Origin of the sequence: Buttiauxella gaviniae ATCC 51604 (assembly GCF_001654835.1) — a bacterium.
GTDB lineage: Bacteria > Pseudomonadota > Gammaproteobacteria > Enterobacterales > Enterobacteriaceae > Buttiauxella > Buttiauxella gaviniae.
The window spans coordinates 1-54,809 of sequence record NZ_LXEP01000001.1; the positions used below are offsets into that span (position 1 = coordinate 1).

Below are 54,809 nucleotides of genomic sequence, written 5' to 3' on the forward strand. Positions count from 1 at the left end.
GCTGTGAGCGAGTTGCGGACGTAAACTTGGTAAAATGATCTACATAGCAACATTTAATTGCAACATAAAGGAAGCTTGTTTATAACATTTAACACCGAGTGTAATAGTTTCTAAAACGGAGATGTATGGACATTCAAGTAGTTCATAAGGTTACTGAATATGACAGAGAAGAACTGCTTGCGGGGTTACGAAGCTATAATGGTCAGTTCATCGATTTTAGTAAAAATGGACAGCTCGGAGTCTACTGCAGAAATGAAAGCGGGGAGATGGTAGGTGGATTAATTGCGGATAGGAAAGGTCCATGGCTGTGTATCGATTATCTTTGGGTAAGTGAATCAGCAAGGAGTGGCGGTTTGGGTAGCAAACTTATGAGCATGGCTGAGAAAGAAGGTGTGCTAAAAGGGTGTATTCATGGCCTTGTCGATACGTTTAGCTTCCAGGCTCTCCCCTTTTATGAAAAAAAGGGTTATATACTTCAAATGTCATTACCGGACTTCCCTAAAGTAGGTTCACAAAGGCATTATCTAATAAAAACTAATTTATAGTATTAGTGCTTTCACTTTATCAAAGCTGCAAACAGGCAGCTTTTGGCACTTATCTGCCTCTCGAAACATCTCCGGCAGCTATGAGCGATCTGCGGACGTTATGCTGATCTCCTCCCTGAAAACAGTGCCAGTCTAAACTGAAGTATCCGGTCTTTCTTCCCTCGCACAGGGAGGCATATCAGCCAAAAATACCCGTTGTACAGAGACGGTTGTTTCTGGATCATATTTAACTAATATCATTCGCGAATTTCCTCTCAGGCGTTGCTGTCTCTGCAACGCCTGAATTTGGGTCCTAACTCTTAACCACCGGAGTCAGTACCCCACTCCATTTTCTGCGATGTCCATTGCGAAGTAGGAGAGAATAATATCAGCACCGGCTCGCTTGATGGCACCTAATGTTTCGCGAACGACTTTACGTTCATCAATTGCACCGGCTCTGGCGGTAAATTTAATCATCGCATATTCGCCGCTTACCTGGTAAGCCGCCAGCGGCAGGCGTGACGCGGCACGAATATCGCTGATCACATCCAGATAGGTACCAGCGGGCTTGACCATCAGCACATCGGCACCTTCATTTTCATCAAGTAACGATTCTCGTACTGCTTCCCGACGGTTCATTGGGTTCATCTGATACTCTTTACGGTCTCCCTGCAGCACACTTCCCCCCGCCTCCCTGAAAGGTCCATATAGTGAAGACGCTAATTTTGTTGAATAAGCCATAATGGAGGTATCGGTAAAACCTGCCTCATCAAGTGCGTAGCGAATAGCCTGAACCTGGCCATCTGCAGCTGCTGAAGGCGCAATAAAATCGGCACCCGCAGCAGCGGCAGCCACTGCCTGACGGCCCAGGTTCAGAAGTGTTGCATCATTGTCGACACCGTGATCATGTAGTACGCCGCAGTGGCCGTGCGTAGTGTATTCACAAAAACAGGTGTCAGACATCACGATCATTTCAGGAACGGTGTTTTTGCAGATCCGGGTCATACGCGCTACAAGCCCGTTTTCATTCCAGGTATCGCTGCCCGTCGCATCCATATGATGAGAAATACCAAAAGTCATTACCGAGCGAATTCCGGCTCTGGCGTAACGTTCGATTTCATGTGCCAGCCTGGATTCAGGGATACGTAGAACGCCAGGCATGGTGGGTATTTCTGCAAACTCTGACGTATCTTCTTCAACGAATATTGGTAACACGAAGTCGTTAAGGCTGATTTCTGTCTCCTGGAAAAGCGCACGCATTGAATGCGATTTTCTAAGGCGGCGTGGTCGTAATGCTGGAAATTTATTATTCATGATTTCTTCAGTGGCCTGATTTGTTGAGTGGAATGTTTAGTTAACCGGTAATGAACCTGGTTATTAATGAAATGAACAGAGTGATCTGGTGCAATGTATAAAAATTTTTTATTATTTATGACCTAATCTGTACTGCCCGGTTATTCCTGCCAGAAATATAGGTTGATATAAAAACACTGATACTAAAAAGGATGCATATAAAAAGATAGTCAACCAGAGCGGTTTTCATTGGTAAATGATCCATCATTGTACTCAGAGAAAATGGCAGCCAGTTACCAACATATCCCACGATATAGAGCAGGTTTATTATGTGCGTCTGCTGACTCTGTCTGGCAACTATATTCACGATAGTTACTGCACCGACCAATATTGCCCCATAAGCGAAACCTTCCATCATGACGGAAATGAGAAGAAGACCAGGGCTGATAGTGTAAACGCTGACAAGAGCGATCAAGACTGCTGCCAACTGGGCTGTAACACCGATCCTCAGCGAGAAGTAATGGTGTTTTTTTCTCATCACCAACTGGGTTGCACCGGCAACCAGCAGGAATGCGGACAGTGAGTAGCTTACCCGTTGCACGCTGGTAACGTTGAAATAGATGTGAGCCAATATCGGCCCCTGAGACATAAAGGTAGAAGCCATCGCCCAAGAAAGGAATATTGCCATACAACAGAAAATGACATCCCTGAAAGAGAGCATGTTTATGCTTTCAATAATGATTTTTTGTCGTTCAATGAGTATGGGGATAATGGGTTTATTCACCACCTGACGACTGCGCCAGACTCCGATAGTTGATATTACAACCAAAGAAAGAAGAATAACGTAAGGAGCCTTAAGCTTATAAAAGTCATGATGGACTATATTACCCGTAATTAATGGCCCAATCGCTTGCCCCAAAATCAATGAGGCTGTTGCTGTCAGTGCGGCAGCGTTGCTTATTTCAGTATCGAATATTTTTATAAGCGACCGGTTAATATATGCCATTAAAATACCCGAACCTAACCCCGTTATAAATCGGGCCAGAATCAGAGTGATAATGTTATGTGCAAACATCATCAGCAATGATGAAAGAAATACGCATCCTAGACCTGCATATATAGGAATTGTATATGACTCAGGTCGGATATTAATTTTAGCGGTAACTATCAGCGCAAAAAGAACACCGGCGGCGTACACGCCAAATACCGTCATTATTTGAGACGCGCTAAACCCATATAAACTGATGTATACAGGATACAAAGGAGTGGGCAGACTACTACTGAGCATGCCGGAAAAAAATGCCAGAGCCAATGCCAGCCCTGCCCATGATGATCGTATATCTGACATAGTAATTTCTGCTGTCTCTGAGGAATGTAATCATTCTGTGGAAATCGACAAAACGGTACCATAAACCATCATGTAAGGGATTCGAGCAGCAGTCATACCCACTGTGAATCAGTTTCACAGTGGGAGGGAGCATATTATGGGGAAGATAATCATGAAGGTTAATCGGCGGGATACTCAAATACTCCAGGGATGCAGAGCTATCTGTTTTTCCATGAATTCGATAAAACACCGGATGCGCGGGCTGAGATGCTGCCTTTTTGCGTAGATGGTATAGAGAGGTTCCCTGATAGGAGACTGGAACGCTTCCAAAAGCGGAATTAACCTTCCCTCTTTAATATCCCGGTGAATATGAAAGTCAGCCAGCCGGACGATACCCTCTCCCTGAATGGCCAGATCGCGAAGTAAATCACCCTGTGACAACGAGGCAATGGGTTTCACCGGGAATACGATGCTCTGATTGCCTTCTGCAAATACCCACTGGTTCCAGTGGCTTTCAAAATTAAAGTGAAAACAGCGGTGATCCATCAGTTCACGTGGATGGGAAGGATTACCGTGCCTGTTGATGTAAGCGGGAGAAGCACAGGTAATCCACTGGCTCTCACCGATACGACGGGCGATACGAGAGGAACTGGCAAGTACACCACCATAAATCGCCAGATCAAGGCCTTTATCAAAGTCATCACGGTAAACCGGCCCTGTTTCTATATCCACACTGAGAGCTGGGTAGGATTCAATAAAATCAGGTAACCATGGGAGTATCTGATGACGAGCAAAGCTCGTCATGGTGCGGATTTTCAGCTGCCCACTGATGCGTGTTGGCATATCTTCAGCCAGTGAATTAGCCTCTGCCATTGCATCGACTACTGCCCGGGCACTGTGCAGATAAACGTGTCCCTCTTCGGTCAGCGTTAATGTTCTCGTCCCGCGATAGAAAAGCCTTACCTGCAGTCGGGTCTCAAGACGGCTAATGAGTTTACTCATCGCAGAAGGCGTCAATCCGTTTGCCCGCGCGGCAGCAGAAAAGTTTCCGTGTTCATACGCCCATATGAATGCCAGCAACTGATTGTAATTATCCATTATGTTCCAGATTATTTATTTGAAGATGTCTTTCTCTTTCCAGCCTGTAGCCAGTTACTTTAGTGTTGTTGTACTCGTCATCAGGAACTGCGTTGGGGATAATTTAACCGGAAATAGGTCGCCTTTGAAATGCAGTTTTATTCATGATGCCTTTAAAATTTCTCCAAAACGTGTCATGAACGCGTCAAAATCCTCTTGAGTGTGTAGCTTGTTACCTCGTCCACAGCTGAAGTCTGAATAGACTTCGGGGCGATATTTCTCAGGATTTCTTATTACACGTTTCATCTTAAGAATTTTTTGGGAATGGAAACTTAAGTGACACCCTGAAATAAGACAAATCCAACGTAGGCATTGTGGGATTGCGATTTGATCCACGGTCTGATTTCTCGCTTTGACTCGGGAAATTGCAAGCAATTTGTAAGTACTCCGCTAAAACGAATCATTCACTGGACTACCCCTACATTTATATTATCTCCGGTGATACACCTTAGGTGGTGTTTGAACGTCCGCACCTGGCACATTGAAGACATTACAATGGGCGATTTTTTCCCTCGCACGCGTGCATGTAAATATTAAAAATTTTCTAGAAAATAAAAACTTACTTCCCAGAACAGGTTTTAATAAAACCTGAACTGAACGAACAAAGTGAGTGAAGTTCACCTCGAACGAAGTGAGAGGTTGTCTTTTCAGGTAATACTCTCCCAGGGAGGTGAGTACAAAATTTCCTCACCAACCTGGTCGTTACATAACCTGAAAAGTTATGACCTAAGTCTACTGCCAGCTTAGGCTTGGGAAGTTATGGATGACAGCACCCCAGAACCGAGATCTTCCCACACTTTATGAAGGGGAGTACTGGATTCAACCTCTCGAAACACTCCAGACTCGACAATCATAAAGTGACCCTTCTCTCTGCTCACTTTGCTCAGGTCGAAGCCGCCGTCAGTGTCGTGAACGATCTTGCAGTACGCCGCGACGGACTCGCCCAGGCTGTCTATTTTGCTGGTCTCCGCAGTACTGGCAGTGCCTTCCATCATCGATGCCTTGCGGATGAAGTTGCAGACGACACCCTTCGCGCCCATTGTTTTCAGGACGTTCTGGAGTTTGATGCCTTCTTCATCGCTCTCAACAACGGCACGGAAGCGCACGTAGTTACCGCGAATTTGGTCGTCTTCCACATCGTCCTCAAGGTTGACGAACTTGGGTGCGGAGGTTTCGTGGTGGGTGAAGGTGCCGTCAGGGTTGACGATCATGAAGCCAGCCAGCGAGCCAACATCGCCCCAATTCTGGTGCGTCAGCGCCCCGATGCTAACCACTCCAGGCAGCACTTCTTTGTGGTTGTGGTAGTGTCCGGACAGCAACAAACGGAAGCCGATATCTTTCAGTTCCTGTGCGTCGATGCCGACATCAGGCATGGTGGGGATCGCTTTGTTGATCGAGGTATGCACAACGACATCGTGGTTGTCGCCATCCAGCCCGGAACGCAGTGTTTTGAGGTCGCTGATAAGCTCTGCGTGGTTATTGCGCCAGCTAATCAGGTGGACGGTAACATCGCCCATTTTGATGGAGTGAGGACGTTTGCCGCAGACGATTTCCACACCGATTGAGCGCAGAGAGGCCGCTGCATTGGCGCTGTATACGGAATCGTTGGTTTCGAGGTCGTGGTTGCCGGCCAGCATAACCACTTCGAGGCCCAACTCTTTGATGATCCACTCGTAAGTTTCAGTCACGAAATGCAGGACGGAAGGCGATATAGCACCACGAACATGGAAAGTATCACCAGCCACCAGCATGTGTTTGCAGCCCGCAGTTTTCATGGCTTTGGCAGCTTCTTTCGTGGCGTCCAGTTGGATCTCCAGTCGAGAGTTCAGCCCGTCAGCGTTTGTTGTCGCAAAAGCATCCCAACGATGATAATGGGGATCTGATATCACCCCGTATGGCAATGTCATGTGTTTTTTCCTTTGTGGTTATTTTGATACAGATATTAAGCGTGTTTGAGAGGCGAGAAACCCAGACAACACGGCACAGAAGAAAATCTACAGGCACACGATTATGACAAAATATATAAGTAAGTGAATACCTATTTATGAAGCGGCAAAGATTTCTAAATGTTACAAGCCACTCTATAATCGCAGTCACTCATTGATGACAACCAAACGAAAAAGGAGAACAGACGGTGAAACGCGTAATTATAGGGACGATGGCCATTGCTCTGATCGGATGCGTGCCAAAGCCGCCTCAAGATGAAAAGTCAGCTGGCGGGTACGTTGATATTTATTCCACTTCAAGCGTAGCAATTGCCCAGGACAGAGCCGACAAATTGTGTGGCAGCCATGCCTATTATGTCTCCAACGACAATGATTCAACCAAAATCCTGGGTAGATACGCGCCTTCATTCCCAAAAATCCGTTTCAACTGTGATCTTGAAATGGCCGCTTATCTTGGAAGCGAAGAGGCTAAAAAAATCAAAATGAAGCGCATAGAGGAAGCCTACAAGGATATGTACAAGGCCCAATATGAGCTGAAAGAAGTGCGTCGTAAGAACGCTGATCCGAAGAAGCTGGAGTCCTACACAGAAAGCGATCCGGACGGCACTATTCGCAGCTACAGTTTCTTGAACGGTAAGTCGTGCGAATCCATCGTATACCCAGACGGCACTGGCAAAACTACGTGCGATTAATTCTTCAGGAGCACCTCGTATGGGGTGCTTTTTACTTTGGATCGCGAAACAGCATCTGCGTGCCTTTGGGTGACGTGTTGAAAAGGTGAAAACCTCTGCGTTTTAGCATGTCGGCCATTTGCGAGGATTTGACGTAGCACTTCGCCATCATCGGCTGGCTCGAGTTTGAAGCGATCATGTCGGACACCAGCATTGACCCATAGCCTTTCCCGCGTAGCTCTTTGACGATACTAACGGCACAGCAGGATGTAGATATAATGCCCGGAGTATTGGCCCTGCTCGTTCGTCTTGATGGCCAGCTTGGTCTGCTTCTCAAAGGTTTTACCCCCCTTTGATGTGAGAATCTCTTCATAGAAGTGACCCTTGCGCGTGCCGTCTTCGAACTCACCCATGATGAATGGCATGTCTGCCACAGTTGCTGCCCTTGAATAAAATTCACTCATGTATTAATCCCTAAAGCTCTCAGTGTCTTTCTAAGACACCATATTTTATGCCCCGGTAAAACCATGAGTTTACGTTTAAAACGTCTCAGGGGGCTTCTGACGCGCTACGCTGATGTCGATTACCCCAGCTTTTGGGCGAGGGTCGACAAGATTCAACTCTTCAGCACTGTGATACTCCGTATCGAACTCCCGATCGACATGGCGAATGTAGATGGCCGTGAGAAGGCTGTCGTCTTTCAGGAAGTGTCCGTAGGATTTGCGGATCACTTCGCCAACCTTCTCGATCTTCTCTCCACCCATGCAGAGATGGTTAAACCGGCTGTGTTTTCGCAGCATCTCATCCACCGGGCCGGAGTAGACCTTATCGACTCTCCCGAACCGGATGATGTTTCCAGTATCAGCCTCAACCAGACAAACGAGCTTGCCAGGTTCGATCCGGTCTCGCCACGTTACACCAGAGCGGAGTGTGTTGAAGTAGGGAGCGTCTAATCCGATGATCGGTTTACGAAATGCCAGCAGTGGCACGTAACGTATGCAGCTGTTCAGGTGGAAGTGCGCACCGGCGTCGTGGAGTTTGAGCCGGGTTTCGTTAATCGGGCACTTCGACGCAATGCCACACAGGTCGCAGAGCAACTTCTGTTTGTTCAGGCTAGTGTTCGATTCAATGGTGTAGGAGCCATCTTCAAGACGGCGAACCCAGCGCGTGCGTTTGAGATCCATAATTCTTATTCAAATAGTTTTGTCCGGGGCAACGATAACTGACAAGGCGCATCGATGTTTGCAAATGCCTGTTTACTTATACCCATTATTCACAGGACCGATCCAATAATTAGATCCCCAGAGAGATCCTATAGAAGATCAAAAGAGATCCCCGATCGTCTCCAGCCGTTGCGGTTACTGGCCTGAGAGGGGGTTACTATCCACTATGGGGAGCAAAGTAACCTCTGTAGAGAGCATAATAACCGCTATGAAGAGCAAAACAACCTCTATGGAGAGTGGTCGGTATCCACTGTAGGGAGTAGGAGACATTATCTTAACTGGATAACTCAGTGCCTGTTTTTCTACGGCAGATGGCTGATATTCATGGAAATGTTGTAAGTTTTGTGTTCAGGCGTGTTTGTTTCGACCACACATATCCCCAGAAGGGGAGTGATGGCTGATTTTGCAATTACCTGATTTTTATACACAGGCCCGATCCAGTAATTCAGATCCCTAAGAGAACCAAAGAGAACCACAAAGACCCAAAAAGATCCCCGCACCCCGCAAACCGTTGTGCCACATGGCTTTAGAGGTGGTCGATATCCACTATAGAGAGAAGATCAGCCACTATGAAGAGTAAACCCACCACTGTAGAGAGTAGAAAAACCACTATAGGCGGTAGGATAACCGCTGTGATGAGTGCTACTATCCACTGTAATCAGTAAAGGCCATCAAAGCCGTCGAATAAAAAGAGACACTTGGAATGAGCGAAAACGGCAATAAAAACATAGCGATCGTTGAAGCATTCTCAGAAACAGACAAAAAGACCGGCGAAGTTGTTACGTTAGTTCCTAACACCAACAACACAGTTCAGCCCGTTGCTCTGATGCGTCTTGGTCTCTTCGTTCCGACGCTGAAATCGACCGCCAGGGGCAGAAAGGGGCAAATGGTCTCTATGGACGCCTCTGCTGAACTCAAACAGCTGTCTCTGGCCAAAGCCGAAGGGTACGAGGACATAAGGATCTCCGGCGTTCGTCTGGATATGGATAACGACTTCAAAACGTGGGTAGGCATCATCCACGCTTTCGCCAAACACAAGGTTGTTGGCGACACTGTCACGTTACCGTTCGTCGAGTTCGTCAGGCTCTGTGGCATACCAACGGCCAGATCGTCCGCGAAGTTACGTAAGCGCCTGGACAGTTCTCTGACTCGTATCGCCACAAACACTATCTCATTCCGCAGTAAAGGCTCTGATGAGTATTACGTGACGCACCTTGTGCAGACAGCAAAGTACAGCACCAAGAACGACACGGTCTCGCTGCAGGCTGATCCTAAGATTTTCGAACTCTACCAGTTTGACAAAAAGGTTCTTCTGCAACTCCGGGCAATTAACGAACTCTCCAGAAAAGAATCCGCGCAGGCGCTCTACACCTTCATCGAAAGTTTGCCACCTGACCCGGCACCAATCTCGTTGGCTCGCTTACGCGCCAGACTTAACTTAACCAGCCGCACCATTACCCAGAACGCGACAGTCAGGAAGGCGATGGAACAGCTGCGGGAGATCGGCTATCTCGATTACACCGAAGTGAAGCGCGGCAGCTCGGTCTACTTCATCATCCACTATAGGCGGCCGAAGTTACGCTCGGCACTGCCACCAGCTAAAGCTGCGCCGGTAGAGCCCGAAGATATCTTGCCAGGCGATGATCAGGAGGAAATTATCGATGTTGTTCCTGAAGAAAAAGACGGTGAGATGGTCATGTTGAGCAAGGAAGAACTGGCGATTCTCGGAGAGCTACGCAAGGCTAAAACTCGTAAATAGCCCAACCACTGTAGAGAGTATAAAGGCTCACTATCCACTGTAGTGAGCCTTTTGTTTATCTGGAATCCGCTATCCACTGTAGTGAGTAACAGCAACCGAAGAGTAACCACTGTAGGCAGTGGCACGCAAACAACGAAATAAATGTTAGTGGTTACAAACCTAGATGAATCAAGGGCTGCGAGGTTAGTGGTCACTGGGTATCTTGTTAAATCCACTTCATATAGTGGTTATCGCTACCCCTTTATTAATGGCCATCCACTATGGAGAGCAGAATCGGTTGGCTGGGTTTACTAACCACTGTAGTGAGTAGATATCCGCTGAAAACAGTGAAGGTTTACTCTCTATAGTGGATACCCGCTGGAGAGCGCATTCCATCACTCGCTATAGTGGTTGTTTGGTGCGAATGAACGCCTATTTACTCCCTACAGTGGATAGCGGCGTCGATAATCGCCACTTTACTCACTACAGTGGTTACTGGATGTCACGGCAGCTGTTTTACTCACTACAGTGGTTGGATTGCATACCTGAATGGTGTTCTACTCATCACAGTGGTTATGAGCCGGATACGCACGCGGTGAGCTGGCTACTCACCGCAGTGGTTAGTGTTATCAGTGGATTTTCTTCAGCAGACCCCAGAGTGTCCCGGCCTTCGTCGTGAGCTTACCTGTTTCCGGATCGTACATGCGCCATTCGCGACGCTGGTGGACAATGACACCGTCCTCACGTTCCAGACGCTCCAGCACGCCGGGTTGCTTAAATCCTTTGGCACGCCAGTAGCCGCTTGTTTTTTCGATTTCCAGACCCGCCAGTGTAACCGCCATCAACCAACCTCCTTGCAGTCATCGAAAAGGTAGCTGGCGTTCTTCGCGTGAACGCCGTAGACATCACCTGATTTGTTGTAAACGAGCTTATCTTCGCCCACGCCAGACAGTTTGCCGTTACGTTTGGTGAGATAGGGGGAAGACAGGACGCGATCATCGCGCACAACATAAAACTGTTCGCCGCTGTCCACAACCATCGCGCCGTAGTTGGCTTTGACGACATTGCGGATCACGTCGTTTTTCACTTCGGCCACTGCCATCTCACACTCATAGACGTGCGTGTCCGCGTAGACAGGGAGGGAGAGCAGCGCCAGAGCCAGGGCTATTTTCTTCATGCCACGACTCCTTTGATAACGCTGAATGCTGAGTCGAATACCAGCACTACGGCCAGCGCATTAACCATCGCGCCATTAACAGGCGCCAGCGCTTTACGGATTGCTCCGGTGAAGATGCAATCGACCACAAAAGCTATCGAGACAATAAGTAATAAAGTGTCTAATACAATTTTCATGATAGGTAGATACTAACTTATATATTTTGCTGTAAATATCACTCAAAAGTGCTGATGCCTAAAATGCGCTCAAGATGAGCCGCGTCTTCATCGCTTACCGGCATCGTGTCGTCGACGTACCAACAACTACCGTTGTGCCAACAAACACCGTCATCATCGACATACACAGAATCTGCATCCATGCCTGTGTACTCAACGAGATTGCGCTCAATTGCCGCTTGAATTTCTTCATCGCTCAGCCCGTCGCCCTTAACCATGAACAACGGGTAAACGTCATAGTCGGTGCTGGCTGAAATGCGAACCAAAATCTTCATGTGTTTTCTCCTTGTTGGTAAGTACTTATTTATATTAATGTGTGCCATGCGGCGCACAATCATTGTGTTCAGGCTGGTGGAAAGAACTTCTCCAACGTGCGGTCGACAGCCTTATCAATGTGCATCAGATGCCAGACGACCATATCTTTGTTTCCCAGACCGCGGGTGTAGATCACGTCGAACTTACGCCAGGCAGCGTGAAACCAGTGCGGTGTATCATCAACCGGCAGATTATCTCCAGCCTCCTTGGAGTACTTGAGCAGCATGGCCTGTTCAGCGGTTGGCGTCGGGCCAATCTCTTCCGCGTACATTCTGATGAAACGCTGCCAGTCGGCTTCATCTTCTGAAGGTTCCGGTGCGTTCATCTCTGCAATCGCCTCACGCAGCTGCGTCGCCCATTCTGGCTCCGGGAAGCCCTGAGCAATTTCGGTATCCACTACATCCAGCGCAGCGTTGGCCGCGTCATACAGTTTCTTCACGCTTTTTCTCCTGCATTAAAAGGAACACGGTCATTGCCGCTCTCAAGGGTTAGGGTTCTGGATCAGATTTTGTGGCGTTGAGCTATCCACCTTTCTGTGGGCCGCTCTCCACTCGCCAGGCTGTCTGGCAGGGATTACGCCGATTCTGTGTCGGTAAATAATGTCCCACGCATCTTCCGGATCGTTACACCAGTCGAAGGTTCCGGCTCCGTTCGGGCCGATGGCGACCACTGCTGTGTAATCGCCTTCCTGTGATCCTTTCCAGCCATATTGTGAGATAAGCGGTCGATGGCCGGTGGCTTCCGCGACCAGGCAGTTAATCTCAAAGTCCGTCATCTCGCTGTAATTTTTCATTCCCGATCTCCTTCTCATCCATTGCCAAACAACTATGTGGCGTTGTCACTTTGTACTTCTACGGATGCTAATTCCGTATTAGTAACCAATTTGTTTTCTTGTTGGTGATAATACGGAAATAAAAAAGGCGTCCAAGTGGACGCCGTATCTTTGAAAAGGCTGTTACTTCAACGCGATAAACGGAGTATTAGCCCCTTCAGTCATGTACTGAGGCAACTGGCCATTCCATTTGTTGATGGCTTCCAGCTCCATGACGTTCGGGTTCTGACGTAATGCTTCACCGCGTAACTTAATGGCATCAGCTTCTGCTTGAGCACGTTTGCGGATAGCGTCGGCTTCACCTTCGGCTTGTTCACGCAGCATGTTCGCTTCTGCCTTGCGCTGCTCAACTTCTTGCTGGCGCTGGAGCGTTTTCTGGTTCGCGGTCACTTTGGCATTGATAGATTCGATAACTGTGTCCGGGTAGTCTGGTTTGCCCACCCATGACAGGCTAATAACCTCAATACCTACCGGTGACATTTCTGCCTGAATGTCTTTCAGCGCATTGTCGAGCAGAGACGCCTTGCCACCGTCGATGAACGTGTCGGTAGTCATGCGGCTGGCCAGACGGTTTAGTGAATCCGCAATCTTCTGGCGCAGATCAGTGTCGGTAATGTCATCAACACCTTTGCGATAGGTCTGGAATACGGTAGTTACTTTGTCGCGATTAACCAGATATGCCACACCAATTTTGTGGCCGATGGCTGTACCGTCGCTCATCTGGAATGTGAACGGCTCATCGTAGGTTTTCATCTGTTTGAAAGTGGGGAAGGTGTACAGCTCGGTATTCAGACCAGTCCACTGACGGCCAACGCCGACAACTTCACCGATACCTTTGTCTTCACCCAATTTGTTTACCTTAATGCCAACGTATCCCGGTTCCACGCGATCGCAGCCGGTCAGACCCATTGTGCAAATAGCAGCCAAAGCCACCGCCAGTAAACCTTTCTTCATTACTTACTTCTCCTTAGTTTTATTGAGTGAGTTGATATACCTGCGGCCAGCTTTTAACAAGGCAACCGGGAAGACTACAGCGATGGCAAGTCCGATAAATAAAGCCAGATCGCTTTTAGCTGAGATAAGCGATGGAACCAGCAAACCGTAGATAGAGCAGAATGATATCACCGCTCAAACAGCCATGAGATAACCCTTGACCATGTGTTTCCTTTTGTCGTTTTGGCGCAGAAATGATAAGTAAGTGATTATATATTTTCAAGTGTAAAAAAGGCGTCCACTGGACGCCTTGTGATTACGCTTCTTCTGTCTCTGCTGGGGACGACTCTTTCGCTCGCCGTTCGTCTATCGACTGGAGTGCTGCGATGATTTCCGGGAGTGGCTTCTCGCGGTACATCTCGACGATCTGCGATTTGGTGTATTTCTTATCGCCAATTTCCACACGCCCGCTGGCGTTCTTGGGCAGGTATCCTTCCTCCAGCATGTACTCAACCAGAGATTCGATGACGTCCAGCCCGCGAGTCGGGTCGAAGTAGAATTTCCATGAGCATTTGCCAAACGGAGGCGCGACTTTGTTTTTAATGCACTCGGCGCCAACGTCCTGTCCGATCTTCTCTTTACCATCCTTCATGACGGATGCGCCCAGACGGATGCGCACCGACGCGTAGAACTTCGGAGAGTCGCCACCCGGAGACGTAGTCGGATCGCCAAACATCACGCCAATTTTGGTACGCACCTGGTTCAAGAAGATGATGCACGCGTTGTACTTACGCGCCCAAAGCGCCAGAGTAGGGAAGTTCGCACTCGTCGCGCGCGCCAGCGCCGTGTTGTCGTTCATGTTCAGCTGATCTTTGTCCTTCGCAGTGCCTTCTGCCATCTTGTCGAACTTCTCAGCCTTCGAGTTCGGAACCATCGACGCCAGAGAGTCGGCAACGATGCAGATAGGGGCTGTTTCCGGGATAAGCTCTTCGTCGCGCACCAGCTTGAGGATTGTGCCGATCAGCTCGACGGAGTCTTCGAAGGTATCCGGCTGTTTGTAGACCCACTGGCCGTCATCTTCGTCGGCGTTCAAGCCATTCGCCACCGCAAGACCAACGTCGAAACTGTTTTCGTGGTCAAGGAACACGGCCAGACCATCCTGTTTCTGTGCTGACACCATCGCAGCCGTCGCCAAAAAGGTTTTACCGGCGCTTGGTGGACCGAAGACTTCAACGATACGCCCACACGGAAAACCACCGTCATAACGTCCGGAAATGGCTTTGTTCAGTGGAGGGAAACCGGAGTCAATCCAGTGGGAGACCTTCTGGATCTCGTCATTGCTGCCGATTTTCTTTTTCAGCGCCAGTGCCAGTGCGGATTTGCCTTTTGCCATGATTAGGCTCCTTTTGATTCGTTGATTCGCTTTGAAGCAGCGGCTTCGTCAAACTTGATTGCGTCGTGGTTCAGGTGTTTGGCTACGCGAGCGATGATCTTCACGACCTGCTCGCTGACCATCGCGAACTCACGCTCAGTAGCAGAAATGCCAGCAGCGCCCAGAATGTTCGGCAGTGCCACCACAGCGTGCTCGCCGTGGCAGAAGACAATCTCTTTAGCCAGCATGGTTGGCGTAGTTGCCCCGCCATTAATGATGGATTTCAACATCAGCAGTACCTCTCAAACGGCAGAACAAACACTTCCAGATCTTCCAGAAACGACCGGAAATTCAGCTCGTAACACATCTGTTCGAAGGCATTCATGTCGCGTGCGCCTTTAATCGACTCGATTTCGCTGGGTGGGAATTTTGTGTCGATAAGGTTCATCAGCATCATGTTGCGCTTAAAGGCTTCGAGCATCCGGCAGCCCGTCTTCTCGTTGAAGGCGTTCTTTGCCAGCTTGTTGAATGCCGTCTTATAGCGACCTTTGTTGATGACAATGGAGCCATCGTTAATGCCGCGTACCATTGCGGCCACGCTTCCCCATTCATGAAGCAGCTCTTTCGCGCCACCATCACCAATGCCACCGACGCCTTTGATGTTGTCCGAGTTGTCGCCCTGCAACGCTTTCGCTTCCAGAAACGCGCGTGGCGTTGGCAGACCGGTCAGCTCTGCGAACTGTTCGAAGTTCACCTGCTTGTGCTTGGCATCTTCACGCAGGCTTACCCAGCTAACGTTCTCGCGAACCAGCTGGAGCCAGTCGCCATCACCCGTCAGCAGGTAGATATGTTCAACGGTCGGCTGCGGAGCCAGGCGAGAGACCAGCATTCCAGCCAGGTCGTCCGCTTCTGCATCCTTTGCAATGAGTTGGTTAACGCCCAGCGCGGTCATCATTTTCAAGATGTACGGCTTCTGGATGGCAAAGCCTTCTTTCATCTTCTTCATATCCGGGTCGTCGTCGCGGTTCGCTTTGTACTCCGGGTAGAAGTCGCGACGTTTGTCGCTGAATCCATCCCACAAGATCATTGGCCGGGCATGGAGAATTGAGGCGTAACGACGAACGTTCTTCACGAAGCCAAATGCGGCCTGAACTTCCATCTCGCCGTTGTGTAATTTGTCGGATTGCTGGTGGTAATAGCCCAGGCTGTTACCGTCCACAAAGAGATAATTCACCGGTACACTCCTTCCAAAAAGTAAGGCGTCCGTAGACGCCTTACTGGTCACGTTATGGGATTACAGAGCGTCCAGTTCAGCCAGCAGGTCATCGAGACCTTCGTCAGCTGGTGCAGATGCAGCGGCAGCAGATGCTGAAGCACTTGCAGCTGCGGCGGCTTCCGGAGCTTTAACTTCTTCCGGTTTAGTTTCCGGTTTGAACTCAGCTTCAGCGGCACGCAGGATCTCTTCATCAACCAGGCTGGTGGACTCTGGAGCCGGAGTGTGTGCTGTAGCGACAGCAGCTGCACCTTCCGTATGACCAGTGATAGAGCCAAAGCCTGGCAGTTCAGCAGCGGCTGATTTTGCAGCGGAAGAAATGGCCGGAGACGACATTGTTGCTGCCGGAGCCGCGATACCAATCAGACGACCCATAGTGCGAGCTGTAGACAGCAGACGGGTTTCGTCAGCCTGGTTCGCGTATGCGATCAGATCGTGTTGAGTAGTCCATAGCTTCTCAGGAATGTCGCCTTTGTAGACTTTACGTTTCGGGGATACGTCGTACTTGGTGTCACGACCGGAACCGGTACGCTTAATCAGGAACGCATAGCCTTCTTCTTTGCTCAGTGGGTTGCCGATATCATCAGCAATATCTTCGGACATCACTTTGCAGATATCGTCGAAGACCGTAGACGGCAGCTCAATCAGCTGGCACTTCTCTGCGTCCGCAAAGTCTTCACGCGCAGACAAAACACCGTTGACCAGATAACGCGGTGTAGCACGCATACTGTTAATGCGCTCTTCCATCGCTTTGTTGCCCTTAAAGCGAGCACGACCTTCCATAACCATCTCACACAGCTGGCAAGCGTGGCCGTGGGTGTGCTGTTCGCAGATGTAGGCGGTGGTTACATCTTTGCCTTCCTCATTCTGATGCTTAACGTAGTGCATACCGAAAGTCTGGAAGAACACGCCATTCGGGTCGTCCTTGTTCGGAAAAATGCGCAGATAGTTATTGCCGTCTTTCAGACGGGTCAAATCAACGTTATTGCCACGTTTAGAAGCAATATCGCCACGGGTCTTGTTAAGCAGATCAAGTAATGACTTAGACATGTATTTCTCCTTGTTGTGATTGTGGCCATTGGCGCTATGCGCGTTGGGCGTTCGTTTATTCGTGGCTCTTTCGAGTGAGAAGAATGATAGATCAGTACTTACTTATGATCTAGCATAAATTAACGGGGGGAGTGGAAACGTTCGGCGCCCAAACGTTCAATCTCCACGATAGCCATTTTGGACGCCTGGACAATCATGTCGCGGCGGTGAGAGAAGGCGGCTACAGCGTGCTTGTACAGATCTGCAATGTGTCGGGCATCGTCGAGTTTCTGGCGCTTTGCGAGATATTGCGGGTTGGTTCTAACCTTCGCCTCCAGTACGGATTCATTGAACTTGATGCCGTTCATGCTCAGGTTCTTACGCTCATTGTCGTAGATTTTTGCCTCAATCGCATCGAGGGAGAGTTTTGCATCCGCGACCTCACGCTCTGCCCGCGCCAGCTCAGAGCCATACTCCATCAACAGGCGCGGTTGCTGACGCCAGACTTCCTCCAGATTGTCGCGGTCGAATTCAAGATCGGACATGATTTTTTCGTAGATATCTGTACTCATTTTGATAGGTTCCTGCTTACTTTCATGTATCTGATTGTATCAAATAAAAAGAGATTTACTGCTATGATTGGCGGTAGACAGTATGGAGGCTAAAGAGCAGAATCAGGGTATAGAGCGAACAGAACAAAGTGAGAATGAAATCAATGAATAAAGCTAAAAATCAGGCAAAAGCAGAAAAGCCTGTGCCGACTAAAAAACTGTCCCCACCCCCAAAAGTTAAGACTGCGAGGTCAGAAGCAGAAAAAAATAAAACTGAAGGCATGACATATCCGAAGACCAGTGCAGAAGGACACGCTGGTGAGTACTTATTTGCTTATTGGATTTCCCGTTATTTCAAATGGCCTTGTCGACTGCTGGATATTGATATGGGGTTGGATGCACAGGTTGAAATCTATGAAAATGAACTTTCTACCGGTATGTTTATTGGCGTTCAGGTAAAAACCACCTCACGCACAATGAGTAGTAGTCTAGGAGTACAGATCCCCTATAAAAATTTAAAGTATTGGGGGGAATGCGATTTCCCTATAGTGATCGTTTTAATTTGTCTAAACGAAGATAATAAGCTTGAAGAACCAGATATTTACTGGCGGCATTTAGACAAACAAACCATCGCATCATTATTAGGTACTGCTGGTGATAATGACACCGGAAGCACAGCAGTGTCATTTAACGAAGACCAGTATCTGAAATCTCCAAGGGATAGAGAGAAATGGCTTAGATTATGGCTATCTAGTGAAGATCTGAAGATCATTAAACGATGCGAAGGTATTGAGAGAAGAATTACTTCATTAGGGGGATTCTTTGAAGAAACAATTGTGGACGGGAATTTAAAACAGGGACTACCAACTTTCGATTTTTTTCGTGATTTAAACGATTTGTTGGACTCATATGATGAGGTGGAATTGGCTATTAGAGGTAACAATCGACTAGAGTATCTATCAGAGGAAGTTAAATCACTTAAAAAATGTCATGAGCGCTATATGCCTAAAATTATGTATGCCTTTGAACAGGCGTGCGAATCAAATAGTGTCATGATGAGTGATTTCGATCCGTATTCCCCTATAAATAACAAACTCCATCCTATACTAGTTAAAAATAGAATTCGTTAACTAAAAGGCCCGTTATATAACGGGCCTGTTTATTATATTAAGCGACCTTCTTACCAAAAATGTTGGATAGGGTGACTCTGGTCTGGCGTTTCAGCCTGTACTGTCTCACATCGCCAATCTTGTTCACTTCCATAAACTCTTTGGCCACCTTCAGTACCAGCCGATTGCGGAACACTTTGAACGCCTCCAACTGTTCCTCTGGGTTATCCGATTCGTAGATCTCCAGCAGATACTGGCACGCCTTCGGATCTTGCGTTTTAAGCGCCAGCGCTCTGGCACATTTGCGCAGACGACTGACTTTATCGGCACCATCCAGCCCTGCGAACGCCAGCGCCAGATCTAACGTGACCGGGCAGTCGATGATTTCCCAGAACTGCGACCGCATGGTGGCCGCAACTGCTTTATCCTGAAAATCCGCTGGGATAGCTGCCAGCGCTTGTGCAATCTTCTGTGCCTCGTTCATGGTGTTCTCTTTGTTCATTTACTAATAGTCTCCGCTACCTCTGCCAGAATTGCTTCCAGCTTTTCGCCTTCCTCTGGGCGAAAGTACAAAATGTTCGGGTTAAATCCGTAGAAAACGGTCACATCCAGCTCCGGCAGATACTCTTTGCGCCCAATCAGGTCGGATGGTTTGCTTTTGTTGTTGAAGAGCGAGGTCGCCCGGCTGCCACACGTCAGCACATAGGTCGGACGCACCAGATTGATCTCTTCACGCATAAAGTCTGTGAACTGGCCGATCTCGTCTTTGGTGTAGTCCTTCTCTTTGTCCTTCACCTTTTTGCACACGCCGGTGACGTAGAGATCGCCCATGCGCAGATCGCCTGCAGTAAGCAATTGCGCCTTAAAGTCGTCGTAGCCGTTCTCCATGAAGTAACCGGTACGCCCATCATTGCCGTTCGCATTGTCCAGAATGACCATTAATTTCGGCTTAATGCCAATGCTCGGACGTATCAGGTCGTCTCCCAGACCCATTTCGGCCGCCATGCGAGTCATCAGTACATTCACTTCGGCAGAGCGCTTAGGGTTCATCTCGAATGGTCGAGAGGCTTTTACAGCGTCGATCACCAGATTGCCCATCAGCTCTGCCTGGTCGCGCAGACGTTCCGTATCTGTCGCTGGCAGACTGCCAGGCTCAATCGATGCGAACGCACCTACTTTTTGCAGTGACTCTCGTACCCGGCTGTTACATGCACGCTTCTCGACCGCTTCCTCGAATTGCGCCAGCGATTCGAATTTTCCGCCAACTTTCTCACGTGCTCTCATGATGGCCTGGCATCCGTTCTCAGAGCAGCCTTTCACAGCAGAGAATGGCGCATACAGAACCTGGCTGCCGTCTTCCAGCGTGCGGATCTCAATTCGGTTAGATGACACGTTAACGTCTGGTGGCAATACACGAATGCCATAGGTTAGCGCATCCTTAACCAGCCCCTGGTGCTTATCCTCGCCCAGAATGGTGAGCGCAGCGGCGAAGAACTCAGCAGGGTAATGTGTCTTTATCTGGACACGCCAGACAAGCCCGGCCAGTTCCAGACGCTGCGATAAGAGAGCCGAAACATCCTTTACGCACGATTAACCGAAGATCTTCTGAACCACTTCACGCGCTGCCTGTGCAGACGTGGATGGAAGTTTATTGATAAACGACTTTTCGATGCCGGCAGAGAAATCACCGCGCATCATTCCGATTTTTGCGGACAGCAGCAGCTCGCGAGGGCCGATTGGCTGGCTGATCAGATGCTGTTCATAACCTTCACGGACAAGGTTCGCGAATTTCACCATCTTCTCGGCGTATTCGCGGATGACGCCAGCCTCAGCCAGCATGTTGACTTCAGCCTTAGTGCTCATGTACTTCACGTTCGAAACAATACCGAAGCGCGAGAAGTTCGCCGCGTTCTGGATGTTCGTACCTTGATAGAGACCCGTTTCGTCGCCAGAGCCGTTAGTGTTGCCAGTGCCAATGAAGGCAAAGCGTTTATGCGGAGTGATACGGCGCCAGTCCGGAGTTGCCTCTTTGATGATCAGCGGTTCTCCTTCAAGAACTGGCTGGTACACACCCAGAATCTGCGGGAACGCGAAGTCATATTCATCAGCGAGGTACACCCAGCCATTTTTCATCGCCAGCGCCAGCAAACCCGGCTCGAAGTAGGTGGAGCCATCGCGAGCGAGGATCTGGCCTGTAACGTGTGCCTCTTCCATAGACGCCGTATGCTGGGCGCGGATCAGTGGTCGATTCAGCAGGGCGCATAGCTGCGTAGGCAACGAGGATTTACCGGTTCCTGCGTGACCCCAGAGATAGCCTGGGATTCCGATTTCCAGCATCATGAAGATGTCTTTAATCAGGTCGAAGTCGCCATACACATAGTTCTTCTTCGCTTCCGGTACGAACTCCGGATATGGCGTGTTGACGTTGACTGTCACCTGTAGTGGCTTTCCGCGTGGCGTTCCCAGCTCTTTGATCGTTACGCCAAGCAGCTCGTGCGCGGCCACCAGTTCGGTCTTGTATTCGACCGTTCCTGCGTAGCCCGGATGTGCGCTAATCTCCGCTACTTCTCCTTCGCCTGAATGTTTTTCGGCACGCTTCTCATTGAGTTTGGCCAGTGCCGTGCGAGAGATCGTTGGTTCATCCGGAAACGCAGAGGTGTACATTTTCACCACTTCGTCCACGTCCAGACCCTTTGCGGACTCAGGAATGTTCTCGCAACGGCCCATAGAGATATGGGATTTCAGGTAATGAAAGGATTTGCCACACCACTTGCAGACGATGGCTTCCGGCAAATGTTCTTCTTGCTGTAGTGCAGTAGCGGTCATGTGTTTTTCCTTACTGTTTGTCGTTCGTGGGGTATATCTTATATAAATATATTAGGCTGCATAGTAAGTGATTACTTATTTTTACGGGTAAAAATATTACCAAAGAATGATACGAGCTAGCTCAGTGACGACTGACGGCCCTAACTCTTCTACGCTGTTTACCAGTGCGTAATTTTTGTAGTAACGCCGTGGTGCGTCGGTCAGAACGCCGATAGCCATCAAATCGATGTCACTTAACGTCTCAATTTCTTTGGTGATGGTTCGCAAATGCTGATGGAACCCATCGCCTGCAGCACATGGCGCCCCGTCGCTCATAACCAGCATGATCTTCTTGTCCTCCATTCGCCCTGCAAACAGAGTCGCCAGCTGCGCGACGCTCTCACCATCGACGTTATTGAGCTGGGGGAACGTCTCACACACGCAGCCCATCCGGGCGCGGATCTCTGGAGAGTTAGCTTTCTCATTCCAGTTTTTGATAATGGGCAGCATGAGCGCCTCGAAACGTGTAAACCCGCGCTTCGACATGGTTTCATAATCAGGGCTACCAAACGTGGTAAAGCCGGTGATGATGTTAGGCACATTGATACGATCTAGAGCATCCGCAATGGTGTAGGCGCTGGCGAGCGCCAGTTGAATCTTCCTGCCACCCATTGAGCCGGACAAGTCGATCACCTGCTGGACGCACGCGTTCACCGCTCTGTGGTCTTCTTTCTTGCGGAACACTCGGTCGTCGTTCATTGCCAGACGATACAGGTTCGCGCCATGTATCCGCCCACGTCTCTGGCCTGGGATAAACTGAACTCGGTTGCGGCTGGCGATGGCTCGCTCCAGGTCTTTGGCCAGAGTCGAAGAAACGCCTGCTGACAGATGTTTTTCGATTTTCAGTTCAAATAGCTTTCTACCTTCCGGAACCATGCGGTAGCGATCGACCGGTGAGTGCATTGGGATTGCGCCGAACGTCTTTCTGGTGCGTTTTACATGCTCTTCAGCCTCATCAATCAACCCGATAAAGTCGTATGAACGATCGTATGGGCGATACTCAGAAAGTGAGGTGCTCATAAGCTCTTTGCTGATGGTGGCCGACAGTGCGTCTTCGGTCATTTCGCCTGTTCCTTCTTCCATCTCGTCGAGCGCGTTGAGTGCGTCCTCCAGAGTCATTTCATCCGGAGCAGGAACAAAGCCTGACTCACTGTCTTCAGGCGCTTCCGCAGCATCCTCATTTTCTTTGCCTTCGCCGTCTGTGTGATCGGCGGCGTCATCTTCCTCTTCGCCTTCTCCTTCGGACTCCCCATGACCGGCATCGGAGTCTTCGCCGTCATCACTATCACTATCACCAGCGGCTCCAGAGCCATAACCATCGGAGTCATCGGCGTCTTCGCGAATGCCATCACCAGGTGTTGGAGAGCCAGTGTCATCACTACCACCTTCGTCATCAGAATCACCTGATTCCATGTCGGCATCATCGGATTCTGGGGTGTCTCCTGATTCCTCTTCGCCTGCTTCTGTATATTTACTTTCTGTATCACTAATTTCTTTATCTTCTGTAGGTAAGTCCTTATCTACTGATTCGGGCAAATCAGAATCCCCAGACTCTTCCTCTTCTGAGGCATCATCTTCTTGCTCTTCCTTGTCGTCGTCTTCGCCTTCGCCTTTGGTGCGCTTTGGTGCTGATTCACTATGAGTCGGTTCGTCACCGGCTTCTGGGGTGTCCTCACTCTTCGACGGCTTCCTAGCAGAAGATTTAAGCTCTGGTAATTTGCCCTCTGGCTTGTCTTTCATATCCTGCATGATTTGGGCGATAGCAGCTGCGACCTTCACGCAGTCTTCTGTGTTCGACATATTGCGAACGGCCACGTCGATACCATGCTCTTTGAGCAAGGCTACAGGCTTCTCGATGAGGTGCCAGTGTTCTTCCATAAAGTCGATGAAAGGGCTTTGGCCATCCCAGGCGCGGACGACAGGGCAAAGGAAGAATTTCAGGAACAATTCACGCTGGTTGCCGTGGCAGATTGAAACCGCCTCTGACACTTTGCCCTTGAAGTATTTGTCGATCACCAGGTTCTGTGTGGCCAGCAAATTGCGACGGGTTCCGTTGAATACCTGTCCTATTCTGCGTTCAATAAAAACGTCTTCCAGCGCGTTCCAAAGCCCGGTAGACGGAGCCTTTCCTCTCTCGCGCATTTTCATTGCGACTTTCGGATCAGTAAAGAGGATATGGGCTACCTCATGGTCGAGAAAACCACGTACTGCGTTCATGAGGGTTGGCGACGCGTCGTCCGGTATAGATGGGATGTTTACCAGCACTGGTTCGCCGCGGCGGTTGTAGCGGACATATGCTTCATTGCCTCGCTCTGCAACAGGTATCTGTTTGCCTGATAGCATCGCTACAACTCGTTTTACGCAGTCGCGGAAGTCCTGTACCTCTTTCAGCACAGATCTGGTCATGGCTTTGGACATGAAAATTTCCTTGTTATTAAAACAATTTGTTTTCTGATGTGCGTAATTTATCACTGTACGAACAGGCGACTAAGCTGTTCGTACAGGCTTCTATCGGCAGAAATGTGTGTTAAATGGTTCTCACGGCAAGGGAGCCGCAACCAGTATTGATGAGAGTGAAATGTTTATTTTTTAGCTCAAAAGTGAAAACCGTCGTATCAACCATCTCCACGGGAAACTCTTCAGATTCTAGCTCTGTCAGGATCGTCGCAACGCCATCCAGTCCAATCGCATATGCGTGCCCAACCTCAAGGGCGGTCAATTTAGAAGTTATATTTTTCATTTCATATCATCCAACTGAACACATTTGAAAGTTCGGCAATACTACTACCTATTGTATCAATATGGAATGCACATATATCAGATGCGTCTTACTTTTTTCTGTAAGCGAATAGTGAATAATTGCCTAAAAACCATAGTATAATGGCGATATTCCGGGGTTTTGTGCCTATCGAAATTAAATAGATAAGTCTTTACAACTCTGGCCTTTGCTGTAATATCAGTAAGCACTTACCAGAGATAAACAAAACACGCAAGGTTCACTACATGGCTACCAACGAAACAGATATCAAACAAGGTCGCTACGCAGCTTACATTAACTCTTTAATCACAATCTCGCCGAAAAGTCAGGCTACTATCGCGAAAGAAGTGGGCTATAAAAACGCCAATAACCTGTCTCTTATCAAAAGCGGCAAAATCCCACTTCCAGTAGATAAGGTTCGAGCTTTGGCCGAAGCGCTGGATGCAGATCCGGTTCGACTGATGCTGATGGTTCTGGAAGAACGTCATCCTGAGCTGCTTGAGTTTTTTCGCGAAGAGGGCACTGCACCTCTCTCCGCTGATGAAAAACTCGTCCTAGAAGCGTTCCGTAACCGTTTTAACGGTCAACAGGGTGCGTCAGAAAAGGTGGTAGAGGCCATCAAGTCACTGTGAGAAATTTACACGAATAAGTTCGGTGGCTAGACGATCTCCCTTGAATTTGTGGTCTATCTCGTCTAAGTCTGTTTGATTAACGATAGATGCGATGTACGTCGAGAAGTTGTTCAAGGCGTCTCGCATCTCATCCATATAATCGTGGCGATCATAGACGCGATCTATCCCTTCAAGACTGTGGTTCATAATCTTACGGGCCACCTCCTGATTAATCCCCAGAGCAGGGAAATAACTACGCGCTGTACGTCTCAGATCGCGTGGGGTGAATGACTCAACCTCCATCAACTCAGGTCGTTCCAGTATCCTTCTCAGTGCCTGGGCAATGGCCACCTTAGACATTGGCGTATCCACGCCCTTCTTCTTATTCGAAGGAACGAGCCACTGACTGCCTTTCCCGTACTCGAACAACTCTTCTACGCATTGACGCATCAATGGACTTAACGGCAGTGCGTGCTGTCTGGCCGATTTGTTTCTCGTACCTTGATTCCATATATCACGTTGAAGGTTGAACTCATCCTTTCTGGCCCGGAGCACTTCATCGGGTCGTCTGGCAGCGACAAGACAGAGCCTGGCCGCCCACTTTGTACCTTCGCACACGTTGAAGTAATCCCAGACGTTCCAGAACACCCAGACCTCGGCGTCGGTAAGCTTACGTTCGCGTGGTTCTGGCTTCGCGCCACCGGCAACTCTATTGAGCGACATATCATTCAACGGCGATGTATCAATCAGCCCCTGAAAGGCGCACCAACTCAGGAACTGTTTCATCAGGGAGAACACGCGTCTGCCCTGGACGATCTTGCCTTCCAGTATCAGTGGGTTCACCAGTTGGTTAACCAAGAGCCTACTTATATCACTTACCTTTACTTCAGAGATACGCGGCATTACATGTATCAATACACAATGAACGGCTATTTCAGGTCTACGTCTCGTTATCAGTAAAGATAAGCGAGTGAATAACATGAAGGCGGAAGAAAACGACATGTCTCCGTCGAAATTGGCGGTCGACACTGCCGACAAACCGGAAGTGCGTTCGAGGTACTCGATGGCTTCCCGAGAGGTGTTTTCAGCTGCGCGTGCTTTATCAAAGGTATTTTTCATCATCCACTCACTGAGCGAAGCCTTTTTCTGTATACATCATCAGCAAATCAGGCGTAATTTTTATTGGATTGACACCAAAATAGCCGTTTTTGACTAATGATTCCATACCTATTAAGTATGGAATCATTAGAGGTCGATTTCTTTAAATCTGAAGATGTTGGGAGTATCGTTTTAGCCAGACCTCAAAAGAGGCATAACCATGCATATGAACGTGGGTTAGGGTACAATACGCCGACTTATAGTAATAATAAGGGATTCAAGGTAGATGCACTCGCATAAGTTAGTAACCCCAGGCTTGGCTTCGCTTCCTGGCGGTCTGTCCTACCTAGATATAGAGTTTGTTTTTTCAGGCAATGAAGCTCGTAAAGCTCAGTACCGTTTAGTCTTCTGCCCACCTTCATTAGATCCTGTTGCCGCGGAAACCATGCACGGTATGTTGGGAGCCGATGTTTATACGTTATGTGTATCCGTTGTTAGCTTTGTCGACATGGTTCAACTTGACAGGGAGCAGGAACAATTACAGAATCCATTTGTTGGCGAAGAACCAATTAACGTGTTTGCAAAACCCGAAGGTTCTTTTAGTCTTACTCTGAGTGAGCTACAGTATCTTTACGGTACATTAGTTGACTTCATGATCAAAGTTGCCGACAATGAAGGTATACAAATTTTGTTCTTTGCAGCAGAACGCGAAGAATTGATAGCCACATACGAAAGATATGTGAAGAGGCTTACACGAGAACGTGGCCTAACTTACTCAAATGACGGAGCTTCCTATGCGATACGAACACAACACTACTCAGAACAAGGGTAAGATTGATTTCAAAGCGATCCATGCTAGCAAAGTCGAAATGATGAAACAGTTCATGACCGCTAAAGCTGAAGCTGAACGCAAGGGTGAAGTGGTCTTTAAACCACTGTAATCATTCGCTAGCAGTTATGAAAAGGCCCATTTGGGCCTTTTTTGTTTTATAGCGTACTCACCAACGCCGCAAACTCCGTATAACCCCCGATATGCTCACCATTTACTAACACCTGCGGTATGGTCTCCACCGGCTTGCCAACCAAGTCGCTCAACTTCTCTTTGTCGATCCCGGCAGACACAATATCGATGTATTCATAATCGCCAAAGTCGTGGCCGTGCAGCTGCTTCGCCAGCTCGACCGCACGTTTACAGTATGAGCAATTATCGCGTCCGTAGATAACGACCTTCATCACTTCACCTCGTACAGCTGCTGCTTGAGAAAATAGCCTTCCAGTGACCAGATTATTGGCTTTCCCTTACTGATAGGCTTCCAGTGCAACTTTGCATAGTTCAGAACGCACGCAGTCTTCGGTCGCAGACTCAATAAGGCCAACATGGGAGGAAGGTTTAAAACGCTCCAGTGCATCTTCCAGACCAGACTTAACATTGGCTGGCAGGTCGCATTGCGTCACATCCCCGTTAACAATGACGGTTACGTTCTCACCCATACGGGTCAGGAACATTTTCATTTGTGACGCCGTAACGTTTTGCGCCTCATCAAGAATGACTACAGCGTTCTCGAACGTGCGTCCACGCATGTAAGCGAAGGGGGCAATCTCTACTTTGGCCACCTCTGGCTTTAAGCAATATTCAAGGAACGAGCCACCCAAACGCTTCTGTAGCACGTCATAGACGGGCCGGAAGAACGGAGCGAACTTCTCGCTCATGTCGCCCGGAAGGAAGCCCAGATCTTCTTCTGCTTGCAATACCGGACGCGTCACGATGATCTTCCCGACTTCCTTATCCAGCAGACGCTGCGCTGCGACGGCAGCAGCCAGGTAGGTCTTGCCGCAACCGGCTTCACCAGTGGCGAACGTCAGAGGTTTGGTATCGAGGGAGATAAGATAGTGGGCCTGAGCCTCGTTACGCGCTTCGATGGGGGAGTTGTCGCGTTTAGGTTTTGGTGGCAGAGCAGGGGCGGCAGCCAGCTCGTCAACGATGATTGTGTCAATTTCGTAGCCGTGGATGCGTTCAGTGCCTGACGAGCTGCGCGACGCGCCTGTTTACGTTTGTTTCCCATATTGAGTCCTTTCAAGTGAGTAACTGAAAGAACTATACCCCACAAGTGATAGGTAAGTCATTACCTATCACTTGTTTTTATAAGACCCTCATAATGAGAACTGAGGGTCATTGGATGTGCAGTTACTCTAGTCTGGCGCGAACATCCAACAGTTTTCGTGCTGTTAGGCAGATATCTCGTGCAAGATCACGAGTGTCTTCTATGTACTGATAGTAGCGCTCTAACTCTCCCGGAGCCTCGCGGCGGACTTGGGAAATATCGATGTAGTTCAGACCGGCACAAAATCTTTTGAACAACCGAAAAAAGTTATCTACCTTTTGGTTCAGTTCTAATCTGATTTGCTCTAAAAATCGGTCATTAAATGAAGAAAACGGGTTACTTACCGTGCTCTCAATCCAGTCAAGAGGGTATATAACAGCCTCTGGGATAACTGCTCTGAAAGGTTCATTTTCCAATGTCCACAGATAGTTAAAATTCAACTTATCGGTGAATTGTTTAAGAATGCCTATGTCCCTATCACTGTACTGAGGTTGAGTGAGCTGCTGGGATATTCTTTGTAATTCGGCTTGTTTCGCCTCAGCAATCTCCTTCCAATTTTTCAACTGTTCAACAGAATAGGAATGGTGGTCATTGTCGATAAGCCCGGCATGGTATGCACACATCCAGATGCCATTAGAGATGCTTTTTCTCTCTTCAGATGTCATGTTTGGGTCGTATCGTGGCCCTCCAGCAGCTGCAGCGGTAATATGTGCCGCTTCGCCACTGTTTACGCTTCCCATAGGGTTTAAACCGTCAGGGCCAATCGTGACCTGATTACATGGCTGGTATGAGCATCGATGCCCGGCTCTATTCGCCAGAATTTTTTTTACTTGAGCATTAAAGTCGTCTCTGCTGCTTCCCACATTAACCTCGCTGTGCAAATGATTTTAGGCTCGTCATAAATTTCATTTGTCTTGTTCCAGACGTGCCATTTTTAAGTGTTTATCAGTGAAGGTCAGAATAGTGACACCTTCATCTTTATTCATGAAACCGGCACCGTTTATCATCATGATCAGGCGCTCTTTGCCGCGGAATACCTCATAATACTTACCCGCTGCACATGACATTGTCTTGGCGCATTCCAATCCATTCAAGGTTGTTTCATCAAATACCTGATCTTTAGTGGCAACCGGCTTCCCGTATTCTTTCGTAAGCATTTCGTCGAGCTGCATAAAGGTATATTTGCCGACGTTAGTCGTCATGCTCGACTCAACTTTGCCGTCAATTAATCCACCAGTGGTATGTGGCTCCTTGCCTTCAGCCGCAGTTTTATCGAACAGAGCGAAGGCTTCGATATTTGGGGTTCGTTTTTCAAAATGGGTTTTGTACTGGCTCTCAAGGGAGTTTTTGTCTTGGCCTATCAGTGTAATTTTATCTACTTCAGACTCGTTACATCCCGTTAGAGCGAGCGCGATCACCAGAGAGGCGAGAATATTGAGGTTGCGCTCTTTCATTGGTTTATCTCCATGCTTTACTGCCACATCCTATCACCCACATGCAGGTAGTCTAATGCTACCGTCGCTAAATGAAGGCCCAAAGGTGGTAAAACCATACGTGGAAATATTCTGGAGTCAACCCAGCAAAAAAGGGGCCTAAGCCCCTTTGATTTTTGCGCTAAAAAAGTGTTGCTACGATGCTAAGAAACAATGGTTAAGAACGTCTGCCGTGTCTATCACAGCGCTGAACGGTCTGGCGACATTTGCGGAGTCTTTCCGTTCGGACGGTGGTGGCGAACTCCAAACCGTTCAGCGCTGTGTTGGCGATGGTGGGTGGACTCGAACCACCGACCAGTTGATTAACAGTCAACAGCTCTACCACTGAGCTACACCATCCTTTTCGCGGCGGTACTTGTTCATGGACAACCAAGTAACCAAGAACTTTCCCGCAACTTGCACTTTACGTTAGTGCCAGACGAGGCTTGTGGCTCGCTCACATAGAGCAAAGATCTGGAATCTTTCTCGGCGGTTGATGGCCGCCAGATTCTTCGATCTTATTAGATGTATGGAATCATCCATGTTGTGAAACCAGGGGCGATATAGGCAACAATGATTTCACCAGAGGGTTAACGAATCCTGCTTTCACAACGTTGAGGCCACTGAGCCGATTTATGTTCGCCCCAACATATTGATCAGTCACTACAGCTCTGTGGAATCACCTGTATGATTAAAAGAAAAACAGTGACCTCAACGTTGTGCGCTGGCTAACCAAGCCAGCCGGGTTACGTCGCCGCTTTTAACCCAAGATTAAACGACATAAGTAATGGAAATGACGTAACAGGATGGACGGTCAGCTGGCTGAAACCGGGATGATGGAATGGAATGAGGAAACCAACCGCCCATCCTGTTACTTCATCGAATAGGGCATGGGTGGTGCAACATGCCCTATCCTGCGTTCTGCAATCACACTCGCTCAGTGTGTCCCATTTCGGTGACGAGGCTGGAAACTGACCTCGCTGGTGTTTGGCTTCTTAGGCTACTGCCAGGTACGAATCTTCGTTTGCAGTTATATTTAACGTTCAAACAGTCGCGTCTCAACGAAAACAAATGAATCTTATAATAAATAAATAAGTAAGTACTTATTTATCTGTAACTCGTTCAGTTGCTATCTTTTTGTTCAAGCTCCCCTTCTGTTCCGGCGTTCTCGTGATGATCGCGGTAAAACGCTTCGCTTGAATAGTGATAGTTTCGTTCTCCTTGAGTTAGCCGTAGTGAGTCTCCAGCAGAGAACCCAGGCGCCACAGACCGTCGTCTATGCGTTTATGGCTGGCAAATCTGATCAGCAGTAGCTTTACGATTAACTGACCAATGTAAAAGGCATATCCGAAGCCGGCCGCCACAAGGTAGGTTGCCAGCCACCAGTCGAAAGAGGTCAAATTACTCATTTCCGCACTCCCGTCTCGTGAACAACCCGATATCTACGCTCGCTCAATAAACTCATTGCTTCAGGTCTCATTTATGAGGCTATCAACACTCACACAGAGCAGAATCGACTATTTCGCTTTACTGAAGAGTTAGAGACTCTTTTAGGGTTTCTCTTCCACAGTGATGATATGTTGCCAGCAAGTCTGGGTATGGAAACAAAAAAACGCTATGACGTTATTCTTATTGAAAAAGATGAGCCTTTTGATGAATTTTGCCGTAAACGCGTTTATTGTGAATTGGAGGCTAGCGGTTATAGTGTCCATGTCGCGAAAAACGAAAATGCCATATCAGACATAATTGCAAGCTGCTACGTTTCAACCAGAACAGGAAATGGGCTGGACGACACCCCTTATGGAGTTATTGAGTTATTTGAGCATTCAAACAAAAGCAGTGACGGCTTCAAAGGCTATCGTCACTCTGAAACATTTGATCCAAATAACTTAAAATTTACCAGTGATGGTTCAATTGATTCGGAGGAACTTGCTACCGCTATCGATAGGATAGTCGCTTACGTCCGTCACCTACTACCGACTTCGATTTAATCTACTTCATCGCCTTAATACCCAGCACCTTACTTTGCAGTTCAAGCTGTCTAGTGTATGGTTTCGCGCGATAATAGGCTTTGAGGATCTGTTCTGGTGTCGCGTCGCCCGGATCGAGACCTTCTTCGCCCAGACAGGCCACTTTGACATTCAGTCCGATGCTGGTGAGTCGTTTGGCCGCCGACATGGTGCTGCGGATCGCTTGCTTTTCGCTGTCCCACATCATTATTACGTTGCGTAAACCTCGTGCCTTTAGCGTCAGGAACGCGCCCAACTGATCTTCAGCGTCCTCATTCATATTTCCGGACAAGTGCATCCCGAACGTGCCAATTGGCTCTACATAATCCCGCAGCGACTCTTCGTCGAAGATGGCTCGCTTCACGCCCATTACGTCAAATGCCCCTTCACACACAACGACCGTTTGTTTTCCGACTGCATTGTGGCCGTTGTAGAGAAACTTGCCCGACGCCGGCAGCTGCATGGGGAAGAGATAACGGCGTTCTGCTGCACCGGTAATGTCACGCCCCTGGAAGGTCTTCATCACGCCATCCAGATCATAAACCGGTATCAGGATGCGCATATCAAACACCTGCCCTTTGACCTGGTCTGTGTACGGATCGACGTATGCGTGCTTGCCTTCGACGCAGTAACGCAGATCAAAGTATTTGGCCAGCTCCGGGGAGATATGGCGATCCACCAGATAATCAGGAAGACGACCGTCAATGGGGAGTTCGTAATGTCGCGGGAGAGCTACTGGCCCTTCGAGTTCAACCTTACTGGCCAGCACGACCTCTTCCTTCTTCGGCGCCCATCCTTGTGAGATCAGCGCGTTCTGGACGTACTCTTCAAAATCACGACGGGATTTGCCGCTGTAGTGCTTGAGGAAGACCAGCTTGTTGAACTGAATCTCTTCGGGATGATCACCAGCAAAGCATTTGCCGACGCCATTGGTCAGGTTGAAATAAACCTTCCAGTTTGAGCTGCCACATACCGGGCACTCCTTGATATTCACCTCACGTCCACGAGTACTGACGCCACCACGACGGTAGATGATTCCTTCCATATCGAGCCATTGCTCAAAATCCAGCTCGGTCAGTAATTCTTTCAAGTCGCTCACGTTCTTAACCCTACTTTTTTCAGGTAATGTACTGATAATCCTCGGTATTTTAATACCATAAAGACTCGTGTGTTTTTTCTTTTGTGGCTTTGGCAAAAGAGAAAATTTGTTCTCTTATGGAGACCGGCGTGGAGAGCGTTTCCCCACGCCTTCTTTTTTTTAGAGGACGTCCATAATGCGTTCGATGAATCGCATTTGTTCGAGGTTCTGCTTAACGCGGATGCTTACTCCGCCTTTCTGGTTACGTGAACCAGCGAAGTACAGACGCGCTTCACCTTTCGCTTCTTCCTCTTCCGTTTTGTTGATAGTGATAACGAGGTCAGCGATACGCACCTTCTCGATGTTGTCCGCTGCGTGCATCATTGTGGCCACCTCTGAAGCGCCACCTTCCCTGTTAGTCTGCGATGCAGTGATGCCGGCAACGTTGTGTTTGTCGTACAGCGCACGCAGGTCAGTGTAGATGCTGCGAATGTTGGCGCGGTCGTCGCGGAGGTCGTAGCTGGCACGCATCAGATCGGCGTAGTCGACCACGACCATGTCGGGGATCATGCCATTGGCTTTCATGCTGCCCAACATACGATCCAGATCTGCAGGCGACATGCTTCCGGACGGTCGCTCAACAATCCACAAGCTCCCCACGCCTTTCGTCGCGCCCAGCTCCGCCAGTTTGCGATGGACGTCGTCGCGACGCTCCACCAGCTTGGACATTTCGGTCTCAGACAGACGGGCGTCAAAGCGATCTGACAGAATGGAGGTGTGAACTTCCAGCGACAGATACAGGACGTTGTTACCGGCAAGCGTGGCGTTGATGGAGAATTCACCCATCGCCGTCGATTTACCAGACTTCGCGAAGCCCATGAACAGCACCATTTCACGCTTTGCCCAGCCTTTCTGGTAAAGCAGCTTGTCGAGCAGCGGTAGACCCGTTGTGATGCTGTTTGGCACGTAATCGTCGGACGCTTCGTACTCACGCGCCTTGTAACGCTCTGCTGATTCAGAGAAGTAATCGTAGATGCCGGTCGCTTCGTTAGAGCCGATTTGCTGGACTTTGCCCATGATTGCCATTGCGCCCTGGAAATCGCCCTTCTCTTTCATCTCAGCCGCTTTAATCAGCGCGTCGTCGAACGCTACGCTTTTGGCAAACGTCGCGACCTGGTCGACCATGTACGCCGTATCTGACAGCTTCTCAGCGAGAATCCGCTTAAATGCCTCAACAACGTCAGGGAACAGCTCTTCGCGGATCGTCTTATCGCGCTTGGCGCGTTTGAGCATGTCGAGGATGGCCGACGATGATGGTGCGCTCTTATACATTCTGTAGTAGCCCGACACCATGTTCACCAGAATGGCGTTGGCCGCATTGGAGAACTGGTTTGGCGCAACCAGATCACCGGCGCGAGTCAGAAATTCATGGTCGCGACAGAAGTAGGCTGCGAGTCGATTCTGGAAGTCGTCGTCGAACTCTTCAGACAACCCTCGTCCTGTGTGGCAAAGTTCGGTCATGTGCTTTCCTTTGGTGCTTAAACAATTTGTTTTCTAATGCTAAAAAAGCCAAATAGGGGATCAACAAAATCGCCGAGCTTCTTCCAGTTCTTCCGGGAAGTGCGCGTAAATCACACGCTCAGGCACGATTTCCATCAACCAGACAGCGGAGAAGATAATGCGGACGCGTTTGTCTCGGGTAATGCCACGTAGACGCTCCAGAACCCACTCAAAATAGCGCTCTTGAATCGGGTCGTGTTGCATCTCTCCCAGATGCTTAAAACTCACCAGAGAGTCATCCAGACGGGTTACAGCGCGTTTGGCTAACTTCTCTTCAAATATCTCGATCAGCTCGGGCTGCCAGAGATGCTGGGGGCGCGGTAATTTATCCCACAGACGGCGTGCAGCTGCGGAAAGAACGGTAGAAATGAAGTAGTCATAAGAGCAGCAGTACTGGTCGGCAAACTGGCGTGCTTTCCAGAGAGACGTTTTGTTGGCCGTCGACAGCTCCTGATACGGCACACGTTTCAAACCGGTAGTGAATTGGGCCGTCTCATAGTGTTCGCGGCCATGCGACAGCATGATGTATGAGTACTGGCGCTTGTATGCCTCAGTGAAAAGGCATGTGGCCATAAGCGGGTGCATGTCGCGGTAATCAAACCACTTTGTCTCGAACAGCTCAGCCTCATCCTTGCAGCGTGACAGCCCAATATTCTCGGCCACCCACTTGTCCATGACTGTGGTGTCCCACTCGGTCATGAAGTCGTACTGGTCGTTGTTAATAGTGTTAAAGAAGATCTGGCTCATGTGCTCCGACCGATAGGTATTTACTTACTTATCATAATGGGCAAATCATAACGACTGGAGATGTTTTTTGGAAGTGGAAACGGAAGGGAATGTGTCTGGGAAGTTGGCATAGAAAAAGACCTGCTTCCGTATAAATAATAATAAGTAACTTAGTATTTATATACAGAAGCAGGTTCTTAATTGAAGCTGCCAGAACTAGTAACCTTGAAAAGAAAGGTTCTTGTCCAGCTCCACACGCTTCAGTTGGTACGAGTCAGTCGGGCAAAGCATTTTGTACACGGCCAGATTGCTGTCCAGCAGCTCGCGGGCAAATCTTTCCAGCTCTGGATAGGGTTTGCATCCAATAGAAATCTCTTTGATGAGCGAGGTGTCGAACTTCTTAAGCCCTGGCAGCTCAGAGATAATCCGGAACTCTTCTTCGTACTTCCAGCTCTCACCCTTGTGCAGAAAGATGGCCCTGACAATGTCGTACACATCAGCGGTATAGAAGTTCACTTCAGGCGGCGATTTCACGTACTCTACATCACCGTTTAACGCTGTGTGTCGGTCATCCAGCGCTTCCACAATAGCGTCATCAAACCCTATGCAAAATCCAGAGTGGGATCTGGCGTAATGCGACCACATCAGGTGATTAGTGTCAGTTCTGGTGAGGCATATCACACCGGTATTTAAAAGCAGATTTCCGCGCAGCATATAGGCGTCAAACTCTTCGGCGTTTTTGGTTCGCCCTCTTAACCAGTTCTCACCGTCATCGTCGCTTTTGCCGGGCCACATTTCATGATATCGAACACGCTTCTCCGGTATCGTGGCGTCAAAACTAAATTTGGCTTTGAATTCGGCAGGGTCATTGAAGTCGTGTGGCCGGGTGGCTCGGATGGTTCCATCTTCGATGAAAAATTTGAGAATTTTGATTAATTCGTTTGGGTCTTCATGCCCTACGTATTTGTATAGCATTTTTATCCACTATTTTATATTGAAACACAGAATGGCACACGTAATTATCTCAACCAATAAACAGGCCATTAAAAATATTAACAGCCTGTTCCAATAGCATTGGTTAAATTTACTTATCCGTAACTCTTTGTTCAACTTCCTTGACTTGGTTGTCAGTGAGATTCGCTATATGCTCACTCAATAACTTGTTAATCAAATACCGTTTTTGTTCATCCGACAAATCTAGACGCTTATCAATATGCCTCAAAGAACTGCCAAACTTCTCGCTGATTGCATCACCATTGAACACTTCAATGATTGTTTTGGTATTCATGATCAAAACGCCAACAACAAAACAACCAGCGTTATATATCCAGTCAACAACAAAGCCTTTGGTAAGCAAGAATGGTGTAAAAATATGAAGTACGACCCACAGTAGAGCGCCGATAAGCGACCCAAAAACAGTTCTAAGTGGATAGCCTAATAGCAAAATATCCATTGCCCTGTTGAGATATCTACTTGTCAGATCTTTATCTGGCATCCAAAGCCCCCTCTCCCAAATGAGAATTTGGGATTTCTTCTAAAACAGGGTCATTCAATATCTTACGTTTGCCACCACTGCTACCAGTATCGATGTTGTCGATATTGGTCTCAATAAATTTAAGTAACTGGATAGCTTCAGCACTATTATTACCGAAAAAGCCTTTAGCTATACGATAAGCCAAAACTCTCTCTTTTAGCTCTAGTAAAGCAAAGGCTACAGTTCCAGTGATGGTAACGATAGAGCTATAGCCGAATAAGTAGCTCAGCGCTGCGCCGAAAAATATCATCATCACAGAGAGAAGCTTAACCTTGCTGAAGGTTTTCTTTTCATTCAAGAGATAAAGTTCGACGATTGTCTTCCTCTTTAACTCTTCTCGCTCTTTCTTGACACTTTCGTCACGTTTCTCTTTATACTCTTGTATTTTTAATCTGTATTCTTCGGATTTAATATACTTTAAAGTGTTGCGGTATAATCCGCTACATATCATTCCAATCATTGAACCTGCAATAGAAATAACACCTTGGTTTGAAATTCCTAGCAAGCCGATAACTTTGCCAAACACAATTGCGGCTAATATGGCCAACGCTAAGCCAATAAGCCAACCTAAATGCCTAGACAAAAATTTAGCCATATCAACCTTTCTTCATCAGCTCACGCTTGATTTCATCGGTACGCGTCGTGACATCGGACGGCGTAATCGCCTCGTTCAGTTTCACGATGTCTTCGATTTCCTGCGGTGACTTCTCTGCCAGATGGAAAATGGCTGCACGAATCACGTCAGAACGAGTGAACTTCTCGAAACGAGGGATGAACTTCATCATCTCCAGCAGATCGAAGTACTCGTCTTCCAGCGACATTGTGCGGCTCTTAATTTTCTCTTTACCACGAGTTGGACGTCCCTGTGGTCTGACTGGCTGGCGCATAGGTGTACTGCTTTTAACCGACGCATCCGGCTCTTTGCGCTTGGCAAGGTCTCCCATTTTCATGGACATTATTCTTCCTCCAGACTCAAGATGTAATCTACCAATTCTTCAAACTCGGCTTCCGCCTTCTTGTCGCGTTCTGCACCTTTCATTTCAAAGATAGAACGGCCAGCTTCTTCTGCATCGTCATACACGTTGCGGTTATAAAGATTAACCGGTGCTGCCTCGATGCCGAATGTTTCCACAATCTCTTTTGCGGCCAAAATACGTGATGCCTGGGAAGGCAGTGACGGACACTGGTTCACTACCGCGCGGATCTTCACAGTCTCGTTCACGTTGCGAACGTTGTCGATAATCGGGTCTATATCGCGCAGGGATTTCAAATCACGACGTTTAGGGCGCAGCGGGATGATGATCACGTCAGCCATAAGCATCGCCAGACGCTGAATTTCGGAGTCAAAGCCACCAGCATCCACCACTACATAATCGGTGCGTCCCTGAAGTGATTTAAGATGTTTGACGATGTCATCCTGAACATATGCGAAGGGAATCAGCTCAAGATCATCATTCTGGCGACGGTCTTCACACCAGCTCGTCGTGGTGCGCTGGATATCGATATCGGTTACATGAACCTTCTTTTTCTTTTTAACTTTGAGGCATACCGCAATTTGCTGGGCAACGGTAGATTTGCCTGGGCCGCCTTTTGTGCCGCCAACCACAATGATCTTGGTCATTGGTGAGTTCCCTTTGCGTGAATTATTGTCGTATGAAACAACTTGTTTTCTTATATGTGATATAGCCTAAATGCCTACGGCTGCGGTGTAAAGGTTAAATGATAGGTACTTGGGGAATGTGGGCGTGGGATCAAAAAACCCGCCGTAGCGGGTTTATGGGAGAGAGATGATGTTGACGATGTGCGTACAAGAGCCTTTATCAAGTCGCAGCTCGCGGTCTCCCCACTCGTCTGTTACGCGACTTAAAGGCAAACTGCCAATATCCCACGGCAGGAAGCCGGTGGCAGAACCCTTTGCCTTGTCGCCGAGTTGGTCAAGACAACATTTTTTCACGGTATCGTAGATCATAACCTCGCCATATCTCCGCATAGTACCTGACCACATGGACGCACCCAGAATGGTTTGCAAATTGTCGCAAACGAGGTGTCGGTATTTATCCAGTATGAAGCGATATGCTGTAGAGCCTATGCGGGCTGAGTCAAAAGGCGGTTCGAGATAAGCGCCTTTGATTTGCTTACCGAGGTATTCATTCCCATCGACGCCGATAAACGGAAAATCGTTATAGGCAAACCGGCCCACAACCTTCAGCTCTTCTGGGCTAAGAGTCGCATCCACGATCTCAATTTTGATGATGTGCTCGGCGGCCTGAAACGCATTCAGCCCCTCTTCATCCATAACCCGCGTGATTTCGTCAAATTGATAATCTGAGTTATAGGAGGGCAAAAGATACACAACGAGAAAGTTGTCGAACTCACCATTATCGGCACGCATCTCCACCAGACGAACAACATCGCCTCCTGGTGTCGCGAAATGAAAGGTCTCTAAAATAGTATAGCCGCCCATAGAGAGCGGCATTTTGTTCAACTGCTTGTTGTAGCGTTCATCAATTAAAGAAGGTGCCATTGTTCTTTTTTGCGTTCTGGTAAAACGCTTTCCTTGAGGTCGTTGAACTTATTCTTCATGAATTGTACAACGGCTTTCTCAATTTTTGGAACAATGGATTCTTTAACATCAACAATTTCGGGGTACTGTTCTTGCGGCTTGAGGACAAAGCGCAATTTGTTATTGCTCACAACGACCTCTGCCAACGGAGTTACAGTTGAGGTGCTATTGGAGATGTTCTCTGCGCGAGCAACATCACTTTTGAAAGTGACAATGAAGTGCTGGCGGTCAGCTGTTTCGCGACATAACATGCGGCGCACTTCCACTGAGTCTTCACTGTTGTGAAAACGCATAGGGAAGCTATCGACTACCGCAGTGTTCGTGCGGATCGTTTGCATAGTACGTGTTTTGTCATGATAGTTGAGCATGTTTCCACCTTAGCCGTTAAGACGTTGATGTCGTGCGGCGACCCCATCGGGGTTTAGAGGCTACGAGGATGCAGCGCATCTTTGAAATAATGTATGAATGTCTTGACACTCTTTGATTAAATCTACATCAGTCACAAACTAATTGCAACCTGACCAATGCCCAAAACCCCGCTAACCACGGGCGCTTACGCGCTTTCGTCTGCTTTTTTGCCGCTCCATTGGCACAAACGCTCGCCCACCATATTGTGAGTCAAGATCTGCCGCTCTGTCTCTTCGGTCATTAAATCCTCATTACTCACATAGATAGGGTTGGTTACATCGCAGAAGAGCACGCCTGATGTCTGTGTCTTAATCACGCACCCACTTACCATGCAGCTCGCGATGAACAGCAGAAGCGCCTTTCCGCCGCACTTCATTAAATGTCTCATTTTTGACGTCCACTGTACTTTGTAGCCTTTTCCTGTCTTCCTGCCTTGCCCTCTCTTCGAGCGCTTGCCGAGCCGCACGACCACCCATCGCATAAGCACCGACAAGCACGAAAAGAACGGCAGCCAGAGTAATTAGAGCAATTTTCAACTTCGAAACCAGGCTGCCGAACATTTTAAACCATCCCTTTCTGGTATTTGCGTACCTGCGACCAGGCAATAAAGCCGGCCACAATGATGGTGGCTATGCCAAAAATGATACGAACCGTATCACCGCTGGTGATATGACCTTGTGCCTTATCCATCGCCACAGACACTTGGGGCATTACGTCGGCCAGTTGCGCCAGACCAATACCTGCCGTGACAGTTGCGCCAGCCGTTTCTTTGGTCACAGGAACCGCTTTAACCGTCTTGATTGGCTTCACGACGCCAGCGCGACGCAGACCTTCCTCAATAACTTCTGCCGCATACCAGGTGTTTGGCGTTTTCAGTGGGCCACAGCCGTTCTCGTGCCGAATGATCGCCTCTACCAGCGGACGCAGAGTGTCGTAGTCGTGTAGATCGATGATCATGTCCGGGGTGACACCAACGGCTTTAGATACCTCGTTCACGTAGGCACTGGTGTTGTTTTCATTTGGCGGTGCCCAGCGCTCGATGACCTCGCGAATGGTATCGATGCTTGAACCGTCCTTCGCCCGGCGCTTGTCGTGGTAAGTGATGAGCGTTACCGCCAGCGCTCGAATCCCCCATACGGGATCTTTGAACGTGCAGAAACGTGGTTCGGAAGGGTTGCTAATAAGCCCCTGCCACGGCGACCCCTTATCGAGATTACCTGGGTTGTTGTTACGAATACCTCTTGGAGTTTTCATCCTTGATCTCCTTTATTGCAGTCCATTCTTGACGCCGTAGGCGGCTAACCCCAGCAGCAGCGCGGTAATCAGGAACGACGTAATCTTTGAGACAATGCCGCCAAAGAACCCACTGGAGATGGTGTCGAGCCGGTTAAGAAGTTTGTCCAGGTTGGAGTGCTGAATGCTGTGTTGTGCAGGCGTCATATCGCCAAAGTAGGTTTTGAGCTGGTCATTGACCTCCTGGCCAATTTCTTCACGCAACTCCTTACCTAATTTGCCAACGACTTCACGCGCAACGATTGCGGCAATGCGCTCTACCTGCTCTGGCGTTACGCCTGCCATCTCGTTCGACATGATTTCCTCCATGAAAAGTCAAATCGGGATGGCAGTTTTATATCACAATTTAATTGTATTTAGTAGGTAAGTACTTACACCCGCGCACCATAAATTGCACCGACTTTAGTCCATGTAGGCACGTTCCCCGTGACAGCCTTACCCGCCGCGCCACCTCCGTACATTGTCCCCAATCGTCCAGTAGCAGCGGCACCAGCAGCACCAACATTACCACCGGAACCACATGTATATTGAACGGCAGAAGCGATAGCATATTGAGCGCCGATACAGAAAGCCCTTCATCCTTCATCTGCCGTTGCAGCTCGCGCAGCACAACGGATTTGCCGGAACCGGATTGGCCGGTGATGTACACCACATCGCCCTGCTTCACTTCCAGCTCCAGATTGTCGTAAAGCGTCCACTCTTTTTTGTCCAGGCCAAGACCGAACGATTCGGCAATCTCCAGCGTGCGCGTGGTTTTGTTCACGCGGGTCTGAAACGATACGTTGATGGTGTATTTGCTCATGCAGCCAGCTCCCCAGAAGAAACTTTCTCCGCATACGCCACGAAAGCGTCTACCCCGCTTTCTCCCGTGATTTCTTCCATGTGGGCAAGCAAATCCCCAACCACAATGGCAGAGCCAGCAGGGAGCGTTTTAAAGCCCAATACGTCGATGACGCGGACTTCTTCAGAGACCACTTCGCGACTGATCTCGGTGTGCTCTTCTTTCTGGCGTTCCGTCTCTTCGCCCAGATCGAGCACCAGAGAGCCGGTTTCCATCTCATCGGTCATGCTGCCGACAAGCACGTTCAGCTCGCGCTCTTCAAAACCGAAGACCTCGACGTCGCCCAGCACCAGTGATTCCAGTTCCTGCTGCAATTTGATGGCGTCGTAGTCAATACTGGCCAGGCGGTTGTCTTCCAGACGCTTCGCCTTCACTTCTTCTTCGCTCAGATCGTCGCGAACGATGACCGGCACACGCTCCAGACCAGCCAGAAGTGCCGCCTCGCGACGACCGTGGCCAGTAATGATGACGTCGTGCTTGTCGACCGTGATCGGCTGGTCAAAACCGCGCTTTTTGATGGCGGCCGCCAGGTCGCGGATCTGCTGTTCGTCATGTTTTTTGGCGTTCATCTCATACGGGATGAGTTCTGCCGGGTTTCGATAGACGATTTCAAAGTTTTTGGTCATTACATACGCTCCTTGTAGTAGTCGACCAGCCACACCAGGGCTTCCCCGGCGTTCTCCATTTCGTTACCGGTATTGATTCCCTGCTCTTTGATGATGGTTTTGATCGTGCCGGCGACGCGATCTGACGCATCAAACGTCACTTTGAAGCGCATCGTCTGGTGTTCAGCGCCGACTCGCTCGGTTTTCTCGCGTTTGTCCTCATCGACCGGCTCGTCATCGCCACGGGAGAGCGCTTCCAGCGCTTCAAGATCGATAACGGACGCTTTGGCGAGTGTTGCCGCCATTTCGTCGTCATACGGGGCGATATCGGACAACCGGTAATCGATTTCAGACTGGATTTCTTCGATTAAGCGCTGCAAAGCGACCTGATCGTCTTCGCCGTAGCGCTCGTTATCGACGAGGGACATCTGTTTGGCCACCAGGTCGTTAATTTTGCCCACGGAGATGACGGGGACCGTTGAAATGCCCTGCTCCATCGCGGCACGCCAGCGGTGTTCGCCACCGAGGATCTCAAAAACGCCTCCGTCCAGCTCCCGCGCCAGAATTGGCTTAAAAAAGCCCAATTTTTCGATAGAGCCTTTCAGTTTTTCGAAATTTTGCGCCCCAACGGAGTTGGTATTCCAGGGATTCGGACGCAGGTTCGCGACTTCCACCTGCAGAATCGTAATTTTCACACCCATAATTCTGATACAATCCATTGTATAAGTACTTACTTACTATAATAGCCAATTACCATACAAAAGGCACGAAGGAAAGAGGTTTATGACAGTTCGGATTGTATCGAATGCAGTCAATGCGCTGATTTCTGGCGCTGATGACAACGTGAAGCGGCTCGTTCAGGAGATGTTGAGCTATGAAGTGGAGGCTGGTGACTGGAAAGGAACCAGCACAATGTTCAACTGGAGCAAAAACGCGTTCCCGGCTGGGTTTGCGAAGCCAGTTGCAGCCAACCTTCTGAAAGCTGGCATCAAATGCGTGCATGTGCGAAAGGAAAAAGCCCCCGCGCTGGGCAAGCCGAACCCGATAGTTAACCCATTCCCGTATAACCCGGACTATGCCTATCAGGATCAGACTGTGGAAACACTGGTGCGCGAAGGGATGATGATTGCCCAGATTGCGACGGGTGGCGGTAAATCGAACGTAGCGTGTAAGGCAGCTGCTCGCATTGGTCGTATGACGCTGTTTTTAACCACGCGCTCGGTTCTGATGTTCCAGATGGCAGAGAACTTCCAGAAATCCATCGACTACCGCGCGGAGAATGGCGAGCCGTGGCTAAAAGGTCAGAAAGTTGGGGTGATTGGATCTGGTGAGTTCCAGGTCTCGCGCCATATCAACGTTGCCACGGTGCAGACCCTGGCCAGTTTTCTCGAAGAGCCGCCGCGCGACGCATCACCGGAGAAAAAACAGTACCACCTGAAGCGCCGGGAACTGGTTAAGCGCTTCCTGTCCAGCGTTTCTCTGCTGATTCTGGAAGAGGCACACGAATCATCTGGCTCAAACTTCTACGATATCGCCCGGTTGTGCATCAATGCCGACTACCGTCTGGCGTTGACAGCTACGCCGTTCATGAAGGACTCGACCGAAGCGAATATGCGTCTCATGGCCGTTGCCGGTCGCATTGAGATAAAGGTCACGGAGAAATATTTAATCGATCGAGGTATTTTAGCCAAACCCTACTTTCTATATCATAAAATCGCGTACACTCCAGACGAGGTGCGGATTAGAGCCGAACTTGCTTCAAAACATCTGAATTTTCGGGTTGGGATGAGTACGGCTTACCAGAAAGCCTATCAGTTAGGCATCGTTTATAATCTGGGTCGCAACGAAGCTATTGTGCGTGAAGCGTTAATGTACAAGAGCCACGGTCTGAACTGTATGACGCTGGTTCGTTTGAAGCGTCATGGTCAGATTTTGATGGAAATGATGAAGGAAAGCGGCCTGAAGGTCGATTTCATCTACGGAGAATCAAACCAGACTACCCGACAAGCAAAGCTCAACAGTCTGGCGGCAGGCAAGATAGATGTTCTGATTGGCTCTACCATCTTAGATGTTGGTGTCGACGTTCCCAGCGTCGGGGCAGTAATTCTGGGTGGTGGCGGCAAAGCTGAAGTTGAGATGCGCCAACGTGTTGGTCGCGGTCTTCGAGCCAAAAAGAATCAGGCTAACGTGTGCTTTATTACCGACTTCATCGACGTGAGCAACAAATACCTCATGTCGCATTCATATGAACGGAAACACATTATCGACACAACGCCTGGGTTTGCCGAGGGAGTATTGCCGGTGGGTAGCACATTCGATTTTACTGTTTTGAATAGAGAGTAAGCATGAGCGAGAAACGCGCTATACACTGCCAGGTTCAGTTAACCGAAAAAGCAAACGACAAGCTTGAAACCTTCCAGAATCGACTGCGTGAACGCAACATAAAGCTGTCAAAGGCAGACATCATCAATCTGGTGCTGTCCAATATGACGATGGGTGATTTTGATAAGGCAGCTACGTCATTAGAGGCTTCTGCAAAGGCTCGTGAAAAGGTCATGAAGATTTTCGAATCCTCTGGCATGACCAAAGAAGATCTGGCCGATATTCTCAAACGTCTCGATTAAGCATTAAGGGCGTCGCAAGACGCCTTGTTCGTTGAAGTGATAAGGATTTAGTTCAAGCCATGAAACACGTTCTACTTCCACTGATTACCATCCCCGTTTTACTCCTGAGTGCATGTTCATCCCGCCCTGTGTCTGTAGCCGATGCAAAACCAGCTCCGCAGGCCAGAGTTTTCAAATACCAGACGTCTGCGCCAACCACGCTGGTGGTTATGAGAGACAAAGGTATGATAGGTGCTGGCTGCAACGCATCCATCTTCATTAATGGTGAGACAGTTGCGAAACTGGAGACCGGTGAAAAAGCGACGTTCCACCTTGATGCCGGGCAATGGATTGTTGGCGCATCACTGGAAGGCTCAGGACTGTGCGCACTGAACCCTGCTTGTCAGGAACGAGAGACCATCACCAAAGCTGGCGAGACGAAAGTCTTCCGAGTGTTCACCAGCAACGCAGGTGACATCGATATTCTACCAACGACACTGTGACGATATGACGAATAAAACTGACATCACCTACGGGATTCCTGCAGAAGTCTGGCCGCGCGATTACACCAACGTGGAGAAAGCGCTGATGTTCTGGCGTAAGTCTCTCATTCCTGTAAGGGTCACGATGGAAGATGGTCAGGTGTTCTGCATGTACGTTCAGGGTCTCATGTCGTCGCGCAACAAAGTCGACCTTTGCCCTGCCCCGTTCGACAAAGAAAATCGTATAAGGCTCCCACTTGAGCGAATCAGCACGATTGAATCAGGTGTGACAGAAGGCATTGCGCACGACTTCACGGGTCGGACAACGGTACACCCAGACTATGTGGACAATCGGCCATCTCGCCGTGATTTCTTCAAAATTTGTCGCCAGGCTCATGAGATGCAGAAGTCTATAAGGGTATATATGGCGGATGGCCGTGAAATTGAAGGTGTGTCTTCAGGCGTTGACGCTTGTCAGGTCACGCTCAACATGGGGGACGGTCGGAAGACAGTCGTCATGTTCGATTGGGTCGAACGGATTTTACCGTTTTAAATCTATAAGGGTAATAACCGGCTAAGTCCGGTTATTATTTATGTGTCACTTCCCGTTATATTTATTCCCCCTAATCTCGATTCCACTTTAAATATATAAGGGTGATTGACCGAATAAGTAATTTATTTAGGCAACACCTTCGAGAAAACGCGTTTTATTTCTAAGACTTTGATTATTATTGAAGAAAAATTTTTTCCATTCCCGCGTAAAAAACTCTTGATTTTAATTTTTGAATATCGATAATTAATCACATCGAAAGCAGACACGCTAACGATAAATAAATAACAAATTAAGTTATCAATATTACATAAGGATTAATATCATGTCTAACGTTGCTATCTCTAAAAAATCTATCATCGACGCTGCTGTAGTTATCGCTAATGAATTGCAAGTTGCAGCCAACAACGCTACTCAGACTTATAACAATCATTATCAGAATGGTACGCATACCAAAGCAGATAAAGCTAACATGCTTGCAGCGACTACTAAACTTGCATACTTCACCAACAACGTTTTAAACGCTGTTAATGATGAGAAGTTAGCTGGTGTCTTTTACTACGCGATTAAAGCAAGCAAACAAGCGCCTGAAGCGTTTTTCCGTGAAGCTATGACAAATAGCTACTCACTCGAAAAACTGGTTTATCTGGTTAAATCTATCAAGTCTGGTAAATGCGTTTATTCAGTCGCTGATATGTCTGGTTCTCGCGTATTCGCATTAATCGAAATGATTAATGATGAATTAGAAACATTCACTAATGGCGCTGTTTTCGATTTGATGAATGAAGCGAAAAAAGAAAATGAAATTAAATTAGACGCTGGCTATACGCAAGCCAACCAGCTGATTAATCTTTGTGAACGTCTCGGACTGGTCGAGAAGATCAAAGGAATGGGCGCTGCTAAAAACGGATCTCAGCAATATCGCTTTATCAAGAATGATTTTTACAACTATCTGGCTGATGCTTTCAAAGCGTAATTAGATGGATATAGCGCCCACTATGGGCGCTTTTTTCGTTTCAAGATCCGTACACCATAACGCGCCATTGTTGGCGCGTTTTTTATTGTCTGAAGTCTGCCAAAACAGACCAAAAATAAGCGCCATAAACGCGCCAATTTAACGCGTTTTTATGTGTGGTGGTACATATCCATTACCCACAATAAAAAACACGTTATAGCGCGTTTCACAGCGTTTTAGCGCGTTTTAGCGCGTTTTAGCGCGTAGCTTATTTTGACGTGTCGTGGGCGTGATCGTCTGGCGATATCTGGCGACGTGATCCGCGCTATCCTTCGGGACGTGTCGGCAATGTTGGCGCTATCCGTGGGCGCTCGCGTATCATTGGCACGTTGGCGCGACGTGTACGCGCTTGCAGTGGGTTTCCCACGGATTCACATAATCACATGGCGAAAGCTATCTGGATGGCTCAGGAGCTGAAACTCCACCAGCAACTGACCCAGCGCCGCTACGCAATTTCTGGAGCGATTTTTGGCTTCTCCCGCTCGGTTTTCTACATAAAGGCAAACCCAGCCGTTTCCCGAAAATTCCCTGGCCGTTTCCCTTCGGTTCCCCGGACAGCTCTCTGGCCGTTTCTGAATTTCCCTGCGGCAGTTGGTGGACGAAAAGAAAGGGGCGTTTCCACCCCCTCCCCTCTTACTTGCCAGCCATGATGTGAATGCGGTTCTTTCCGTACACCTCTTTCACGTATTCCCCGCACGAGACACTCCACGAGTCGATTCCCGCTTCGTAGGTGACGTTTTTGCATTTGATGGCGTTGTTGGCGATACGCATCCCCTCCCCCACTGCTTCCTGTTCGCTGAAGTCGAATCCGGATTCTGTTTTAATCCATAGCGCGATCTGCATGGCGAACTCGATGAGTTTTGACTGACAAAAGCGACCGCTGCGTACCGAGAAGATGAATAAGCCAAATTCCGAAGTGGAGACATACGCTTTCTCAAATACGCGCTTATGGCGACGGTTGCAGATAATGTCATTGGTGATCTGCTGTTTCTCTTTCCCGGACAGCTCGATGGTTACATTGTCACGCCAGGCGCCCAGCACGCTTTTCTCGTTATCAGAGAACGTCACAGAAATATGGCCATGTGCAGGGGTGTTAACAGTAGCGATAAAGTTCATGGTGATAATCCTTTAAACAACTTGTTTTCTTGTTGGTTTAATTATCGCTACGCGCATAAGGCGTCCAAGCGTTCTGTTCAGGTTGCTGGTGGCCGGAAGGGAGTCAGAGGGTTGTTCGGTAGCCTGGCGATAAGAGGTGGGTGTTTTTAGCCTGCGGGGTGAATCTCAGATTTGCTCACACTCGATATACAACATTACATATAATCGCCTCTGGACTAATTACCAGGAGACCCTCATATGTCCCACCGTGATGTGAAAGATTTTTTAGACGGCATTTCTGACGATTTCGGTATCGGCGCTGAATTCCTGGCTCGCGCCATGGCAATCAGTACCGAATACGCGACAGCTCTATTGGAGCAAAGAAAACCTATTACCGATGAGGACGCATATCGGCTTTCGTATGTAGTGGGCAAATCTCCCAACTTCTGGGCACAAAAGCCCGAACTGACGCCGTTGGCCGAATTACCCATTGATTTCGCCAAAATGATGAAGGTTGTAAAGATGTCGTAAAAGACCACCAGCATGGGTGGCCTCGTTCTCTTAGTGGAGCAGACCGACATCGATGGTATCGCCGGAGCCATCCACTCGGATCATAAGCATGGCGAAGGCATTTAATGGGTAGCCTGCGTGCCAGTCCGGGAAGCGGTCATCGCGCATGAAGTCGGCAATGTCATAAACGCTGTCCTCAAAGTGGAAGAAGCGGGCATCACATTGTTCGTCCTGTTCAACGTGATCCATTTCCTGCTGCTCTTCCGGCGACAGGTCGAGCCAGGATTCCAGCCATACGTTTTCAGCTTTAGGGGAGATAGTGAAATCGGTCATGTGCATATCCTCCATGCGTAAACATCTTGTTTTCTTGTTGGTGTAATTATCGCAATGCGGATAAGGCAAAAAACATTTTGTTATCGGGTATAACAAAATGGCGCGGGATACGCGCCATTGGAGGGGTTAAGCGAATACGCTTTCCGGGATGTAGTTTTCAACCGGTTCGTTGGACACGATGCGCAGACCGTACTGTCCAAGCCAGGTGTTGCTCGGGTTCAAGTAGGAAGTGTACAGCTCGTCTGCTTTCACCATCATCTTCTCAAACATCTCTTTGTCTACGCCGCGGAAATACGTTTCCAGTTTCAGCAGCATTGGTTCGGATGCGTTGCTGATGCTCTGGAAGCCTACGGTGTACACCCCATCCTCTTCTGTCCCGGTGCGGATCAGGGTGGTGGTGAGCACTTCGGTCCCGTTCGTGCTGTCACGCAGAACAGCGGTCAGCTTTGCAACTTTTCCGCCTGAGGTTGTCTCTGACGCATAGTACAAATCAAGAACCAGGTTTTCACGAATTACAGTCATTTTTGGTCTCCCTGTTGTTGACCTGATTATATTATTGTCATAGGTAAACACTTACAATACAGACAAACAAAAAAGCCCCGAAGGATGGACGGGGCTGTCGTATGGACGACTAATCGCTTTTGCACATGTCAGGCTGTCGCCAGGAGAGAGGCTCGCTGGATTTCTTGCTGGGCTACTTTATTCGCCTCCAGGAGCGCCTGTTCCAGTTCTCCTTCCGGCCAGATGATCTGTTTTGCCATCCACCCTCTTCCACATTGTCTGCGCACATTCAATATGTAGCGCTTTTTAACCCCCTCATCTATTGAGGCGAGGGTCTCCGTGAACAGACGAATAGCTGTTCCATTTGCGATGATATCCAGGAGTGTAATCTGCCCAACAATTGCCGGACGCTCTTTACGCACCTGTCCTACATTGAGTTTTAAAATCATCGCACTTTTCATGATCATCTCCGTAAACAATTTGTTTTCTTGTTGGTGTAAATAATACCAATATCAGCCAGGGGACAAAGTGTGTAATCAAGGGAGATAAGTGTCTGGAAGGTAGTGGTTAAAAGCAGAAAACAAATTGTTTAAGGAGGCAAGAAAACAACCAGTATTACAAAACAGCCAATTCAATCGCAGGATGACATTATGAAAAAGCCACTTTGCTGGTGGCGATTTCCATAATTAATTATTCTGCCTTCAGGAGCGTAATGGACTAAAAGTCTTTTCGTCACATGCAGAAGTCAGCTCTACGTTTTGACGAGGTATCTTAAACATGTACACACGCATCCCGGTTTTCAAAACCATCTTTTCGAAACGAATCGACCCCTTCGGGCCCACATATAGCAACGACCCGTTTTCCGTTGGAGTCATTAACCCGCTAGCCACAGGCACAACTTTCGGTGATCTGAATTCGATTTTCACAAACATGCCGTGATCGTAAATGTCGATTATGGCCAATGAGTGTTCCCCATCAACCTTCAGCATTGCCTTGCAGTTTTGAAATGTACCGCGAGTTTTAGTATCCGGATCAAAAAAGTATTTGGATTCTACGGGTTTTACAACCGGCTTTTCTTCGGTTGTGTTGTTCAGCACAGAGGTAGCTGGTGTTTCAGCGCAGCCGGACAACGCTGAAACGATCAGAAGCGGTAATAACATTCCTTTCATTTGTATCTCCTTTTTAGTCCTGAAATAATATCGACATATAAGGAGATAACTTGAGTTTTTTTTTGAGTTAACTCACAAGTTGCGGTTATCGCGCCTGCTGACAGGCAAATTGTTAAATATTATCGCCAGGAAACTCTAGTTTTATCGCCTCCACCAGCTCATGTTTTTCCTCATCGTTTAACAGAGACCAGACATCTCTACCTTTTGGCGTGTCACCCTTAGCTGGCACGAACGAACACAATTTGCGGTAGAGCGATGGCCCAACTCCATCCAGGCACTCAGCCAGTGAATCTACACTCCACGTCTCAACTACCACAGGCATCTTAATCATCTTGTTCCTCACTTTGATTCTGACGTTGTGCAGTTCCACGCGACAGACATTGGGTTGTCTTCAATATGGAAATCAAACGTCCCTTCTCTGTATCCTTCAGAGATGAGCGTCGCCACGCGACCAGCAACATCCTGAGAGCGGATAACGTCATCGAGGGAGATATCACACTCGGAGGACGCTTCCTCGCCACAGAGGGTGATGCTGATATTCAGATGCTTGTACATATGTTTCTCCTTTGTCTAAACACGTTGTTTTCTTGTTGGTGTTATTATCTCAATAAGACATAGGCGAAAAAGCATAACATCAAGGCCAACAACTATTTTTGCATTGCTGAAGCGACTCATAAGTTGTACAAACTAAGCAATCTAATGAGGGTATAAAATGGTCGACTGGCTCTACAAAAATGGCTTTCTTTCGTGGGATGCCTTGCTTATTGTTTTCACAATCGTTTACTGCTCATGGCGCGGATGGAGACATTCCAAAACACCACTTGGCAAGAAACAAAAAGCACGAGATGAAGAAATCAAACAATTGGCTCGCAGGTTGCGAGAAGAGAAGAAACAGAAGAAAACTCCCCCGAAAACCTACTGAAATCGCTTGAGACCCGAGGATGGTCTGGCAAAATGGAGTTCAGCAGCTGCACGAGAGGGAACGACACTCCCCCGCGATTTTCAGGCGAGCGAAGAGTAAGGCGAACTCCCGAAGATTTCCCGCACCGCTCCCGTAGTCGTCCCTCGCTCTGTACCGTGATGTACCCGTTTCCCGACCGGCAGCCAGCCTTTTCCCTGCGGCGACGCTCCCGTTCATGAAAAGGGACATGGCCTTTTCCCTGGATGGCCCGAAGGCTGACCGAAGGGGTGGATAGGGTCGTTACGGGGATGAAAACTATGGCTTGAATTTCTACGGAGAAAGTAGCGATACCCCTCTTCCCCTTCCCACTTATACCTCCAGTTAAATCTCTAGGGATTTTCTCTCCTGTTGACGTGCAAACCTTCCCCCTGATAACGCTCTATACGACGACTATGCCTTTGGGCGAAATGGGTGGTTTGTTCTCTCTACCGGCGTATGTGGTTTCGTTGTTCTTGAGGTGGTTCTTCTCTGTGTTTTCGTCAGGGTTGTTCTCGTCGTTTTGGTGAGTGTTCTTCTCCGTGTATGGAGTAATTGCAGGTGCGCTTTTCTCTTCGTTTACTTGAAAAGATGGAAGTGTGGGTAATGGCAGTAGGGTGCTTTAGTTGTTCTCCGCATATGAAGTAATGGCGTTCCCTGTCATTCAGTAATTTGCGTTCTCTTCCGGGGTAATAGTGGGTAAGCGAGATTGCGACGGTTCCTGTTCTGATCTGGGTTTGTCCGGGGTTTCGTTCTGGCTGTTCTTCTCCGTGCATTGGGTAATGGCATGTAGGGGTTTGCGTGCGCGAGCTGCGTTCTCGGTTGCCTGGGAAGATTAGGTGGGTGGTCTGTAGCCTGGGCCAAAGAGGTGGGTCTTTTCGGTAGCCTGACAGGAAGAAGTGGGTGTTTCCGGGAATGTGGGCAATGGCGTCTCTGGGTTTCCTGTGGGTGTGGTTAACTTGCTTTCTTATGCCTGAAAACAACTTGTTTAGATATCCAATATAGCGCAACGGGAGCGCTTCTGAGCGTGTCTGTTTTTGGGTGGTATCACGAGTCGTTTTTGACGTTTTGGTCGCAGGGAGATGGATTCTGGTGCGCAGGATTTTGGGTATAAGAGATGGCGTGCGAAAACGTCAACTTTTTAGACCAAATCAGGGGAAAGCGTTGACTTTTCGTTGATGTGTTATTTATTTGTTTTCTTATGGGTGTAATTGGCTTAAATGCCTTGTCACGCCTGGGCTGGGGTAGGTCAGAGGGGTGGGGAAAGTGGCGATCAACGGACTCTTACAGAAATCCTCAATTTTTGACCGCCAACGTCAACAATCGAATTACGTTACTGGAATGGTTTCACCATATAGTTCTTTGTATTTGGCCATCACTTCGTCTATGCAAACGGATGAAACATCTAATAACCGTGGATTGGCCTTATGGGCTTCTTCAAATGTCTTAGCGATCTTAGGGTCAAGTTTGTTTGCTTCAGCAGAACTCTTCCAAGGTAACTGAGTTTCAGGGTTCCCATTTGCGGAAATATCGAAAACACATGTACGAGAGATTTGCGAATAGAGACTACCTACTCCTGACGCATAAGACATAACAGGCAGTATCAGTAACAACGACGCTATCGATAATTTTTTCATGATTCCCTTTCTTTTAGGCTTGAGTTTTATTTTCTTTAACAGGTTAGATGAGCTATCACTTAAGGTTGTCGAAAACAGTAAAAACTTTAACTTATCAGGTGCTTTTCTTAATTTCACAAATCCCAACCAATCCAACAACTAAGAGGATTTAAACCATCCAGCTAACTAATTTCACACTTTTGTTATTAATTTGTTTTCTTATATGCGTAATTAATAAATTATCCAATAGCAGCGACATTCAGTTGCGATTGTGACCTATGACGCGAGAAAGCAGGATACGTTTCCAGTGGCTTTCGCGCCGGTTGATTTCATGCTTGTCGCTGTTAATGTCCATGATCTCCAGAATGGAGAACGTAACCTTTTTAAGCCTGTCCTCGTCGCAGGTACCGAACGCTTCAATCAGTCCGGCGTTGCCACCGTGCCCGGTCGTAAAATAGGTTTTCCACCGTCCCCATATGCCATCTTTGCCATTAGCCTGGCCGACATAAAGTTTCCCTCCATCGACGTCAGTCAGCAGGTAGATACCTTTGACAATATTCAGTGCCGTTCTCCACGACTTTAATTCCTGCTGGATGATGGTGCCCAGACTGACTCTGTCCAGTGCCACATTTTTGTAGCCGGGAAACTCGCCAAACGAAAGACACGTGGGGGCAATCTCGACGATGGGCATCTTCCCGGCCAGCGTCTCACCATTCAAAATGTGTTTTCGATGGCGAACGGCGTGGATATACATACGCCCACGATACTCGGCCAGTTCGGGAACATGGAGTAGTTGATAGAGATGGTAAACTTCATTCCGACCGGGGACAATAATCGTTGCTTCCGAAGCACATCCCTCGTTGAGATAGGTGCCAGCGTAGAGCCACCGCTGATTTTCTTCAGTCTGAATGAGAGAGATAACATAGGTGCGATTGAAGTTTTTGTTCTTCTGCAGGCATTGCCAGCCGTCGAAGGTCTCGTTCAGAAACTCCTTTATTGGGTTTTCTTTGTACTCGTTGGTGCTGGCTAAATGAATTTTACTGTTCTTTGGGGTCAGCTGCGGGTATAGCGACTGAAGGTACTGGAATAGTTCCATGCAGAAAATGTCCCTGATGAGATCGGCTCTGCTATCTGGTATCTCACACTGAGAGCCGATATGTCCACAACAAAACAAAGACTTACCAGTCCCAGGCTGGTAATCCGTCGACCAACTCAGCATCACAATCAAATTGCACCGCGTCATACCCGGCATCCAGTATGGCCTGTATGTTGGAGATCGTCTCTTCGGAAATGCCATACTCACGCAGCTCTTCTTTCCAGTCATTCCCTCGCATTCCAGCACTAACAATCCAGCCGTACTGTGTACCGTGTACCCAATTCAACCCGCGATCAGTAAGTGGGTCGAAGCAGGCAATGGGTAGCCGTTCTGAATCAGCTGCCGTGACGTGGGCGGTGCTGATCACCGCCGTCTTATACGATTCGGTGATTTTCAGCATCATGCCTTCTCCTTTGGAAACAGAATGTCGGCCGTGTCAGAAATGCCCCCCCAATTCACGCCGACGCTGGCGTCATGGCACTCTTTGATTTTTCGCAAAACCTGAACGCACTGTTCGTCAGTCAGGTCTGGTCGCACTTCACCTACATCTTCCTTGTGCCACATCACCATCAGCAGCGGCTCGTCTTCTGTGTAGTTCTCCAGCTTTTCGATGATGTCTTTTGCGGTTCCGAACATGATTAACTCCTTAAACAACTTGTTTTCTTGTTTGCGTTATTATCTCAAATAACAAAAGGCAGAAAACAAGATGTTTAA

Annotated in this window: 65 protein-coding genes, 1 tRNA gene and 7 pseudogenes; 15 read left to right on the forward strand and 58 right to left on the reverse strand. The window is 48.4% G+C overall.

Annotated elements, in window-relative coordinates; all coding sequences use genetic code 11:
• The first annotated feature begins 125 nt into the window (after positions 1-125).
• Positions 126-545 (forward strand): GNAT family N-acetyltransferase, encoded by a 420-nt coding sequence (locus M977_RS00005; protein WP_064511518.1) that lies wholly within the window; start codon positions 126-128, stop codon positions 543-545.
• A 312-nt stretch (positions 546-857) separates the two neighbouring features.
• Here M977_RS00005 and hemB read toward each other — a convergent pair whose 3' ends face one another.
• The 4 genes and pseudogenes from hemB to M977_RS00025 all read right to left on the reverse strand — a co-directional run.
• Positions 858-1,838 carry a porphobilinogen synthase gene (gene hemB, locus M977_RS00010; protein WP_064511519.1) on the reverse strand — a complete coding sequence of 327 codons (981 nt, stop codon included), beginning with the start codon at positions 1,836-1,838 and terminating at the stop codon, positions 858-860.
• Positions 1,839-1,953: 115 nt separating this feature from the next.
• Positions 1,954-3,165 carry an MFS transporter gene (locus M977_RS00015; protein ID WP_064511520.1) on the reverse strand — a complete coding sequence of 404 codons (1,212 nt, stop codon included), beginning with the start codon at positions 3,163-3,165 and terminating at the stop codon, positions 1,954-1,956.
• Positions 3,166-3,339: 174 nt separating this feature from the next.
• Positions 3,340-4,242, reverse strand: a complete 903-nt coding sequence (locus tag M977_RS00020) for a LysR family transcriptional regulator (protein ID WP_064511521.1) — start codon at positions 4,240-4,242, stop codon at positions 3,340-3,342.
• 911 nt (positions 4,243-5,153) lie between these two features.
• Positions 5,154-6,188 (reverse strand): annotated as a pseudogene (locus M977_RS00025) (metallophosphoesterase family protein); the annotation flags it as partial.
• 227 nt (positions 6,189-6,415) lie between these two features.
• Here M977_RS00025 and M977_RS00030 point away from each other — a divergent pair.
• On the forward strand, positions 6,416-6,919 hold the full coding sequence (locus tag M977_RS00030) for a hypothetical protein (RefSeq protein ID WP_064511522.1): 504 nt from the start codon (positions 6,416-6,418) through the stop codon (positions 6,917-6,919).
• Positions 6,920-7,149: 230 nt separating this feature from the next.
• Here the strand turns inward: M977_RS00030 and M977_RS25745 are convergent, their stop codons facing one another.
• Positions 7,150-7,362: a hypothetical protein gene (locus tag M977_RS25745; RefSeq protein WP_245163460.1), complete on the reverse strand. Its 213-nt coding sequence runs from the start codon at positions 7,360-7,362 to the stop codon at positions 7,150-7,152.
• A 75-nt stretch (positions 7,363-7,437) separates the two neighbouring features.
• Positions 7,438-8,082 carry a hypothetical protein gene (locus M977_RS00040; protein WP_064511523.1) on the reverse strand — a complete coding sequence of 215 codons (645 nt, stop codon included), beginning with the start codon at positions 8,080-8,082 and terminating at the stop codon, positions 7,438-7,440.
• Positions 8,083-8,824: 742 nt separating this feature from the next.
• On the opposite strand from M977_RS00040, the gene repA reads away from it, so the two are divergent.
• Positions 8,825-9,880: a replication protein RepA gene (repA, locus tag M977_RS00045; protein WP_064511524.1), complete on the forward strand. Its 1,056-nt coding sequence runs from the start codon at positions 8,825-8,827 to the stop codon at positions 9,878-9,880.
• A 608-nt stretch (positions 9,881-10,488) separates the two neighbouring features.
• Here the strand turns inward: repA and M977_RS00050 are convergent.
• The 12 genes and pseudogenes from M977_RS00050 to M977_RS00105 form a co-directional block, all read right to left on the reverse strand.
• Positions 10,489-10,701, reverse strand: coding sequence for a hypothetical protein (locus M977_RS00050; RefSeq protein WP_006812558.1), 213 nt, complete (start codon positions 10,699-10,701; stop codon positions 10,489-10,491).
• On the reverse strand, positions 10,701-11,036 hold the full coding sequence (locus tag M977_RS00055; protein ID WP_064511525.1) for a hypothetical protein: 336 nt from the start codon (positions 11,034-11,036) through the stop codon (positions 10,701-10,703). Before M977_RS00055 ends, M977_RS00050 begins: the two co-directional genes overlap by 1 nt.
• Positions 11,033-11,212: a hypothetical protein gene (locus tag M977_RS00060; protein WP_064511526.1), complete on the reverse strand. Its 180-nt coding sequence runs from the start codon at positions 11,210-11,212 to the stop codon at positions 11,033-11,035. The genes M977_RS00055 and M977_RS00060 overlap by 4 nt, the downstream gene beginning before the upstream one ends.
• A 38-nt stretch (positions 11,213-11,250) precedes the next feature.
• The gene (locus M977_RS00065; protein WP_064511527.1) at positions 11,251-11,526 is read right to left on the reverse strand and encodes a hypothetical protein; all 276 of its coding nucleotides are present in this window, start codon (positions 11,524-11,526) and stop codon (positions 11,251-11,253) included.
• 68 nt (positions 11,527-11,594) lie between these two features.
• Complete coding sequence (locus M977_RS00070; protein WP_064511528.1) at positions 11,595-12,005, reverse strand: DUF7238 family protein; 411 nt, start codon at positions 12,003-12,005, stop codon at positions 11,595-11,597.
• A pseudogene (locus tag M977_RS00075) lies at positions 11,989-12,359 on the reverse strand (DUF2591 domain-containing protein). Before M977_RS00075 ends, M977_RS00070 begins: the two are co-directional and overlap by 17 nt.
• Positions 12,360-12,521: 162 nt before the next feature.
• A complete protein-coding gene (locus M977_RS00080) occupies positions 12,522-13,352 on the reverse strand; it encodes an SPFH domain-containing protein (protein ID WP_004110049.1) in 831 nt (276 codons plus the stop codon).
• Positions 13,353-13,647: 295 nt separating this feature from the next.
• A complete protein-coding gene (locus tag M977_RS00085; RefSeq protein WP_064511529.1) occupies positions 13,648-14,724 on the reverse strand; it encodes a recombinase RecA in 1,077 nt (358 codons plus the stop codon).
• 2 nt (positions 14,725-14,726) lie between these two features.
• Positions 14,727-14,993 carry a hypothetical protein gene (locus tag M977_RS00090; protein WP_064511530.1) on the reverse strand — a complete coding sequence of 89 codons (267 nt, stop codon included), beginning with the start codon at positions 14,991-14,993 and terminating at the stop codon, positions 14,727-14,729.
• Entirely contained in the window at positions 14,993-15,937 is a 945-nt protein-coding gene (locus M977_RS00095; RefSeq protein WP_064511531.1) for a 5'-3' exonuclease family protein, read from the reverse strand. Before M977_RS00095 ends, M977_RS00090 begins: the two co-directional genes overlap by 1 nt.
• A 60-nt stretch (positions 15,938-15,997) precedes the next feature.
• The gene (locus tag M977_RS00100) at positions 15,998-17,026 is read right to left on the reverse strand and encodes a hypothetical protein (RefSeq protein ID WP_004110098.1); all 1,029 of its coding nucleotides are present in this window, start codon (positions 17,024-17,026) and stop codon (positions 15,998-16,000) included.
• A 119-nt stretch (positions 17,027-17,145) separates the two neighbouring features.
• Entirely contained in the window at positions 17,146-17,577 is a 432-nt protein-coding gene (locus tag M977_RS00105; RefSeq protein WP_064511532.1) for a hypothetical protein, read from the reverse strand.
• A gap of 143 nt (positions 17,578-17,720) precedes the next feature.
• On the opposite strand from M977_RS00105, the gene M977_RS00110 reads away from it, so the two are divergent.
• Positions 17,721-18,686 (forward strand): DUF4365 domain-containing protein, encoded by a 966-nt coding sequence (locus M977_RS00110; RefSeq protein ID WP_167351073.1) that lies wholly within the window; start codon positions 17,721-17,723, stop codon positions 18,684-18,686.
• 37 nt (positions 18,687-18,723) lie between these two features.
• On the opposite strand, the gene M977_RS00115 is transcribed toward M977_RS00110, so the two are convergent.
• The 5 genes and pseudogenes from M977_RS00115 to M977_RS00135 form a co-directional block, all read right to left on the reverse strand.
• The gene (locus tag M977_RS00115; protein WP_002213143.1) at positions 18,724-19,167 is read right to left on the reverse strand and encodes a DUF7740 domain-containing protein; all 444 of its coding nucleotides are present in this window, start codon (positions 19,165-19,167) and stop codon (positions 18,724-18,726) included.
• Positions 19,164-20,183, reverse strand: a pseudogene (locus M977_RS24080) (helix-hairpin-helix domain-containing protein); the annotation flags it as partial. The pseudogene M977_RS24080 and the gene M977_RS00115, both read right to left, overlap by 4 nt.
• 72 nt (positions 20,184-20,255) lie before the next feature.
• On the reverse strand, positions 20,256-21,491 hold the full coding sequence (locus tag M977_RS00125) for an AAA family ATPase (RefSeq protein ID WP_064511533.1): 1,236 nt from the start codon (positions 21,489-21,491) through the stop codon (positions 20,256-20,258).
• 96 nt (positions 21,492-21,587) lie between these two features.
• Entirely contained in the window at positions 21,588-23,948 is a 2,361-nt protein-coding gene (locus tag M977_RS00130; RefSeq protein ID WP_064511534.1) for a cobaltochelatase CobT-related protein, read from the reverse strand.
• 109 nt (positions 23,949-24,057) lie between these two features.
• Positions 24,058-24,270 carry a hypothetical protein gene (locus M977_RS00135; protein ID WP_064511535.1) on the reverse strand — a complete coding sequence of 71 codons (213 nt, stop codon included), beginning with the start codon at positions 24,268-24,270 and terminating at the stop codon, positions 24,058-24,060.
• 263 nt (positions 24,271-24,533) lie between these two features.
• Here M977_RS00135 and M977_RS00140 point away from each other — a divergent pair, with 263 nt between their 5' ends.
• Positions 24,534-24,920 (forward strand): helix-turn-helix domain-containing protein, encoded by a 387-nt coding sequence (locus tag M977_RS00140; protein WP_064511536.1) that lies wholly within the window; start codon positions 24,534-24,536, stop codon positions 24,918-24,920.
• On the opposite strand, the gene M977_RS00145 is transcribed toward M977_RS00140, so the two are convergent.
• Entirely contained in the window at positions 24,912-26,018 is a 1,107-nt protein-coding gene (locus tag M977_RS00145; protein WP_064511579.1) for a tyrosine-type recombinase/integrase, read from the reverse strand. The genes M977_RS00140 and M977_RS00145 overlap by 9 nt on opposite strands.
• Before the next feature lie 265 nt (positions 26,019-26,283).
• Between M977_RS00145 and M977_RS00150 the strand changes: the two genes are divergently transcribed.
• A complete protein-coding gene (locus tag M977_RS00150; RefSeq protein WP_064511537.1) occupies positions 26,284-26,829 on the forward strand; it encodes a hypothetical protein in 546 nt (181 codons plus the stop codon).
• On the forward strand, positions 26,792-26,938 hold the full coding sequence (locus M977_RS25445; RefSeq protein WP_167351074.1) for a hypothetical protein: 147 nt from the start codon (positions 26,792-26,794) through the stop codon (positions 26,936-26,938). Before M977_RS00150 ends, M977_RS25445 begins: the two co-directional genes overlap by 38 nt.
• Before the next feature lie 46 nt (positions 26,939-26,984).
• Here M977_RS25445 and M977_RS00155 read toward each other — a convergent pair whose 3' ends face one another.
• The 6 genes and pseudogenes from M977_RS00155 to M977_RS00180 all read right to left on the reverse strand — a co-directional run bounded on the left by M977_RS00155 (position 26,985) and on the right by M977_RS00180 (position 30,980).
• Positions 26,985-27,230, reverse strand: a complete 246-nt coding sequence (locus M977_RS00155) for a GrxA family glutaredoxin (RefSeq protein ID WP_064511538.1) — start codon at positions 27,228-27,230, stop codon at positions 26,985-26,987.
• A gap of 66 nt (positions 27,231-27,296) precedes the next feature.
• Positions 27,297-28,060 (reverse strand): annotated as a pseudogene (gene phoH, locus M977_RS00160) (phosphate starvation-inducible protein PhoH).
• Positions 28,061-28,182: 122 nt separating this feature from the next.
• Entirely contained in the window at positions 28,183-28,839 is a 657-nt protein-coding gene (locus tag M977_RS00165) for a longin-like domain-containing protein (protein ID WP_245163461.1), read from the reverse strand.
• A 165-nt stretch (positions 28,840-29,004) separates the two neighbouring features.
• Positions 29,005-29,553, reverse strand: a complete 549-nt coding sequence (locus M977_RS00170) for a hypothetical protein (RefSeq protein WP_064511539.1) — start codon at positions 29,551-29,553, stop codon at positions 29,005-29,007.
• A gap of 303 nt (positions 29,554-29,856) precedes the next feature.
• A tRNA-Asn gene (locus M977_RS00175) sits at positions 29,857-29,931 on the reverse strand.
• 743 nt (positions 29,932-30,674) lie between these two features.
• Positions 30,675-30,980 (reverse strand): annotated as a pseudogene (locus M977_RS00180) (C-type natriuretic protein).
• A 189-nt stretch (positions 30,981-31,169) separates the two neighbouring features.
• On the opposite strand from M977_RS00180, the gene M977_RS00185 reads away from it, so the two are divergent.
• Entirely contained in the window at positions 31,170-31,562 is a 393-nt protein-coding gene (locus M977_RS00185; protein ID WP_064511540.1) for a hypothetical protein, read from the forward strand.
• A gap of 1 nt (position 31,563) precedes the next feature.
• Here the strand turns inward: M977_RS00185 and M977_RS25450 are convergent, their stop codons facing one another.
• From M977_RS25450 to M977_RS00270, 17 genes and pseudogenes are all read right to left on the reverse strand, one after another.
• Positions 31,564-32,679 carry a hypothetical protein gene (locus M977_RS25450; protein ID WP_064511541.1) on the reverse strand — a complete coding sequence of 372 codons (1,116 nt, stop codon included), beginning with the start codon at positions 32,677-32,679 and terminating at the stop codon, positions 31,564-31,566.
• Between the two features lie 159 nt (positions 32,680-32,838).
• Positions 32,839-33,843, reverse strand: a complete 1,005-nt coding sequence (locus M977_RS00195; RefSeq protein ID WP_209438591.1) for a DnaB-like helicase C-terminal domain-containing protein — start codon at positions 33,841-33,843, stop codon at positions 32,839-32,841.
• A 396-nt stretch (positions 33,844-34,239) separates the two neighbouring features.
• Positions 34,240-34,965, reverse strand: coding sequence for a hypothetical protein (locus M977_RS00200; protein ID WP_064511543.1), 726 nt, complete (start codon positions 34,963-34,965; stop codon positions 34,240-34,242).
• Between the two features lie 195 nt (positions 34,966-35,160).
• Positions 35,161-35,919, reverse strand: a complete 759-nt coding sequence (locus M977_RS00205; RefSeq protein ID WP_064511544.1) for a DUF2971 domain-containing protein — start codon at positions 35,917-35,919, stop codon at positions 35,161-35,163.
• 109 nt (positions 35,920-36,028) lie between these two features.
• Complete coding sequence (locus tag M977_RS00210; protein ID WP_064511545.1) at positions 36,029-36,439, reverse strand: hypothetical protein; 411 nt, start codon at positions 36,437-36,439, stop codon at positions 36,029-36,031.
• Positions 36,429-37,073 (reverse strand): hypothetical protein, encoded by a 645-nt coding sequence (locus tag M977_RS00215; RefSeq protein ID WP_064511546.1) that lies wholly within the window; start codon positions 37,071-37,073, stop codon positions 36,429-36,431. Before M977_RS00215 ends, M977_RS00210 begins: the two co-directional genes overlap by 11 nt.
• A gap of 1 nt (position 37,074) precedes the next feature.
• A complete protein-coding gene (locus M977_RS00220; protein ID WP_167351076.1) occupies positions 37,075-37,428 on the reverse strand; it encodes a hypothetical protein in 354 nt (117 codons plus the stop codon).
• 5 nt (positions 37,429-37,433) lie between these two features.
• Positions 37,434-38,099 (reverse strand): division plane positioning ATPase MipZ, encoded by a 666-nt coding sequence (locus tag M977_RS00225; RefSeq protein WP_064511548.1) that lies wholly within the window; start codon positions 38,097-38,099, stop codon positions 37,434-37,436.
• 153 nt (positions 38,100-38,252) lie between these two features.
• The gene (locus M977_RS00230) at positions 38,253-39,002 is read right to left on the reverse strand and encodes a hypothetical protein (protein ID WP_245163462.1); all 750 of its coding nucleotides are present in this window, start codon (positions 39,000-39,002) and stop codon (positions 38,253-38,255) included.
• Positions 38,987-39,409 (reverse strand): hypothetical protein, encoded by a 423-nt coding sequence (locus M977_RS00235; RefSeq protein ID WP_064511549.1) that lies wholly within the window; start codon positions 39,407-39,409, stop codon positions 38,987-38,989. The genes M977_RS00230 and M977_RS00235 overlap by 16 nt, the downstream gene beginning before the upstream one ends.
• Before the next feature lie 185 nt (positions 39,410-39,594).
• Positions 39,595-39,765 (reverse strand): hypothetical protein, encoded by a 171-nt coding sequence (locus tag M977_RS00240; RefSeq protein ID WP_245163463.1) that lies wholly within the window; start codon positions 39,763-39,765, stop codon positions 39,595-39,597.
• A complete protein-coding gene (locus M977_RS25455) occupies positions 39,758-40,009 on the reverse strand; it encodes a hypothetical protein (RefSeq protein ID WP_064511551.1) in 252 nt (83 codons plus the stop codon). The genes M977_RS00240 and M977_RS25455 overlap by 8 nt, the downstream gene beginning before the upstream one ends.
• Position 40,010: 1 nt before the next feature.
• Positions 40,011-40,703 carry a hypothetical protein gene (locus tag M977_RS00250; RefSeq protein ID WP_064511552.1) on the reverse strand — a complete coding sequence of 231 codons (693 nt, stop codon included), beginning with the start codon at positions 40,701-40,703 and terminating at the stop codon, positions 40,011-40,013.
• A 12-nt stretch (positions 40,704-40,715) separates the two neighbouring features.
• Positions 40,716-41,039 (reverse strand): hypothetical protein, encoded by a 324-nt coding sequence (locus tag M977_RS00255; RefSeq protein ID WP_064511553.1) that lies wholly within the window; start codon positions 41,037-41,039, stop codon positions 40,716-40,718.
• A gap of 253 nt (positions 41,040-41,292) precedes the next feature.
• Positions 41,293-41,544, reverse strand: a pseudogene (locus M977_RS00260) (ATP-binding cassette domain-containing protein); the annotation flags it as partial.
• Positions 41,541-42,209, reverse strand: coding sequence for a ParB/Srx family N-terminal domain-containing protein (locus M977_RS00265; protein ID WP_064511554.1), 669 nt, complete (start codon positions 42,207-42,209; stop codon positions 41,541-41,543). The gene M977_RS00265 and the pseudogene M977_RS00260, both read right to left, overlap by 4 nt.
• A pseudogene (locus M977_RS00270) lies at positions 42,209-42,912 on the reverse strand (ParB/RepB/Spo0J family partition protein). The gene M977_RS00265 and the pseudogene M977_RS00270 overlap by 1 nt, the downstream one beginning before the upstream one ends.
• Positions 42,913-42,971: 59 nt before the next feature.
• On the opposite strand from M977_RS00270, the gene M977_RS00275 reads away from it, so the two are divergent.
• From M977_RS00275 to M977_RS00295, 5 genes are all read left to right on the forward strand, one after another.
• Entirely contained in the window at positions 42,972-44,531 is a 1,560-nt protein-coding gene (locus M977_RS00275) for a DEAD/DEAH box helicase (protein ID WP_064511556.1), read from the forward strand.
• A gap of 2 nt (positions 44,532-44,533) precedes the next feature.
• On the forward strand, positions 44,534-44,812 hold the full coding sequence (locus M977_RS00280; RefSeq protein WP_064511557.1) for a hypothetical protein: 279 nt from the start codon (positions 44,534-44,536) through the stop codon (positions 44,810-44,812).
• 59 nt (positions 44,813-44,871) lie between these two features.
• Positions 44,872-45,294, forward strand: a complete 423-nt coding sequence (locus M977_RS00285) for a hypothetical protein (RefSeq protein ID WP_064511558.1) — start codon at positions 44,872-44,874, stop codon at positions 45,292-45,294.
• A gap of 4 nt (positions 45,295-45,298) precedes the next feature.
• Positions 45,299-45,826 carry a transcriptional regulator gene (locus M977_RS00290; protein ID WP_064511559.1) on the forward strand — a complete coding sequence of 176 codons (528 nt, stop codon included), beginning with the start codon at positions 45,299-45,301 and terminating at the stop codon, positions 45,824-45,826.
• A gap of 322 nt (positions 45,827-46,148) precedes the next feature.
• Positions 46,149-46,799, forward strand: coding sequence for a hypothetical protein (locus M977_RS00295; RefSeq protein ID WP_048231963.1), 651 nt, complete (start codon positions 46,149-46,151; stop codon positions 46,797-46,799).
• A 672-nt stretch (positions 46,800-47,471) separates the two neighbouring features.
• On the opposite strand, the gene M977_RS00300 is transcribed toward M977_RS00295, so the two are convergent.
• The gene (locus M977_RS00300) at positions 47,472-47,954 is read right to left on the reverse strand and encodes a hypothetical protein (RefSeq protein ID WP_064511560.1); all 483 of its coding nucleotides are present in this window, start codon (positions 47,952-47,954) and stop codon (positions 47,472-47,474) included.
• Positions 47,955-48,191: 237 nt separating this feature from the next.
• On the opposite strand from M977_RS00300, the gene M977_RS00305 reads away from it, so the two are divergent.
• Positions 48,192-48,464, forward strand: a complete 273-nt coding sequence (locus tag M977_RS00305) for a hypothetical protein (RefSeq protein WP_064511561.1) — start codon at positions 48,192-48,194, stop codon at positions 48,462-48,464.
• A gap of 30 nt (positions 48,465-48,494) precedes the next feature.
• On the opposite strand, the gene M977_RS25670 is transcribed toward M977_RS00305, so the two are convergent.
• From M977_RS25670 to M977_RS00335, 6 genes are all read right to left on the reverse strand, one after another.
• Complete coding sequence (locus M977_RS25670; RefSeq protein WP_064511562.1) at positions 48,495-48,776, reverse strand: hypothetical protein; 282 nt, start codon at positions 48,774-48,776, stop codon at positions 48,495-48,497.
• Positions 48,777-48,902: 126 nt separating this feature from the next.
• Positions 48,903-49,298, reverse strand: coding sequence for a hypothetical protein (locus tag M977_RS00315; protein ID WP_064511563.1), 396 nt, complete (start codon positions 49,296-49,298; stop codon positions 48,903-48,905).
• 128 nt (positions 49,299-49,426) lie between these two features.
• On the reverse strand, positions 49,427-49,738 hold the full coding sequence (locus tag M977_RS00320; RefSeq protein WP_064511564.1) for a hypothetical protein: 312 nt from the start codon (positions 49,736-49,738) through the stop codon (positions 49,427-49,429).
• A 240-nt stretch (positions 49,739-49,978) separates the two neighbouring features.
• On the reverse strand, positions 49,979-50,446 hold the full coding sequence (locus tag M977_RS00325) for a hypothetical protein (protein WP_064511565.1): 468 nt from the start codon (positions 50,444-50,446) through the stop codon (positions 49,979-49,981).
• 112 nt (positions 50,447-50,558) lie between these two features.
• A complete protein-coding gene (locus M977_RS00330; protein WP_064511566.1) occupies positions 50,559-50,777 on the reverse strand; it encodes a hypothetical protein in 219 nt (72 codons plus the stop codon).
• Positions 50,778-50,785: 8 nt separating this feature from the next.
• Positions 50,786-51,001: a hypothetical protein gene (locus tag M977_RS00335; protein WP_064511567.1), complete on the reverse strand. Its 216-nt coding sequence runs from the start codon at positions 50,999-51,001 to the stop codon at positions 50,786-50,788.
• A 157-nt stretch (positions 51,002-51,158) separates the two neighbouring features.
• Between M977_RS00335 and M977_RS00340 the strand changes: the two genes are divergently transcribed.
• The gene (locus M977_RS00340; RefSeq protein ID WP_064511568.1) at positions 51,159-51,368 is read left to right on the forward strand and encodes a hypothetical protein; all 210 of its coding nucleotides are present in this window, start codon (positions 51,159-51,161) and stop codon (positions 51,366-51,368) included.
• A gap of 1,343 nt (positions 51,369-52,711) precedes the next feature.
• On the opposite strand, the gene M977_RS00350 is transcribed toward M977_RS00340, so the two are convergent.
• From M977_RS00350 to M977_RS00365, 4 genes are all read right to left on the reverse strand, one after another.
• Positions 52,712-53,137, reverse strand: coding sequence for a hypothetical protein (locus M977_RS00350; protein ID WP_157092013.1), 426 nt, complete (start codon positions 53,135-53,137; stop codon positions 52,712-52,714).
• A 121-nt stretch (positions 53,138-53,258) separates the two neighbouring features.
• Complete coding sequence (locus tag M977_RS00355; RefSeq protein ID WP_064511571.1) at positions 53,259-54,095, reverse strand: GIY-YIG nuclease family protein; 837 nt, start codon at positions 54,093-54,095, stop codon at positions 53,259-53,261.
• A gap of 82 nt (positions 54,096-54,177) precedes the next feature.
• Positions 54,178-54,498 carry a DUF5983 family protein gene (locus tag M977_RS00360; protein ID WP_064511572.1) on the reverse strand — a complete coding sequence of 107 codons (321 nt, stop codon included), beginning with the start codon at positions 54,496-54,498 and terminating at the stop codon, positions 54,178-54,180.
• Positions 54,495-54,731 carry a hypothetical protein gene (locus tag M977_RS00365; protein WP_064511573.1) on the reverse strand — a complete coding sequence of 79 codons (237 nt, stop codon included), beginning with the start codon at positions 54,729-54,731 and terminating at the stop codon, positions 54,495-54,497. The genes M977_RS00360 and M977_RS00365 overlap by 4 nt, the downstream gene beginning before the upstream one ends.
• Positions 54,732-54,809 lie beyond the last annotated feature (78 nt).

Bases quoted from the DNA above. Each gene is read 5' to 3' on its own strand.
- M977_RS00320 (WP_064511564.1), bottom strand. From the start codon at position 49,738: ATGAAAAGTGCGATGATTTTAAAACTCAATGTAGGACAGGTGCGTAAA.
- M977_RS00300 (WP_064511560.1), bottom strand. From the start codon at position 47,954: ATGAACTTTATCGCTACTGTTAACACCCCTGCACATGGCCATATTTCT.
- M977_RS00065 (WP_064511527.1), bottom strand. From the start codon at position 11,526: ATGAAGATTTTGGTTCGCATTTCAGCCAGCACCGACTATGACGTTTAC.
- M977_RS00040 (WP_064511523.1), bottom strand. From the start codon at position 8,082: ATGGATCTCAAACGCACGCGCTGGGTTCGCCGTCTTGAAGATGGCTCC.
- M977_RS00305 (WP_064511561.1), top strand. From the start codon at position 48,192: ATGTCCCACCGTGATGTGAAAGATTTTTTAGACGGCATTTCTGACGAT.
- M977_RS00230 (WP_245163462.1), bottom strand. From the start codon at position 39,002: ATGGCACCTTCTTTAATTGATGAACGCTACAACAAGCAGTTGAACAAA.
- M977_RS00330 (WP_064511566.1), bottom strand. From the start codon at position 50,777: ATGATTAAGATGCCTGTGGTAGTTGAGACGTGGAGTGTAGATTCACTG.
- M977_RS00225 (WP_064511548.1), bottom strand. From the start codon at position 38,099: ATGACCAAGATCATTGTGGTTGGCGGCACAAAAGGCGGCCCAGGCAAA.
- M977_RS00210 (WP_064511545.1), bottom strand. From the start codon at position 36,439: ATGCCAGATAAAGATCTGACAAGTAGATATCTCAACAGGGCAATGGAT.
- M977_RS00315 (WP_064511563.1), bottom strand. From the start codon at position 49,298: ATGACTGTAATTCGTGAAAACCTGGTTCTTGATTTGTACTATGCGTCA.
- M977_RS00100 (WP_004110098.1), bottom strand. From the start codon at position 17,026: ATGTCTAAGTCATTACTTGATCTGCTTAACAAGACCCGTGGCGATATT.
- M977_RS00360 (WP_064511572.1), bottom strand. From the start codon at position 54,498: ATGATGCTGAAAATCACCGAATCGTATAAGACGGCGGTGATCAGCACC.
- M977_RS00200 (WP_064511543.1), bottom strand. From the start codon at position 34,965: ATGAGCCAGATCTTCTTTAACACTATTAACAACGACCAGTACGACTTC.
- M977_RS00140 (WP_064511536.1), top strand. From the start codon at position 24,534: ATGGCTACCAACGAAACAGATATCAAACAAGGTCGCTACGCAGCTTAC.
- M977_RS00130 (WP_064511534.1), bottom strand. From the start codon at position 23,948: ATGTCCAAAGCCATGACCAGATCTGTGCTGAAAGAGGTACAGGACTTC.
- M977_RS00015 (WP_064511520.1), bottom strand. From the start codon at position 3,165: ATGTCAGATATACGATCATCATGGGCAGGGCTGGCATTGGCTCTGGCA.
- M977_RS00020 (WP_064511521.1), bottom strand. From the start codon at position 4,242: ATGGATAATTACAATCAGTTGCTGGCATTCATATGGGCGTATGAACAC.
- M977_RS00335 (WP_064511567.1), bottom strand. From the start codon at position 51,001: ATGTACAAGCATCTGAATATCAGCATCACCCTCTGTGGCGAGGAAGCG.
- M977_RS00170 (WP_064511539.1), bottom strand. From the start codon at position 29,553: ATGAAAGAGCGCAACCTCAATATTCTCGCCTCTCTGGTGATCGCGCTC.
- M977_RS00060 (WP_064511526.1), bottom strand. From the start codon at position 11,212: ATGAAAATTGTATTAGACACTTTATTACTTATTGTCTCGATAGCTTTT.
- M977_RS00285 (WP_064511558.1), top strand. From the start codon at position 44,872: ATGAAACACGTTCTACTTCCACTGATTACCATCCCCGTTTTACTCCTG.
- M977_RS25745 (WP_245163460.1), bottom strand. From the start codon at position 7,362: ATGAGTGAATTTTATTCAAGGGCAGCAACTGTGGCAGACATGCCATTC.
- M977_RS00155 (WP_064511538.1), bottom strand. From the start codon at position 27,230: ATGAAGGTCGTTATCTACGGACGCGATAATTGCTCATACTGTAAACGT.
- M977_RS00145 (WP_064511579.1), bottom strand. From the start codon at position 26,018: ATGAAAAATACCTTTGATAAAGCACGCGCAGCTGAAAACACCTCTCGG.
- M977_RS00265 (WP_064511554.1), bottom strand. From the start codon at position 42,209: ATGACCAAAAACTTTGAAATCGTCTATCGAAACCCGGCAGAACTCATC.
- M977_RS00235 (WP_064511549.1), bottom strand. From the start codon at position 39,409: ATGCTCAACTATCATGACAAAACACGTACTATGCAAACGATCCGCACG.
- M977_RS00115 (WP_002213143.1), bottom strand. From the start codon at position 19,167: ATGAACAAAGAGAACACCATGAACGAGGCACAGAAGATTGCACAAGCG.
- M977_RS00090 (WP_064511530.1), bottom strand. From the start codon at position 14,993: ATGTTGAAATCCATCATTAATGGCGGGGCAACTACGCCAACCATGCTG.
- M977_RS00055 (WP_064511525.1), bottom strand. From the start codon at position 11,036: ATGAAGAAAATAGCCCTGGCTCTGGCGCTGCTCTCCCTCCCTGTCTAC.
- M977_RS00185 (WP_064511540.1), top strand. From the start codon at position 31,170: ATGGAAACAAAAAAACGCTATGACGTTATTCTTATTGAAAAAGATGAG.
- M977_RS00290 (WP_064511559.1), top strand. From the start codon at position 45,299: ATGACGAATAAAACTGACATCACCTACGGGATTCCTGCAGAAGTCTGG.
- M977_RS25670 (WP_064511562.1), bottom strand. From the start codon at position 48,776: ATGACCGATTTCACTATCTCCCCTAAAGCTGAAAACGTATGGCTGGAA.
- M977_RS00005 (WP_064511518.1), top strand. From the start codon at position 126: ATGGACATTCAAGTAGTTCATAAGGTTACTGAATATGACAGAGAAGAA.
- M977_RS00250 (WP_064511552.1), bottom strand. From the start codon at position 40,703: ATGAAAACTCCAAGAGGTATTCGTAACAACAACCCAGGTAATCTCGAT.
- M977_RS00150 (WP_064511537.1), top strand. From the start codon at position 26,284: ATGCACTCGCATAAGTTAGTAACCCCAGGCTTGGCTTCGCTTCCTGGC.
- M977_RS25455 (WP_064511551.1), bottom strand. From the start codon at position 40,009: ATGTTCGGCAGCCTGGTTTCGAAGTTGAAAATTGCTCTAATTACTCTG.
- M977_RS00280 (WP_064511557.1), top strand. From the start codon at position 44,534: ATGAGCGAGAAACGCGCTATACACTGCCAGGTTCAGTTAACCGAAAAA.
- M977_RS00110 (WP_167351073.1), top strand. From the start codon at position 17,721: ATGAATAAAGCTAAAAATCAGGCAAAAGCAGAAAAGCCTGTGCCGACT.
- M977_RS00125 (WP_064511533.1), bottom strand. From the start codon at position 21,491: ATGACCGCTACTGCACTACAGCAAGAAGAACATTTGCCGGAAGCCATC.
- M977_RS00165 (WP_245163461.1), bottom strand. From the start codon at position 28,839: ATGGGAAGCGTAAACAGTGGCGAAGCGGCACATATTACCGCTGCAGCT.
- M977_RS00215 (WP_064511546.1), bottom strand. From the start codon at position 37,073: ATGGCTAAATTTTTGTCTAGGCATTTAGGTTGGCTTATTGGCTTAGCG.
- repA (WP_064511524.1), top strand. From the start codon at position 8,825: ATGAGCGAAAACGGCAATAAAAACATAGCGATCGTTGAAGCATTCTCA.
- M977_RS00050 (WP_006812558.1), bottom strand. From the start codon at position 10,701: ATGGCGGTTACACTGGCGGGTCTGGAAATCGAAAAAACAAGCGGCTAC.
- M977_RS00135 (WP_064511535.1), bottom strand. From the start codon at position 24,270: ATGAAAAATATAACTTCTAAATTGACCGCCCTTGAGGTTGGGCACGCA.
- M977_RS00275 (WP_064511556.1), top strand. From the start codon at position 42,972: ATGACAGTTCGGATTGTATCGAATGCAGTCAATGCGCTGATTTCTGGC.
- M977_RS25445 (WP_167351074.1), top strand. From the start codon at position 26,792: ATGCGATACGAACACAACACTACTCAGAACAAGGGTAAGATTGATTTC.
- M977_RS00105 (WP_064511532.1), bottom strand. From the start codon at position 17,577: ATGAGTACAGATATCTACGAAAAAATCATGTCCGATCTTGAATTCGAC.
- M977_RS00205 (WP_064511544.1), bottom strand. From the start codon at position 35,919: ATGCTATACAAATACGTAGGGCATGAAGACCCAAACGAATTAATCAAA.
- hemB (WP_064511519.1), bottom strand. From the start codon at position 1,838: ATGAATAATAAATTTCCAGCATTACGACCACGCCGCCTTAGAAAATCG.
- M977_RS00255 (WP_064511553.1), bottom strand. From the start codon at position 41,039: ATGTCGAACGAGATGGCAGGCGTAACGCCAGAGCAGGTAGAGCGCATT.
- M977_RS00340 (WP_064511568.1), top strand. From the start codon at position 51,159: ATGGTCGACTGGCTCTACAAAAATGGCTTTCTTTCGTGGGATGCCTTG.
- M977_RS00365 (WP_064511573.1), bottom strand. From the start codon at position 54,731: ATGTTCGGAACCGCAAAAGACATCATCGAAAAGCTGGAGAACTACACA.
- M977_RS00355 (WP_064511571.1), bottom strand. From the start codon at position 54,095: ATGGAACTATTCCAGTACCTTCAGTCGCTATACCCGCAGCTGACCCCA.
- M977_RS00295 (WP_048231963.1), top strand. From the start codon at position 46,149: ATGTCTAACGTTGCTATCTCTAAAAAATCTATCATCGACGCTGCTGTA.
- M977_RS00080 (WP_004110049.1), bottom strand. From the start codon at position 13,352: ATGAAGAAAGGTTTACTGGCGGTGGCTTTGGCTGCTATTTGCACAATG.
- M977_RS00220 (WP_167351076.1), bottom strand. From the start codon at position 37,428: ATGAAAATGGGAGACCTTGCCAAGCGCAAAGAGCCGGATGCGTCGGTT.
- M977_RS00195 (WP_209438591.1), bottom strand. From the start codon at position 33,843: ATGGTCGACCAGGTCGCGACGTTTGCCAAAAGCGTAGCGTTCGACGAC.
- M977_RS00325 (WP_064511565.1), bottom strand. From the start codon at position 50,446: ATGAAAGGAATGTTATTACCGCTTCTGATCGTTTCAGCGTTGTCCGGC.
- M977_RS00085 (WP_064511529.1), bottom strand. From the start codon at position 14,724: ATGGCAAAAGGCAAATCCGCACTGGCACTGGCGCTGAAAAAGAAAATC.